Source organism: Pseudomonas sp. UBT (genome assembly GCF_050915955.1).
GTDB lineage: Bacteria > Pseudomonadota > Gammaproteobacteria > Pseudomonadales > Pseudomonadaceae > Aquipseudomonas > Aquipseudomonas antarctica_A.
On sequence record NZ_CP168079.1, the window covers coordinates 1,761,767 to 1,814,238 of the forward strand.

Annotated in this window: 49 protein-coding genes; 32 read left to right on the plus strand and 17 right to left on the minus strand. The window is 59.6% G+C overall.

Annotated features, from left to right (window positions below; genetic code table 11):
• Positions 1–167 precede the first annotated feature (167 nt).
• Both ACDZ94_RS07980 and ACDZ94_RS07985 read right to left on the minus strand, forming a co-directional pair.
• Positions 168–1,388, minus strand: coding sequence for a CaiB/BaiF CoA transferase family protein (locus tag ACDZ94_RS07980; protein ID WP_432751313.1), 1,221 nt, complete (start codon positions 1,386–1,388; stop codon positions 168–170).
• A gap of 12 nt (positions 1,389–1,400) precedes the next feature.
• Positions 1,401–2,582, minus strand: coding sequence for an acyl-CoA dehydrogenase (locus ACDZ94_RS07985; protein ID WP_064450079.1), 1,182 nt, complete (start codon positions 2,580–2,582; stop codon positions 1,401–1,403).
• A 158-nt stretch (positions 2,583–2,740) separates the two neighbouring features.
• Here ACDZ94_RS07985 and ACDZ94_RS07990 point away from each other — a divergent pair, with 158 nt between their 5' ends.
• The 20 genes from ACDZ94_RS07990 (at position 2,741) to ACDZ94_RS08085 (ending at position 23,325) form a co-directional block, all read left to right on the plus strand.
• Complete coding sequence (locus ACDZ94_RS07990) at positions 2,741–3,640, plus strand: LysR family transcriptional regulator (RefSeq protein ID WP_432751314.1); 900 nt, start codon at positions 2,741–2,743, stop codon at positions 3,638–3,640.
• A 451-nt stretch (positions 3,641–4,091) separates the two neighbouring features.
• Complete coding sequence (locus ACDZ94_RS07995; RefSeq protein ID WP_064450077.1) at positions 4,092–5,213, plus strand: Re/Si-specific NAD(P)(+) transhydrogenase subunit alpha; 1,122 nt, start codon at positions 4,092–4,094, stop codon at positions 5,211–5,213.
• 15 nt (positions 5,214–5,228) lie between these two features.
• Positions 5,229–5,549, plus strand: coding sequence for an NAD(P) transhydrogenase subunit alpha (locus ACDZ94_RS08000; RefSeq protein WP_003187417.1), 321 nt, complete (start codon positions 5,229–5,231; stop codon positions 5,547–5,549).
• Complete coding sequence (locus ACDZ94_RS08005; RefSeq protein ID WP_064450076.1) at positions 5,549–6,985, plus strand: NAD(P)(+) transhydrogenase (Re/Si-specific) subunit beta; 1,437 nt, start codon at positions 5,549–5,551, stop codon at positions 6,983–6,985. The genes ACDZ94_RS08000 and ACDZ94_RS08005 overlap by 1 nt, the downstream gene beginning before the upstream one ends.
• A 179-nt stretch (positions 6,986–7,164) precedes the next feature.
• Positions 7,165–8,658, plus strand: a complete 1,494-nt coding sequence (locus ACDZ94_RS08010) for an acetyl-CoA hydrolase/transferase family protein (RefSeq protein ID WP_432751315.1) — start codon at positions 7,165–7,167, stop codon at positions 8,656–8,658.
• Positions 8,659–8,976: 318 nt separating this feature from the next.
• Positions 8,977–9,192 carry a DUF1127 domain-containing protein gene (locus ACDZ94_RS08015; protein WP_003214752.1) on the plus strand — a complete coding sequence of 72 codons (216 nt, stop codon included), beginning with the start codon at positions 8,977–8,979 and terminating at the stop codon, positions 9,190–9,192.
• Positions 9,193–9,454: 262 nt separating this feature from the next.
• Positions 9,455–9,640, plus strand: a complete 186-nt coding sequence (locus ACDZ94_RS08020) for a DUF1127 domain-containing protein (protein WP_082895802.1) — start codon at positions 9,455–9,457, stop codon at positions 9,638–9,640.
• Positions 9,641–9,799: 159 nt separating this feature from the next.
• The gene (locus ACDZ94_RS08025) at positions 9,800–10,120 is read left to right on the plus strand and encodes a DUF2388 domain-containing protein (protein WP_064450074.1); all 321 of its coding nucleotides are present in this window, start codon (positions 9,800–9,802) and stop codon (positions 10,118–10,120) included.
• Positions 10,121–10,226: 106 nt separating this feature from the next.
• The gene (locus ACDZ94_RS08030; RefSeq protein WP_064450073.1) at positions 10,227–10,535 is read left to right on the plus strand and encodes a DUF2388 domain-containing protein; all 309 of its coding nucleotides are present in this window, start codon (positions 10,227–10,229) and stop codon (positions 10,533–10,535) included.
• Positions 10,536–10,575: 40 nt separating this feature from the next.
• Complete coding sequence (locus ACDZ94_RS08035) at positions 10,576–10,896, plus strand: DUF2388 domain-containing protein (protein WP_064450072.1); 321 nt, start codon at positions 10,576–10,578, stop codon at positions 10,894–10,896.
• Entirely contained in the window at positions 10,893–12,854 is a 1,962-nt protein-coding gene (locus ACDZ94_RS08040; protein ID WP_064450071.1) for a DUF4105 domain-containing protein, read from the plus strand. Before ACDZ94_RS08035 ends, ACDZ94_RS08040 begins: the two co-directional genes overlap by 4 nt.
• Before the next feature lie 255 nt (positions 12,855–13,109).
• The gene (locus ACDZ94_RS08045) at positions 13,110–14,417 is read left to right on the plus strand and encodes a CitMHS family transporter (RefSeq protein WP_064450070.1); all 1,308 of its coding nucleotides are present in this window, start codon (positions 13,110–13,112) and stop codon (positions 14,415–14,417) included.
• A 65-nt stretch (positions 14,418–14,482) separates the two neighbouring features.
• On the plus strand, positions 14,483–15,250 hold the full coding sequence (locus ACDZ94_RS08050) for a TerC family protein (RefSeq protein ID WP_064450069.1): 768 nt from the start codon (positions 14,483–14,485) through the stop codon (positions 15,248–15,250).
• A gap of 211 nt (positions 15,251–15,461) precedes the next feature.
• The gene (locus ACDZ94_RS08055) at positions 15,462–17,120 is read left to right on the plus strand and encodes a Na/Pi cotransporter family protein (RefSeq protein WP_064450068.1); all 1,659 of its coding nucleotides are present in this window, start codon (positions 15,462–15,464) and stop codon (positions 17,118–17,120) included.
• A gap of 169 nt (positions 17,121–17,289) precedes the next feature.
• Entirely contained in the window at positions 17,290–18,672 is a 1,383-nt protein-coding gene (locus ACDZ94_RS08060; protein ID WP_221296004.1) for a M16 family metallopeptidase, read from the plus strand.
• A gap of 70 nt (positions 18,673–18,742) precedes the next feature.
• Positions 18,743–19,774: a DUF5924 family protein gene (locus tag ACDZ94_RS08065; RefSeq protein ID WP_221296003.1), complete on the plus strand. Its 1,032-nt coding sequence runs from the start codon at positions 18,743–18,745 to the stop codon at positions 19,772–19,774.
• 54 nt (positions 19,775–19,828) lie between these two features.
• Positions 19,829–20,977: an ABC transporter permease gene (locus tag ACDZ94_RS08070; RefSeq protein ID WP_221296002.1), complete on the plus strand. Its 1,149-nt coding sequence runs from the start codon at positions 19,829–19,831 to the stop codon at positions 20,975–20,977.
• A complete protein-coding gene (locus ACDZ94_RS08075; RefSeq protein ID WP_064450064.1) occupies positions 20,974–21,777 on the plus strand; it encodes an ABC transporter ATP-binding protein in 804 nt (267 codons plus the stop codon). Before ACDZ94_RS08070 ends, ACDZ94_RS08075 begins: the two co-directional genes overlap by 4 nt.
• Before the next feature lies 1 nt (position 21,778).
• Positions 21,779–22,717 carry an MlaD family protein gene (locus ACDZ94_RS08080; RefSeq protein ID WP_053253687.1) on the plus strand — a complete coding sequence of 313 codons (939 nt, stop codon included), beginning with the start codon at positions 21,779–21,781 and terminating at the stop codon, positions 22,715–22,717.
• On the plus strand, positions 22,714–23,325 hold the full coding sequence (locus tag ACDZ94_RS08085; RefSeq protein ID WP_432751316.1) for an ABC-type transport auxiliary lipoprotein family protein: 612 nt from the start codon (positions 22,714–22,716) through the stop codon (positions 23,323–23,325). The genes ACDZ94_RS08080 and ACDZ94_RS08085 overlap by 4 nt, the downstream gene beginning before the upstream one ends.
• A 94-nt stretch (positions 23,326–23,419) precedes the next feature.
• Here ACDZ94_RS08085 and ACDZ94_RS08090 read toward each other — a convergent pair whose 3' ends face one another.
• The 5 genes from ACDZ94_RS08090 to ACDZ94_RS08110 all read right to left on the minus strand — a co-directional run bounded on the left by ACDZ94_RS08090 (position 23,420) and on the right by ACDZ94_RS08110 (position 27,808).
• A complete protein-coding gene (locus tag ACDZ94_RS08090; protein ID WP_064450062.1) occupies positions 23,420–24,649 on the minus strand; it encodes a nucleoside recognition domain-containing protein in 1,230 nt (409 codons plus the stop codon).
• A gap of 96 nt (positions 24,650–24,745) precedes the next feature.
• A complete protein-coding gene (gene gltP, locus ACDZ94_RS08095; protein ID WP_064450061.1) occupies positions 24,746–26,077 on the minus strand; it encodes a glutamate/aspartate:proton symporter GltP in 1,332 nt (443 codons plus the stop codon).
• A gap of 730 nt (positions 26,078–26,807) precedes the next feature.
• The gene (locus ACDZ94_RS08100; RefSeq protein ID WP_432751317.1) at positions 26,808–27,275 is read right to left on the minus strand and encodes an inhibitor of vertebrate lysozyme family protein; all 468 of its coding nucleotides are present in this window, start codon (positions 27,273–27,275) and stop codon (positions 26,808–26,810) included.
• 2 nt (positions 27,276–27,277) lie between these two features.
• The gene (locus ACDZ94_RS08105) at positions 27,278–27,442 is read right to left on the minus strand and encodes a DUF1328 domain-containing protein (RefSeq protein ID WP_003170804.1); all 165 of its coding nucleotides are present in this window, start codon (positions 27,440–27,442) and stop codon (positions 27,278–27,280) included.
• A gap of 78 nt (positions 27,443–27,520) precedes the next feature.
• Entirely contained in the window at positions 27,521–27,808 is a 288-nt protein-coding gene (locus ACDZ94_RS08110) for a hypothetical protein (RefSeq protein ID WP_064450059.1), read from the minus strand.
• Between the two features lie 390 nt (positions 27,809–28,198).
• Between ACDZ94_RS08110 and algB the strand changes: the two genes are divergently transcribed.
• Both algB and ACDZ94_RS08120 read left to right on the plus strand, forming a co-directional pair.
• Positions 28,199–29,545 (plus strand): sigma-54-dependent response regulator transcription factor AlgB, encoded by a 1,347-nt coding sequence (algB, locus tag ACDZ94_RS08115; protein ID WP_053253681.1) that lies wholly within the window; start codon positions 28,199–28,201, stop codon positions 29,543–29,545.
• Positions 29,546–29,555: 10 nt separating this feature from the next.
• The gene (locus ACDZ94_RS08120) at positions 29,556–31,343 is read left to right on the plus strand and encodes a KinB sensor domain-containing domain (protein ID WP_064450058.1); all 1,788 of its coding nucleotides are present in this window, start codon (positions 29,556–29,558) and stop codon (positions 31,341–31,343) included.
• 193 nt (positions 31,344–31,536) lie between these two features.
• On the opposite strand, the gene ACDZ94_RS08125 is transcribed toward ACDZ94_RS08120, so the two are convergent.
• From ACDZ94_RS08125 to ACDZ94_RS08150, 6 genes are all read right to left on the minus strand, one after another.
• On the minus strand, positions 31,537–32,313 hold the full coding sequence (locus tag ACDZ94_RS08125) for an N-acetylmuramoyl-L-alanine amidase (protein ID WP_064450057.1): 777 nt from the start codon (positions 32,311–32,313) through the stop codon (positions 31,537–31,539).
• 98 nt (positions 32,314–32,411) lie between these two features.
• Positions 32,412–34,472, minus strand: a complete 2,061-nt coding sequence (locus tag ACDZ94_RS08130; protein ID WP_432751318.1) for a GGDEF domain-containing protein — start codon at positions 34,470–34,472, stop codon at positions 32,412–32,414.
• The gene (locus tag ACDZ94_RS08135) at positions 34,469–35,347 is read right to left on the minus strand and encodes an endonuclease/exonuclease/phosphatase family protein (protein WP_064450055.1); all 879 of its coding nucleotides are present in this window, start codon (positions 35,345–35,347) and stop codon (positions 34,469–34,471) included. Before ACDZ94_RS08135 ends, ACDZ94_RS08130 begins: the two co-directional genes overlap by 4 nt.
• 10 nt (positions 35,348–35,357) lie before the next feature.
• Complete coding sequence (locus tag ACDZ94_RS08140; RefSeq protein ID WP_128591137.1) at positions 35,358–35,993, minus strand: thiol:disulfide interchange protein DsbA/DsbL; 636 nt, start codon at positions 35,991–35,993, stop codon at positions 35,358–35,360.
• Between the two features lie 169 nt (positions 35,994–36,162).
• Complete coding sequence (locus ACDZ94_RS08145; protein ID WP_064450053.1) at positions 36,163–36,768, minus strand: c-type cytochrome; 606 nt, start codon at positions 36,766–36,768, stop codon at positions 36,163–36,165.
• Positions 36,769–36,801: 33 nt separating this feature from the next.
• Entirely contained in the window at positions 36,802–37,104 is a 303-nt protein-coding gene (locus ACDZ94_RS08150; RefSeq protein ID WP_221296000.1) for a c-type cytochrome, read from the minus strand.
• Positions 37,105–37,296: 192 nt separating this feature from the next.
• Here ACDZ94_RS08150 and yihA point away from each other — a divergent pair, with 192 nt between their 5' ends.
• Positions 37,297–37,938, plus strand: a complete 642-nt coding sequence (yihA, locus tag ACDZ94_RS08155) for a ribosome biogenesis GTP-binding protein YihA/YsxC (RefSeq protein WP_186685753.1) — start codon at positions 37,297–37,299, stop codon at positions 37,936–37,938.
• 268 nt (positions 37,939–38,206) lie between these two features.
• Here the strand turns inward: yihA and polA are convergent, their stop codons facing one another.
• Entirely contained in the window at positions 38,207–41,002 is a 2,796-nt protein-coding gene (gene polA, locus ACDZ94_RS08160; RefSeq protein WP_432751319.1) for a DNA polymerase I, read from the minus strand.
• A gap of 74 nt (positions 41,003–41,076) precedes the next feature.
• On the opposite strand from polA, the gene ACDZ94_RS08165 reads away from it, so the two are divergent.
• Positions 41,077–41,367 (plus strand): DUF2782 domain-containing protein, encoded by a 291-nt coding sequence (locus ACDZ94_RS08165; protein ID WP_053253671.1) that lies wholly within the window; start codon positions 41,077–41,079, stop codon positions 41,365–41,367.
• Positions 41,368–41,423: 56 nt separating this feature from the next.
• Entirely contained in the window at positions 41,424–42,377 is a 954-nt protein-coding gene (locus tag ACDZ94_RS08170) for a homoserine kinase (RefSeq protein WP_432751320.1), read from the plus strand.
• 127 nt (positions 42,378–42,504) lie between these two features.
• Here the strand turns inward: ACDZ94_RS08170 and ACDZ94_RS08175 are convergent, their stop codons facing one another.
• Positions 42,505–43,434 (minus strand): zinc ABC transporter substrate-binding protein, encoded by a 930-nt coding sequence (locus tag ACDZ94_RS08175; RefSeq protein ID WP_432751321.1) that lies wholly within the window; start codon positions 43,432–43,434, stop codon positions 42,505–42,507.
• A gap of 58 nt (positions 43,435–43,492) precedes the next feature.
• Between ACDZ94_RS08175 and zur the strand changes: the two genes are divergently transcribed.
• The 4 genes from zur to ACDZ94_RS08195 are packed head-to-tail and all read left to right on the plus strand — an operon-like array spanning position 43,493 to position 46,298.
• On the plus strand, positions 43,493–43,975 hold the full coding sequence (gene zur, locus ACDZ94_RS08180) for a zinc uptake transcriptional repressor Zur (protein WP_053253668.1): 483 nt from the start codon (positions 43,493–43,495) through the stop codon (positions 43,973–43,975).
• Complete coding sequence (gene znuC / locus ACDZ94_RS08185; RefSeq protein WP_407017454.1) at positions 43,975–44,760, plus strand: zinc ABC transporter ATP-binding protein ZnuC; 786 nt, start codon at positions 43,975–43,977, stop codon at positions 44,758–44,760. Before zur ends, znuC begins: the two co-directional genes overlap by 1 nt.
• A complete protein-coding gene (znuB, locus tag ACDZ94_RS08190) occupies positions 44,753–45,541 on the plus strand; it encodes a zinc ABC transporter permease subunit ZnuB (RefSeq protein WP_064450048.1) in 789 nt (262 codons plus the stop codon). Before znuC ends, znuB begins: the two co-directional genes overlap by 8 nt.
• 37 nt (positions 45,542–45,578) lie before the next feature.
• Positions 45,579–46,298 carry a PA5502 family lipoprotein gene (locus ACDZ94_RS08195; RefSeq protein ID WP_221295997.1) on the plus strand — a complete coding sequence of 240 codons (720 nt, stop codon included), beginning with the start codon at positions 45,579–45,581 and terminating at the stop codon, positions 46,296–46,298.
• A gap of 95 nt (positions 46,299–46,393) precedes the next feature.
• On the opposite strand, the gene katE is transcribed toward ACDZ94_RS08195, so the two are convergent.
• On the minus strand, positions 46,394–48,535 hold the full coding sequence (gene katE, locus ACDZ94_RS08200; RefSeq protein WP_064450046.1) for a catalase HPII: 2,142 nt from the start codon (positions 48,533–48,535) through the stop codon (positions 46,394–46,396).
• Positions 48,536–48,801: 266 nt separating this feature from the next.
• On the opposite strand from katE, the gene ACDZ94_RS08205 reads away from it, so the two are divergent.
• Genes ACDZ94_RS08205 through ACDZ94_RS08215 form a run of 3 tightly spaced genes read left to right on the plus strand, consistent with a single transcriptional unit; the run spans position 48,802 to position 51,309 of the window.
• Positions 48,802–49,809 carry a methionine ABC transporter ATP-binding protein gene (locus tag ACDZ94_RS08205; RefSeq protein ID WP_064450045.1) on the plus strand — a complete coding sequence of 336 codons (1,008 nt, stop codon included), beginning with the start codon at positions 48,802–48,804 and terminating at the stop codon, positions 49,807–49,809.
• Entirely contained in the window at positions 49,809–50,483 is a 675-nt protein-coding gene (locus tag ACDZ94_RS08210; protein WP_064450044.1) for a methionine ABC transporter permease, read from the plus strand. Before ACDZ94_RS08205 ends, ACDZ94_RS08210 begins: the two co-directional genes overlap by 1 nt.
• Before the next feature lie 52 nt (positions 50,484–50,535).
• A complete protein-coding gene (locus ACDZ94_RS08215) occupies positions 50,536–51,309 on the plus strand; it encodes a MetQ/NlpA family ABC transporter substrate-binding protein (RefSeq protein ID WP_221295995.1) in 774 nt (257 codons plus the stop codon).
• Positions 51,310–51,457: 148 nt separating this feature from the next.
• Here the strand turns inward: ACDZ94_RS08215 and ACDZ94_RS08220 are convergent, their stop codons facing one another.
• Entirely contained in the window at positions 51,458–51,814 is a 357-nt protein-coding gene (locus ACDZ94_RS08220) for a BRO-N domain-containing protein (RefSeq protein ID WP_064450042.1), read from the minus strand.
• Positions 51,815–52,472 lie beyond the last annotated feature (658 nt).

Here is a 52,472-nt window from a genome sequence, read left to right on the forward strand (position 1 = left end):
TTGTTTACCAAGGAGTTTTCCGTTTCGACTGCGCCGGAAGTGGGGCGAATTATAGACTTCCAGAATCTGCCGTCAACGCTTAATTTTGCTTTTCTATCAATTAGTTAGGATTGATTAAGAAACAACCTATATAGAGCCGTTCGCATGCTCTATATAGAAGAAGAGGCTCAGATAACGCCTGCCTCCTTTAAAGCAGCCACATTCGCCGCCCCCAGCCCAAGCACGCCCTGCAACACCTGAACCGTATGCTCTCCTAATAGAGGAGGCGCACTCCGATACTCGACCGGCGTCTTGGACAACCGTATCGGGCTGGCCACCTGCGGCACCATCCCTGCCAGCGCGTGAGGTAATGCCATCGCCAACCCCCGCGCCTTGACTTGCGGATCGGCAAACACCTGGGCCAGATCATTGATCGGCCCACAAGGCACACCCACCTGCTCCAGCAGCGCCACCCACTGAGCCGTCGTCTTGAACACCGTTGCCTGGCGAATCAGAGGAATCAGCTCTGCACGATTGGCCACCCGCATCTTATTAGAAGCAAAGCGCGGGTCATCGGCCCACTGCGGCTTCCCAGCCACCTCAGCGAACTTGCGAAACTGACCGTCATTACCCACCGTCAGGATGAAGTCACCATCAGCCGTGGGGAAATCCTGATAGGGCACAATGTTCGGGTGAGCATTACCCAGCCGCTTCGGCGACACACCCGTCGTCAAGTAATTCATCGCCTGGTTAGCCAGGCAAGCCACCTGCACATCCAGCAATGCCATGTCGATATGCTGCCCGCCACCGTCGTGGTCTCGGTGAGCCAATGCCGCCAGGATCGCCACAGTCGAGTAAAGGCCCGTCAAGATGTCAGTCAACGCGACACCCACCTTCACCGGCCCAGCCCCATCATCACCCTCGGGCCGACCCGTCAGACTCATGAGCCCTCCCAGCCCCTGAATCATAAAGTCGTAGCCTGCACGCGTCGCATAAGGCCCCGTCTGGCCAAAGCCCGTGATGGAGCAGTAAATCAACTCCGGATTGATCTCCTTGAGCGACTCATAGTCCAGCCCATACGCCGCCAGGCCACCCACCTTGAAGTTCTCGATCAGAATGTCGGACTTGGCAGCCAGGTCACGCACCAGCTTCTGCCCCTCCGGCCGCGTGAAGTCGATAGTCACCGACTCCTTGTTACGGTTAGCCGACAGGTAATACGCCGCCTCAGTGGTGTTCTCGCCATAGGCGTCCTTAAGGAAAGGCGGCCCCCATGCGCGCGTGTCATCGCCATTACCCGGCCGCTCGACCTTGATCACCTCAGCCCCAAGGTCCGCAAGTATCTGCCCGGACCAAGGGCCCGCCAGCACTCGCGATAAGTCCAATACCCGCAGGTGTGAAAGCGCGCCCATGCCGTGCTCCTATTAATAGAACGCCTGAAGGCCGGTTTGTGCGCGCCCGAGAATCAAAGCGTGCACGTCATGAGTGCCCTCGTAGGTGTTAACCACCTCCAGGTTGACCAGGTGACGCGCCACCCCGAACTCGTCGGAAATGCCGTTGCCACCCAACATATCCCGCGCCATACGCGCGATATCCAGGGACTTGCCGCAGGAGTTGCGCTTCATGATCGAGGTAATCTCAACCGCCGCCGTACCTTCATCCTTCATACGCCCCAGACGCAGGCAGCCTTGCAAGGCCAGAGTGATCTCGGTCTGCATGTCGGCAAGTTTCTTCTGGATCAACTGGGTCGCCGCCAGCGGACGACCAAACTGATGACGATCCAAGGTGTACTGGCGCGCGGTGTGCCAGCAGAACTCGGCGGCACCCAGCGCCCCCCAGGAGATGCCATAGCGCGCGGAGTTGAGGCAGGTGAATGGCCCCTTCAAGCCACGGACATCCGGGAAGATGTTCTCTTCCGGCACAAACACGTTATCCATGACAATCTCACCGGTAATCGAAGCCCGCAGGCCCACCTTGCCGTGAATCGCCGGAGCGCTCAGCCCCTTCCAGCCCTTCTCCAGGACAAAACCACGGATGTCGCCGGCATCGTCCTTGCCCCACACCACAAACACATCAGCGATCGGGCTATTGGTGATCCACATCTTGGCGCCGGTCAGGCTGTAGCCGCCGTCCACCTTGCGTGCACGTGTAATCATCGCGCCTGGGTCGGAACCGTGGTTAGGCTCCGTCAGACCAAAGCAGCCAATCCATTCGCCAGAAGCCAACTTCGGCAGGTACTTCTGCTTTTGCGCCTCGGTACCGAACTCATTGATAGGCACCATGACCAACGAGGATTGCACACTCATCATCGATCGATAGCCGGAGTCGACACGCTCGACCTCACGGGCAATCAACCCATAGCTGACGTAACTCAAGCCGCTGCCACCGTACTGCTCAGGAATCATCGCACCCAGCAGGCCAGTTTCGCCCATCTCGCGGAAGATCGCGGGGTCGGTCTTTTCATGGCGGAAGGCTTCGAGCACACGCGGCGCCAGCTTGTCCTGGGCGAATTGCTCAGCGCTGTCTCGCACCATGCGCTCCTCTTCGGTGAGCTGTTGATCCAGCAGCAGTGGATCGATCCAGTTGAAGCTTGCCTTACCAGCCATGAAATAAGTCCTCGCGCAAGAAATCAGAAGTCGTGGAAGGAGCCTAGGCCGGGCAGGCGCAGAGGGCAAACGAGGTTTCTGCATAGGGTTGTGCTAATTTCTCACTTCGTAACGACTGAGAACGGCGCTGACGCGCTTTTTAAGTGAGCACTACGTACATGCGCAGAAAAATTCCCAGCACCACGGCCCTGGTCAGTTTTGAAGCAGCGGCCCGCCACGAGAGCTTTACCAAGGCGGCGCACGAGCTTTCCATCACCCAGGGCGCCATCTGTCGACAGATAGCCAGCCTTGAGGAGTTTTTGAGTGTCGAGCTGTTTCGTCGCTCACGACGCGGGGTGAAGCTGACAGAGGCGGGACTGTCCTATAGCCGTCGCGTCGCCACGCAGCTGGACGCAGTTGAGCGTGACACCTTGTCGATAATGGGGCAGCAGGGCACCAACATCATCGAGCTGGCGGTGGTTCCAACCTTTGGCACCCAATGGCTGATTCCTCACCTCAAGGACTTTCAACGTCAGCACCCGGAAGTGACGGTCAACCTCACCAACCGCACGCGCCCTTTTCTATTTGCCGATACCGAATTCGATGCCGCGATCTACTTTGGCGATGCTGACTGGTCCGGTACGGAGTCCCATCGACTGATGGGAGAAAACCCCGTCCCCGTGTGCAGCCCAAGATTACTGGGCACCCGTACCCACTTCAGCCCCCAGGAGATAGCAGAACTGCCTCTGCTGCAGCAGACCACGAGACCTTACGCATGGCGCCAATGGTTCAACGCGCAACAACTGAACATACCCCGTGACATGACAGGGCCTCGTTACGAGCTATTCTCGATGTTGTCCCAGGCCGCCATGCATGACATGGGAATCGCGCTGATTCCACCATTCCTCATCCAGCGCGAGCTAAAAGAGAACCAGCTGGTGATCGCGAGCCCCGAGGCACTGAACAGCTCCAAGGCTTACTACCTGATGATTCCCGAGAGAAAAGTCGAATCTGCATCACTGCATGCTTTCAGGGACTGGCTTATTGACCAGTCACAACGCTACAGCCCAGGCATTTAAAGGAACAAACGGTTTTATTGACCCTGTAGTCAATTAAATTGAAAGCCTACAGATATACGTATATGTCGCTTTTAGACAGACTGTACTTATCAACCATAAAAAGACTGAAAGCCATGATTATCATGGCTTTCAAGGACTATCACCGGCCAATGCCCAACTATTCACACCGGCGATGGAAAAAGCGCCGACAAGCCCGCAAATCCCTTTAAATACCTGTATTTAAAGAGGTTATTTCCACGCATTGCGACAATCAGTCACAGGGTGACTTGTAGTTAATTTTTCGTCACCCGTCATAATCCCTTGAAGGCCGTAAAGTTCGCCTGCAAAATGCCGCGCCCCGCTGTCATTTCAGCGGGATCGTGCTGATCGGCCGCCCCAGATGCGCCACTCACGGTGCACTGGCCTTTTTACAAAAAGATCAAAAGCAAAAAGATCATGCAGGAGATTTGACGTGCACATTGGTGTTCCTCTCGAAACCCAGACCGGTGAAACGCGGGTGGCTGCCACCCCGGAAACCATCAAGAAGCTGATCGGCCAGGGCCATAAGGTCACTGTTCAAAGCGGAGCAGGCCTCAACGCCAGCATCGTCGACAGTGCCTATGAAACGGCAGGCGCAACCATTGGCAGTGCCAACGATGCGTTTGGCGCCGAGCTGATTCTCAAAGTGGTTGCCCCCAGCGACAGTGAGCTGGCGCTGATCAAAAGCGGTACCGTGCTGGTGGGCATGCTCAATCCGTTCAGCAACGAAACCATTACCAGGCTGGCCGAACGCGGCATTACTGCCTTCGCGCTTGAAGCCGCACCACGTACGTCGCGCGCCCAGAGCCTCGACGTGCTGTCGTCTCAAGCCAACATCGCCGGCTATAAAGCGGTCCTGCTGGCAGCCCACCACTACCCGCGCTTCATGCCGATGCTGATGACCGCAGCAGGCACCGTCAAAGCCGCTCGCGTGCTGATCCTCGGGGCGGGTGTTGCGGGCCTTCAGGCCATCGCCACGGCGAAACGTCTGGGCGCAGTGATCGAAGCGTCTGACGTACGCCCCGCAGTAAAAGAGCAAATCGAATCCCTCGGCGCCAAGTTCGTCGACGTACCCTATGAAACCGATGAAGAGCGCGAATGCGCCGTCGGTGTCGGCGGATATGCTCGCCCGATGCCGTCGAGCTGGATGCAACGCCAGGCCCTGGCCGTACACGAACGCGCCAAGCAAGCCGACATCGTCATCACCACCGCATTGATCCCAGGTCGCAAGGCACCCACCCTGCTCAGCGCCGAGACCGTCGCGCAAATGAAGCCAGGCTCGGTGGTCATCGACCTCGCCGCAGCCCAAGGCGGTAACTGCCCGCTAACGGTGGCCGATCAGGTCGTCGTGGAAAACGGCGTGACCATCTGCGGCCCGACCAACCTGGCCGGCGCCGTAGCCGCCGATGCTTCTGCTCTATATGCGCGCAACCTGCTGGACTTCCTGAAGCTGGTCTTCACCAAGGAAGGGCAGTTTGAAATCAACCTCGAAGACGACATCGTCGCCGCGTGCCTGATGTGCCGCGACGGCCAAGTCATCCGCAAAAACGCCTAAGCAGGGATTCAGACGATGGAAGAGCTTATCTCCCCCGGTATCTACAACCTGATCATCTTTGTGCTGGCGATTTATGTCGGCTACCACGTGGTTTGGAACGTGACCCCCGCGCTTCACACGCCGCTGATGGCGGTGACCAACGCGATTTCCGCAATCGTGATTGTCGGCGCCATGCTCGCCGCCGCACTCACCGTGACGCCGCTGGGCAAGACCATGGGCACCCTGGCCGTGGCGCTCGCGGCGGTTAACGTGTTCGGCGGCTTCCTGGTCACCCGCAGGATGCTTGAGATGTTCAAGAAGAAAGCCCCGAAAGTAAAAGAAGAGGCGCCCAAGTAATGAGCATGAATCTAGTTACGACGCTCTACTTGATCGCGTCGATCTGCTTTATCCAGGCCCTTAAAGGCCTGTCACACCCAACTACGTCGCGACGTGGCAACCTGTTTGGCATGCTCGGCATGGCGCTGGCGGTACTCACCACCGTGGGCCTCATCTATAAACTGGGCGCAGAACTCGCCACGGCCGGTATTGGCTACGTCATCGTCGGCCTGCTGGTCGGCGGCACCGCCGGTTCGATCATGGCCAAGCGCGTAGAAATGACCAAGATGCCAGAGCTGGTAGCCTTCATGCACAGCATGATCGGCCTGGCAGCGGTGTTTATCGCCATCGCCGCCGTGGTCGAGCCGCAATCCCTGGGCATCGTCAAACATTTGGGCGACTCGATTCCGGCCGGTAACCGTTTGGAGCTGTTCCTCGGTGCGGCCATCGGTGCTATCACCTTCTCCGGTTCGGTGATCGCGTTCGGCAAACTGTCGGGCAAGTACAAGTTCCGTCTGTTCCAGGGCGCACCGGTACAGTTCGGCGGCCAGCACAAGCTGAACCTGGTGCTTGGCCTGGCTACCCTTGGTCTCGGCCTGGCGTTCATGTTCACCGGCAACCTCAGTGCCTTCGCATTGATGCTGGCCCTGGCGTTCGTGCTCGGCGTGCTGATCATCATCCCGATCGGTGGCGCCGACATGCCGGTTGTCGTCTCGATGCTTAACAGCTACTCCGGCTGGGCAGCAGCAGGCATCGGCTTCTCGCTGAACAACTCGATGCTGATCATCGCCGGCTCCCTGGTGGGCTCCAGCGGCGCGATCCTGTCGTACATCATGTGCAAGGCGATGAACCGCTCCTTCTTTAATGTACTGCTCGGCGGTTTCGGCAACACGGCGGATGCCGGCGCAGTGGCAGGCTCGAAAGAAGCACGCCCGGTGAAATCCGGCTCGGCGGACGACGCGACCTTCCTGCTGACCAACGCCGACACCGTGATCATTGTTCCAGGCTATGGCCTGGCAGTTGCCCGCGCGCAACATGCGCTCAAAGAGCTGACCGAAAAGTTGACTCATCGTGGCGTGACCGTGAAGTACGCGATCCACCCGGTAGCGGGCCGTATGCCTGGGCATATGAACGTGCTGCTGGCCGAGGCGGAAGTGCCTTACGACCAGGTGTTCGAGATGGAAGACATCAACTCCGAGTTCGGCCAGGCCGACGTGGTGCTGGTGCTGGGTGCGAACGACGTGGTCAACCCGGCCGCCAAGAACGATCCAAACTCACCGATCGCCGGCATGCCGATCCTGGAAGCGTTCAAGGCCAAGACCATTATCGTCAACAAACGCTCGATGGCCAGCGGCTATGCGGGCCTGGACAACGAGTTGTTCTACCTGGACAAAACCATGATGGTCTTCGGTGATGCCAAAAAGGTCATCGAAGACATGGTCAAAGCCGTCGAATAACACTGCGCCAGCGCAATACCCGAAACCCTGGCCTCCAGTAGGCTGGGGTTTTTTATTATCGGACGAAACCCGACCAAAGGCTCTAAATCGCTGCCCGGCATTCGACCATGGTAGCGGGCCGAATTTTTTTGAAATCACTACACTGCCCACCTTGCTTCCGTAGCCTGAGATAACAATTCATGTACCGTGATCGTATCCGCTTGCCTTCGCTGTTGAACAAGGTCATGAGCGCGGCAGATGCCGCCGCACTGATCGAGGACGGCATGACCGTCGGCATGAGCGGCTTCACCCGTGCCGGTGAAGCCAAGGCCGTCCCCCACGCCCTGGCCGAACGCGCCAAGATTTCCCCGCTGAAAATCACCCTGATGACCGGCGCCAGCCTGGGCAATGACCTGGACAAGCAACTGACCGAAGCTGGCGTGCTGTCCCGGCGCATGCCATTTCAGGTCGACAGCACCCTGCGCAAAGCGATCAACGCAGGCGAAGTGATGTTTATCGACCAGCATTTGTCGGAAACCGTCGAGCAACTGCGCAACAACCAGCTCAAGCTGCCGGACATTGCCGTCATCGAAGCCGTCGCGATCACCGAGCAAGGGCATATCGTGCCCACCACCTCCGTGGGCAATTCGGCCAGCTTCGCGATTTTCGCCAAGCAAGTGATTGTTGAGATCAACCTCGCGCACAACCCGAATCTGGAAGGGCTGCACGACATCTATATTCCAACGTACCGGCCGACTCGCACGCCGATCCCGCTGGTTAAGGTCGACGACCGCATCGGCAGCACCGCGATTCCGATCCCGCCCGAGAAGATCGTCGCCATCGTAATCACCAACAAGGCAGACTCCGCTTCTACGGTGACGCCGCCGGACGCCGATACCCAAGGCATCGCCAACCACCTGATTAATTTCCTCAAGCAGGAAGTAGACGCCGGACGCATGACCAACAAGCTCGGCCCGCTGCAGGCCGGGATCGGCAACATCGCCAACGCGGTGATGTGCGGCCTGATCGAATCGCCGTTCGAAGACCTGACCATGTACTCGGAAGTATTGCAGGACTCAACATTCGACCTGATCGACGCGGGCAAGCTGAGCTTCGCCTCGGGCAGCTCGATTACCTTGTCGGAGCGACGCAACGCCGATGTGTTCGGCAACCTGGAACACTACAAGGACAAGTTGGTACTGCGCCCACAGGAAATCTCCAATCACCCCGAAGTGGTTCGGCGCCTGGGCATTATCGGCATCAACACCGCGCTGGAATTCGACATCTACGGCAACGTCAACTCCACCCACGTCTGCGGCACACGGATGATGAACGGCATTGGCGGCTCCGGAGACTTCGCGCGCAATGCGCACCTGGCGATCTTCGTCACCAAGTCGATAGCCAAAGGCGGCGCGATATCCAGCGTGGTACCGATGGTCAGCCACGTGGACCACACCGAACATGACGTCGACATTCTGGTGACCGAGATTGGCCTTGCCGACCTGCGCGGCCTGGCGCCGCGTGAGCGGGCTCGGGTGATCATCGACAACTGTGTACACCCGGCCTACCGCGATGCGCTGAACACTTACTTCAATGCCGCCTGCGTGATCGGCGGTCATACCCCGCATATCCTGCGTGAAGCACTGAGTTGGCACATCAACCTGGAAGAAACCGGGCATATGCTCAAGGCCTGATTGATACAGATCCAGGCTGATGCAAATACAGTTTCATCAGCCTGGGAATTTCAGCGGTACTTTTTACAAAAACTGTACTGCTGTACCGGTCATTTCCTACTGAATTCTCCTACGCCCCTCACCTAAAATGCCTATTTCGCACTGTTTCGGTGCGGACAGGTACAGTTGCCCCATTTACGTACCGTACAGCCGCTATAAACAGTTAACTGGCCCCTCACAATACAGGTGAACTGTATCTAGAGAGTCTTGCGTCGGAGGAGGATCATTGGCATCAGTTAAACCACTACCTAATCCCGCCACAAGCGGAAGGATGTCATCATGGAACGTACACTCAGTTCCGATCTGTTCTTCGAAGAAAAAGCTGTAAACACCCAGGCTTCCCTGCCTTTGCGCGTTCTCGCCAACCTGATGTTGTGGCAGCGCCGCATCTCCAGCCGCCACCAACTGGCTCGTCTGGATTCGCGTCTGCTGGCTGACGCCGGTATCAGCGAAGCGCAACGCTACGAAGAGCTGAGCAAGCCGTTCTGGCGCTAATTGGCGCCCGCTGGCCCTGACCCGCCGGGTCCACCGCCAGCACCCTGATTTGTCAAAGCAAAGCCCGCCCCGGGTAACCGGAGGCGGGCTTTGCTGTTTCTGGCGTTCAGCTTTTGTACCGTTAAACAGATGCACTTCATGAAAACAAGTACAGTTTAAAAATAACTACAGTTAAGCAGTACAATTTAACTTCGGTGTATCTGTATCGGTGAGCTCGAGCCAGCCAACAGGGTGTCCCTAGACCTCATGAAAGGCTCCAGCCATGAAGACAGACACTTCATCTTATAAGCAGTTGATAGTGCGTATGGCCCATGCCGTAGGCAGCTGGGGACGAAAAACCCATGAGCGGCGCCAACTGGCACAACTTGACCCGCGCGAACTGTCCGACGCTGGAATCAGTTCGGGAGACCGAATCGCCGAGCTGTCCAAGCCGTTCTGGCGTGATTGAACAGTGAATAAACTTCCCGAACGGATAAGCGGCAGCTTAAGATTCCACCATCACGTGGCGAACCTTGTAGAACGGGCGTCTGATGCTCAACAGCAACACTGTCCGTTTCACAGTGGGCGCTTTGCGCCGCTTTATTTGATTATCTACAGGAGTGATTCCATGTCCCGTCTTCGCCTGCTGAGTGCTGCCGCCCTGTTGGCCGTAGCTGCCAACGCCAACGCGAGCAGCCTTATCGTGACCACTGATTCGATCGTCGGCGCGCTGAAAGCGACGTCCGATGCCAGCTCGGATGCCACCTCTTCCCTGCGCGACAACAAGGTCGTGCAAGCGGCCCGCGACGACGCAGCCAGCTTTGTCGCCAGCGAAGGCGCCATTCGTGGTGTGAAGCTCGAAAGCGCCCTGGCACAGATCCGCCAACAGGCTCCCCAGCTGAACACCGCAACGGACGCACAGTTGGCGCAGGCCATTCTGGCCATCTGACGCCAAGTCGACCCAAGAGAGCGCCAGCCACCACCAGATGTGTCAGCGCTGGCTCTCGCCCGGGCGTTGCGCTAGCCTTGGCGCTCGCTTTCAGTTGTCGAGTCCCATGGCTTTTTCATACCGCCTGTTGATCGTTCCCGTGTTGTTTTGCGCCTGCTGGTCACCCCTGGCTTCGGCCTTTGACGTGTCCACCCAGAGCACCGTCATCAGTGCGTATGCCACCAGCAAGGTGACGTCAGCACCCTTTGACAGAAAGTTGGTACTGGCCGCCCAGGATGACGCTGCCGCATTTATTGCCACTGACGGCCAATGGCGGGGAGCTCGTCTGGAATCTGCGCTGGATTATCTGCGTCGGACCCAGCCAAAACTTCATGCCAGCGACCTTGAACTGGCGCAGGCAATTCTCGTCCAATAATCATCTTTGTATTTCCATCTTTGTATTTTGGAGTCATCCCATGCGTAGCCCGCTGATCGCCGCCGCTCTCGGCCTGCTGTTGTTGGCCGATGTTGCCCACGCGCAGACCCTCAAGGCCACCAGTAACATCGTCGTGCGTGCCTCGGCCCGCACCATTGATTTCACTTCGGACACCACCACGTCCATCCGCGACTCCAAAATCGTGCGCGAAGCCCACGATGACGCCGCCAGCTTCGTCGCCACCAATGGCGAGATCCGTGGCGCGCAATTGGAAGCCGCCTTCGACACCCTGCGAACCCGCGTACCGGAAGCGCGCGATGCCAGTGACCAGACTCTCGCCGAAGCTATCCTCGCTCTGTGAGGCGGCTAGTCGCCTGGCTACTGGCCGGGACTGTGCTGCTCTGTGCAAGCGCAGCCCAGGCCAGCCTGCAACTGCGGCTCAAGACCGAAGGCTTGAGCCCGGCCGAACAGCAGGCCAGCCAGGCATTGCTCGATGAGGCGATGCGCGCTTTGCCGCCGCGCTTTATCGAGCAGCTGGACCGGCGCATTGATGTCGGCTGGACCGACAAAATGCCTGAAAACGCTTATGGCCAGGCATCTCTGGTGTCCGAACTGGACCTCAACCAAAACCTGCTTGCCAGCCTGACCGACGGCAGCGCGGCCACGCAGAAGACCAACCGCCCCCACGGCACCGTACGCCGCGAAATGCTCGCCACCGTGCTGCATGAACTGACCCACATTTACGACCGTGCGCGCCTGTGGACCAAAGACGAGCGCACACTGATCCAGCGCTGCAGCCGCCAGAACAACATCACCGGCCTGATCGGCCTCCCCGATCAATGCCGAGGCCAGAACGACCGCCGCTTTACCTTAAGTGACGACCCGCGCCTGCTGGACCTTGCCGGATGGCCGCAATACGTGGGGCGCCGCGGCGAGCGGGAGCAGCACAACCATCAGGTCGCCCGCAGCCCGGACATCTACGAAACCACCAGCCCGCTGGAGTTCGTGGCCGTCAACATGGAGTACTTCCTCCTCGACCCGAGCTACGCCTGCCGTCGCCCCGCGCTGTTTCGCTATTACAAGGAACACTTCGGCTGGGCGCCGTCCGAGCAAGACACCTGCGCCACGACCTACGCGTTCCTGAACGCCGGCAACGATTTCGCCAAGACGCCGCTGGGCCAGATCGATCCGGAGCGGGTGTATGAAATCGACTACCTGCTGGCCGAAGCCAACCAAAACCTGGTCAGCCGCTGGGGCCACAGCATGTTGCGCCTGGTGATCTGCGCGCCCGGTCGCCCACGCGGCCCGGATTGCCGGCTGGACCTGGACCAGCACCTGGTGCTGTCCTACCGCGCATTTGTCGGTGACGTACAGCTGTCGAGCTGGGATGGCCTGGTGGGCAAGTACCCGTCACGGCTATTTGTGCTGCCGCTGGCCCAAGTGATCGACGAATACACCAAGACCGAGTTGCGCGGCCTGGCGTCAGTGCCGCTCAAGCTCTCGCGCCAAGAGATCAACGATACCGTCGAGCATGCCGCCGAAATGCACTGGAGCTATGACGGCAACTACTTCTTCATTTCCAATAACTGCGCAGTGGAAAGCCTGAAACTGTTGCGCAGTGGCAGCGCCAACCCGCAATTGACCGGCCTGGACAACATCACCCCCAACGGTCTGCTGGAAGTACTCAGCGCCCGTGGCCTGGCCGACACCAGCGTGCTCAATGACAAACGCGAGGCGTTGCGCCTGGGGTATCACTTCGACTCGTTCCGCGAACGCTACCAGGCGATGTTCGACGTGTTGCGCAAACACCTGCCGATTAAACAGACCCAGGTGGAAGACTGGCTGTCTCTCAGCGCCGAGGAACGCCGCCAATGGTTCAGCCAGGCCGACCTGCGCACCAGCGCCGCATTGTTGCTGCTGGAGCAGGCAAGCTATCGCAGGCAACTGATGCTCGCTCAGGACGAAGTCAAACAACGCTACCTCGGTGCACGCGAACTGAAAAACGGCGGCATGGAAAAAGCCAACCACACGTTGCAACAGATCCTCGCCAACAGCGGCTTCCTCAGCCGCCCCGCAGAACTGCTGGGCACCAGCGGCTACGGCCTGCCACAACCGTCAGAAGCCCAACGCCTGGAATCGGAAAGTGCCGAACGCCAGAAGCAACTGCAATCCTTGAGCGGCGACCTGGATAAAGAGGTGCGGGTGCTGCTGGAGCCGTCCCGCGCTGCCGAGATCGCCGCCTGCGAGGCCAACCTCAAACAGGTAGGTGAGCATCTGCGGGCCCTGCACAAAGCGGCAGGGGGTTTGGAACTGCCTTAACCCACCTTAAAGAGAAGTCCTACGAACCTCTGATCATCTGAGTGCTCAGCGAAAGCTGGCTGAAAGCTTCCCCGTCTAGGATCGCCCCCACTGCCGGCAACAGACCGGCTGTTAACAACAACAATGGTGATTCCTGATGTCTGTTCGTACCCGCCTGTTCGCTCCAACTCCCACCGTACGCTACGTGCCTTTCGTACTGCGCTGACCCCCAACCGGTTCGCCATTCCCTAGCCGCGCTACGCCTGGAGTATTCCTATGCTGACTTTCCTTGGCTTTGCCATGGTCATCACGTTCATGTTCCTGATCATGACCAAGCGCCTGTCTGCGCTGATTGCTTTGATCATTGTGCCGATCCTGTTCGCCCTGTTTGGTGGCTTTGCGCCGGAAATCGGCCCGATGATGCTTGCGGGTATCACCAAGCTTGCGCCAACCGGCGTGATGCTGATGTTCGCCATCCTCTACTTTGCCCTGATGATCGACTCCGGCCTGTTCGACCCGGCCGTGCGCAAGATCCTCAAGATGGTCAAGGGCGACCCGCTGAAAGTGTCGGTCGGCACCGCTGTGCTGGCCCTGGTCGTCTCCCTCGACGGTGACGGCGCCACCACCTACATGATCTGCGTGGCAGCCATGCTGCCGCTGTACCAGCGTATCGGCATGAGCCCACGCATCATGGCCGGCCTGATCATCCTCGCCGGCGGCGTGATGAATATGACGCCCTGGGGCGGCCCGACTGCCCGCGCCGCCAGTGCGCTGCATGTGGACCCGTCGGATATTTTCGTGCCGATGATCCCGGCCATGGCCGCCGGTGTAGTGGCGATCCTGGTGATTGCCTATATGTACGGCAAGCGCGAACGTGCCCGCCTGGGTGAGCTGCACCTGCAAGGTGATGAAATCGACCACAGCGAGATCAGCGTGTCGCAATTCCCGGACGCCCGCCGTCCAAAGCTGATCTGGTTCAACGGCGCCCTGACCTTCGCCCTGATGTGCACCCTGATCGCCGGCCTGTTGCCGCTGCCGGTGCTGTTCATGGTGGCGTTCAGTATCGCGATGATCGTCAACTACCCGTGCCTGCAACAGCAAAAGGACCGCGTCGCCGCCCACGCCGGCAGCGTACTGGCGGTAGTCGGGCTAATCTTCGCCGCCGGCATCTTCACCGGCATTCTGTCCGGCACCGGCATGGTCGATGCCATGTCCAAGAGCTTGCTGGCGGTCATCCCGGACGCGCTGGGCCCGTACCTCGCGGTGATCACCGCGCTGGTAAGCATGCCGTTTACCTTCTTCATGTCCAACGATGCGTTCTACTACGGCGTACTGCCGGTACTCGCCGAAGCGGCCAGCCATTACGGCATCACCGCCGTGGAAATGGCGCGCGCCTCCATCGTTGGCCAACCCGTGCATTTGCTCAGCCCGTTGGTACCTTCGACCTACCTGTTGGTCGCCCTGGCCGGCATCGAATTTGGCGATCACCAACGCTTTACCCTCAAGTGGGCAGTGCTGGTATGCCTGTGCATAATGTTCGCCGCTTTGCTGATGGGGATTTTTCCGCTATTCAGCACTCTATAATCCTACCGACCTAACCGCGCGGCGCTGCAGCTTGCGCGGTTTCACACTTGCTCAAAGGAATACACATGGAATGGCTGACCAATCCGGAAATCTGGATTGCCTTCTTCACCCTGACGGCCCTCGAGATCGTCCTGGGCATCGATAACATCATCATGATTTCGATCCTGGTCAGCCGCATGCCCAAGCACATGCAGGCGCGCACTCGGATCTTCGGCCTGGCCCTGGCCATGGTGACGCGAATCCTGTTGCTGCTGTCGATTACGTGGGTCATGCAATTGACCGCCGACCTGTTCGTGGTCTTCGGCCAAGGCATTTCCGGTCGCGACCTGATTCTGTTCTTCGGTGGCCTGTTCCTGCTGTGGAAAAGCTCCCAGGAGATGTATCACGCACTGGAAGGTGAAGACGAAACCCACGATGAGCCCAAAGGCGCCGGTGGCAAGTTCATCTACACCATCATCCAGATCGCGATCATCGACATCGTGTTCTCCCTGGACTCGGTCATCACGGCGGTGGGCATGGTTTCCCATGTACCCGTCATGGTCGCCGCGATCATCGTCGCCGTACTGGTGATGATGCTGGCAGCCGGCACCATCAGCGAATTCATCGACAAGCACCCGTCGCTGAAAATGCTCGCGCTGTCGTTCCTGCTCGTAGTGGGTACTGTGCTGATCGCCGAATCCTTCGGCGTACATGTGCCAAAGGGCTACGTCTACTTCGCCATGGCGTTCTCGCTGGCGGTGGAAGCGATCAACATCAAGATGCGCACCTCGATCGCGAAGAAGAAGAAACAACAGGACCCGGTGAAACTGCGCAAGGACATTCCGGGTCAATAAACCCGAGCCAGACAAAAAGGGGCTTTTATAAGCCCCTTTTTTTCATCCGCAAAAAGCTGATTTCATGACAGTTTTGTTTCAATACCTACTTTAGCTATGCGATGCTGGCGCAGAGCCCATTCGCCAACTACAGCTTAAGTACAAGACGTAGAACAGCACGCGGCAACTTTCCTTCGCTCCAATTGGGGCGCACCCACACGGGGGGCCGAGCATGCTGACCTTGCTCAATCTGCTTTCCGCCGTGACCCTGCTTATCTGGGGCACGCACATTGTCCGTACCGGCATCTTGCGGGTCTACGGTTCCAACTTGCGCCAAGTCATCGGGCAGAACATGTCCAAGCGCTGGCTGGCGTTTGTCGCCGGTATTCTGGTGACGGCCATGGTGCAGAGCAGCAACGCCACGGCAATGCTGGTGACCTCGTTTGTCGGCCAGGGCCTGATGGGCCTCACGCCCGCGCTTGCGACCATGCTTGGCGCCGACGTCGGTACGGCATTGATGGCGCGGGTGCTGACCTTCGACTTGTCCTGGCTGTCACCGCTGCTGATCTTTCTGGGGGTGATTTTCTTCCTGTCGCGCAAACAGACGCGAGCAGGCCAGATGGGACGGGTCGGGATCGGCCTGGGCCTGATCATTCTCGCCCTGCAACTGATCGTCGAAGCTGCCGGGCCGATTACCCATGCCCAAGGCGTCAAAGTCATCTTTGCCTCGCTGACTGGCGACATCTTGCTGGACGCCTTGGTCGGCGCGTTGTTCGCAATGATTTCCTACTCCAGCCTGGCCGCCGTATTGCTCACGGCAACGTTAGCCGGCGCCGGTGTGATCGGCCTGCACGTGGCCATCGGCCTGGTGATCGGCGCCAACATCGGCAGTGGCGTGCTGGCCTTCCTCAGCACCAGCATGCAGAACGCCGCAGGTCGCCAGGTTGCCTTGGGCAGCCTGCTGTACAAACTGATCGGCCTGCTGCTGATCATCCCCGTACTCGACCCGCTCGTGCGCTGGATGGACGGTTTGGACTACAGCGCCCAAGGCATGGTCATCACCTTCCATCTGCTCTACAACACCAGCCGCTGCCTGATCCTGCTGCCGAGCATTAGCCCGATGGCACGTCTGTGCGCCTGGTTACTGCCGGAACAAGCAGAGGTCAACGGCAAAGCCAAGCCGCGCCACCTGGACTTGGCCTCACTTGCCACACCAAGCCTGGCCTTGGCCAACGCCGCCCGCGAAACCCTGCGCTTGGGCGACTTGATCGACAACATGCTCACCGCCATGCTCGAAGTGCTGCGCGGCAAGCAAACGGCGATTACCCAGGAAATGCGCAGTCTCAGCGATGATGTCGAGGCACTCTACAGCGCGATCAAGCTCTACCTCGCGCAAATGCCCCGCGAAGACCTCAGTGAACAAGACAGCCGCCGTTGGGCCGAGATCATCGAGCTATCAATCAACCTGAAACTGGCTGGCGACCTGATCGAGCGCATGCTGCGCAAGGTCCAGCAGCAGAAAACCTCGCAGCGTCGCCAGTTTTCTGAAGTGGGCCTGGAAGAACTGGCCGGCCTGCATACGCAACTGATTGCCAACCTGCGTCTGGGCCTGTCGGTGTTCCTGAGTGCCGACCCCGAAAGCGCCCGCCAATTGCTGCGCGAGAAGCGCCGCTTTCGCGCTCAGGAACGCCGCCTGGCGCATGCTCACGTCAGCCGCCTGCAACGCAAAATCGTACAGAGCCTGGAGACCAGTTCCTTGCACTTGGAGCTGATTGCCGACATGAAGCGTCTCAACTCACTGTTCTGCAGCAGCGCCTATGTGGTGCTCGAAACCTCCGACACCGGTGCACTCTCCGCTGAAGATATTGCCGACATCACCCATTCGCCCTGAACGTACGGGCGGCTGCACAGTCAGTAAAAAATGGACTTAAAACCAAACCGGCAATGTGGGAGCGGGCTTACTCGCGAAAAAAGTGGTGCGCCAGTCGACGATTCGGCCGACTGAACCACCGCCTTCACGAGCAAGCCCGCTCCCACAATCATTCGCCAGGAAGCTTGTTATGCGTCGCCTGTTATTCGCCTGCCTGTTGTTGGGCTCTGCACACGCCTTCGCCTTTGATCGTCTGCAAGTCGAGGGCTACACCCTGCCCAACGGCCTGCAATTGCTGCTCAAACCGGGCACCGAGCGCGGGCATGTGGCCATCCGCCTGGTCGTAGGCGTGGGTTTGGATGATTTCCGTTGTGATGAAAAGGAGCTGCCGCACCTGCTCGAACACCTATTGTTCAGCGGCATAGACGGCGGCGGCGAAGGCGACCTGGAAGACCGCATGCAAGCCCTCGGCGGCGAGTGGAACGCCTACACCAGCAACGCCGACACCACCTTTGTGATCGAAGCGCCCGCACAAAACCAGCGCAAGGTGCTGGACTTGCTACTCGCGATCATCACCCGCACTGAACTGTCCGATGCCAACATCAAAGCGGCCAAGCAGGTGGTCGAACGCGAAGATGGCGGCCACTACTCACACCTGCAACGCCTGCTCGACCGCCAGGACCTTGGCCACACCGCCAGCAACCAACTGGCCGTCGAACTGGGGCTCAAATGCGCCGAACGTGCGCAAGTCGACCACTTGACCCGCGATCAATTGGAGTCCCTGCGCAAAAATTGGTACGCGCCCAACAACATGACCCTGATCATCGTCGGCGACCTCGACAAACTGCTACCGGCCTACCTGGAACGCACCTATGGCCAACTCGACCCGGTCGAGCCGAGTGAGCATCTGCCGCTCCCGGAAATCCAGCAGGCCGCCGCCAGCCACCGGGATCTTGTCCACGGCTGGGTCGGTGACAGTGCCAAGCTGCACTGGCTGTTCCCCGAACCGGTACTCGACGATCAACATGATGAAACCTACGACTTGCTCAAGGACTACCTGGACTGGGCGCTCTACCGTCAACTGCGCCTCAAGCACGGTTTATCCTACGGTCCGTGGAGCGAGCGAGAAGTGCTCGGCGGCGTCGGTTTCCTGAGCCTGAATGCCGACCTTGAGCGGGACAACCTGCCCGAAGCCGAACAGGTGCTCCAAAATCTCAAGGCGCAACTGCTCAAAGACGGCCTCGACCCGACGACATTCGCCCGCCTGCAGCAAGCCGCCATCGCCCGCCAGGCCTGGGCAGTGCAAGGCAACAGCGCCCTGGCCGACTATTACTGGAGTGCCTCGGGCGACTACAACAACGGCCATTTCAGTGACCCGGTGAAGCGCATCAAGGCCGTGACCCTGGCACAGACCAATCAGGCGATGCGCCAGGTGTTCGACCAACCGGGCTATTGGCGCGTGGAAAAACCGCTGCTGAGCTATGACACCCTGGCCTGGATCGGCGTCGGTGCGCTTGCGCTGATCGCCAGCGGGTTGATCGGCGTTCGGCTTTATCGCAAACGGATCGCGTAATGAAGCACCGAGCCCAGGCCTAAGACGTTATTCTGTCCGGGTTTTTTCCTACACCCACTGTGAACCGCCCATGCCAAACCTGCCGCCCCTAATCCAGCGCATTCTCGTACTGATCAAGCGCTATCCAGGGGTGATCGCACTCGGCGGTTTTATCTCGGGTGTGTGCAGCTTCATTCTGGTGGATCGTCAGCAAGGCATGGCCAGTTGGATCGCGGTGATCATGCTGGTGAGCTGGCTGTGGCTGATGCTGGAAAACAGCTTTACCCAACTGTTCGCCAAAGTCTTCAAGCGCGAAATCCCCGAACCGCTGCTGCGCTATGCCACCCAGATGATCCACCAGGAAAGTCTGTTTTTTGTGTTGCCGTTCTTTTTCGTCACAACCAGCTGGAACAGTGGCCAATCGATTTTCACCGGCCTGCTCGGTGCGGCGGCACTCGTGTCGATTACCGACCCGCTGTACTACAAGTGGCTGGCGCCCAAACGCTCGCTGTTCCTGGCGCTGCACACCCTGACTCTGTTCGCCGCGCTGCTCACCGCGCTGCCGATCATCCTGCACCTGACCACCGCCGAGAGTTACAAGCTCGCGCTGGGCGTCGCCATGGCATTGTCGATTCCAAGCCTGGCCGCAAGCCTGCCGCTGCGCAGTATCAAAGGCTGGGCGATGCTGCTGGGAGTCACGGCCGCCATTGGCTGCGCCGGTTGGTTCCTGCGCAGCTGGGTACCGCCGGCCACGTTATGGATGACCGAAGTCGCGATCAGCACCCAGCTGCAAGACCGCACGCCGGGCGACGACCTCAAGGAAGTCAGCGCCGCCCAACTGCGCAGTGGCGGGCTGTACGCCTATACCGCGATCAACGCACCGCGCGGGCTGGATGAGCGGATTTACCATGTGTGGAAATTCAACGGCCAAGAGGTCGACCGCATCGCCCTGGATATCCACGGTGGCCGCAAGGAAGGCTACCGCGCCTGGACCCACAAGCAGAACTTCCCGGCCGATTCGGTAGGGCGCTGGCAGGTGCGGGTGTTGACGGAAGACGGGCAGGTCATCGGTGTGCTGCGATTCAAAGTCACTGACACAGCACAAACGGACACGCCAAAGTAGGCCGTATCGTGCTATTACGTAGGGATTGTGGATAGCCAAACAAGCTCGGAGCTTATGACCACTCGTACGACGGCCGGCGCAGCCCATCTCGATTCGTCTACCGTTCCCCCGTTACTCAGGATTACAGGGGACTGGACGCTTGCCCACTATGCAAACCTGAAGAAGCTGTCGGACAAACTCGACGGCCAATACGACGCCGGCGCCCGTATTGACCTCAATGGCCTCGGTGCCCTGGACACCGCCGGCGCGTCGCTGTTGGTCGAGTTGCTGGGACCGGACCGCATCGAGCAATCTGCCGAGCAAACCGACTGCAGCCTGTCCGCCCCCGACCGCGCACTGCTCAAGACCGTCTACCGTTCCCTGAATGATTTTTGTGTGCCGGACAAGGCGCCCGAAGAAACCGCCGGTATCCAGGTGCTGGCACGCATCGGCCGCGCGGTGGACACCGTCTGGCAGGACAGCAATCAACTGCTGGGCTTTATCGGGGTGATCCTCGAAACCCTCGCTCGCGGCATCTTCCGCCCCAAGCGCTGGCGCATCACGCCGATGGTCGCGCATATCGAACAAACCGGCCTCGACGCCGCGCCCATCGTGGCGCTACTGACGTTTCTGGTCGGCGCGGTAGTCGCGTTTCTCGGCGCCACAGTACTCAAGAGTTTCGGCGCGACCATTTTCACCGTGGACTTGGTGGCGTTTTCTTTCCTACGTGAATTTGGCGTATTGCTCACCGCCATCCTGATCGCCGGTCGTACCGCCAGCGCCTTTACCGCGCAAATCGGCTCAATGAAAGCCAACGAAGAAATCGACGCCATCCGTACCCTGGGCCTGGACCCGATGGAGCTGCTGGTTCTGCCACGCGTGATGGCGCTGCTGGTGTCGCTGCCGATGCTGACCTTCCTGGCGATGCTCTCGGGGATTATCGGCGGCGGGGTGGTGTGCGCTGTCGCGCTGGATATTTCGCCGGCCATGTTTCTCTCGCTGTTGCAATCGGACATCGGCGTACAGCATTTCCTGGTGGGCATGGTGAAAGCCCCCTTCTTCGCCTTCCTGATCGCGGCGATTGGCTGCCTCGAAGGTTTCAAAGTCAGCGGCAGTGCCGAGTCGGTCGGCGCCCACACCACTTCCAGCGTGGTGCAATCGATCTTTGTGGTGATTGTGCTGGATGCGGTCGCCGCGCTGTTCTTCATGGAGATGGGCTGGTGAGTCGTCTACACCGTGCGCCCTGCGAGGCGGTGATCGAAGTGCGCGGCCTGTGCAACCGCTTTGGCAGCCAGAGCGTGCACGAGAACCTCGATCTGGATTTGTATAAAGGCGAGATCCTCGCGGTGGTCGGCGGCTCCGGCAGCGGCAAGTCCGTGCTGTTGCGCAGCATCGTCGGCCTGCGCCGCCCCAGCGAAGGCGAAATACGGGTGTTCGGCAAGAACCTGCCAAGCCTGTCGGAACATGAACGCTCGTTGGTGGAACGGCGCTTTGGCGTGCTGTTTCAGAAGGGCGCGCTGTTTTCCTCGCTGACGGTCACCGAAAACGTCGCCCTGCCATTGATTGAGCACGCGGGCCTCAGCCGTGCCGACGCCGAACACCTGGCCGCCGTCAAACTGGCATTGGCCGGGCTACCTCTTTCGGCTGCCGACAAGTACCCGGCGTCACTCTCCGGCGGCATGATCAAGCGCGCGGCCTTGGCACGAGCCTTGGCGTTGGACCCGGACATCCTGTTCCTCGACGAACCCACCGCCGGCCTCGATCCGATTGGCGCAGCGCAGTTCGACCAACTGATCCTGACCCTGCGTGATGCGCTGGGCCTGAGCGTATTCCTGGTCACCCACGACCTCGACACGCTGTACACCATCACCGACCGCGTGGCCGTGCTGGCGCAGAAGAAAGTGCTGGTGGCAGGCGCCATCGATGTTGTCTCGGAAACGAACGACGCCTGGATTCACGAATATTTCCACGGCCCCCGTGGCCGTGCGGCATTGGTTGCCGCTCAATCGCTCAACGAGGTATGACATGGAAACCCGAGCCCATCATGTGATGATCGGTCTGTTTAGCGTGATCGTGGTGGTCGGCGCAATGCTGTTCGGCCTGTGGCTGGCCAAGTCCAGCGTCGACAGCGCCTTCCAGGAATATGAGGTGGTGTTCAACGAGGCGGTCAGCGGCCTGTCCCAGGGCAGTTCGGTGCAATACAGCGGGATCAAGGTGGGCGACGTCACCAGCCTGCGCCTGGACCCGAAAGACCCGCGCCGTGTTCTCGCACGCATTCGCCTGGCCGGGCAAACGCCGATCAAGGAAGACACCCAGGCCAAACTGGCACTGACCGGTATCACCGGCACCTCGATCATCCAGCTCAGCGGCGGTACCCCGCAAAGCCCGGAACTCAAGGGCAAGGACGGCAACCTGCCGGAAATCATCGCGTCGCCATCGCCGATCGCGCGCCTGCTCAATAACAGCAACGACCTGATGACCAGCATCAACCTGCTGCTGCACAACGCCAACCACATGTTCTCCCGGGAGAACGTCGAGCGCCTGAGCAATACGCTGGACAACCTGCAGCAGACCACCGGCGCCATCGCTGAACAGCGCGGCGATATAAAGGTGGTGATGCAGCAACTGATGCAAGTGAGCAAACAGGCGACTGCCGCGCTGGAGCAAACCACCGTGCTGATGCGCAATGCCAATGGCCTGCTCAACGAGCAAGGCAAGCAGGCCTTCGGCAGCGCCGAGCAGGCAATGAAGTCCCTGGAGCAAAGCACCGCGACCATCAACACCTTGCTGACCAACAACAAGGACTCGGTGAACAGCGGCATGCAGGGCCTCAACGAATTGGCACCCGCCGTGCGCGAACTGCGCGAAACCTTGGGTTCGCTGCGCGCCATCTCCCGCCGCCTCGAAGCCAACCCCAGCGGTTACCTGCTGGGCAGCGACAAGAACAAGGAGTTCACGCCATGAAGCGTGCTTACCAAATGATCGCCCCTCTGGCCCTGGCCCTCATCAGCGCGTGCTCGATCTTGCCCAAGCCGGACCCGTCGGACGTATACCGCCTGGCTTCAGCACAAACGAGCAGCCAAGGCACGCCGGTCAGTTGGTCGCTGCGCGTGTCAAAGCCGCAGAGCAGCGAGTTTCTCGACAGCCCGCGCATTGCCGTGGTGCCCAACGGTGACCTGATCAGCAGCTATGCGAACTCACGCTGGAGCGACCCGACCCCGGTGTTGCTGCGCAATCGATTCATGGACGGTTTCCAGCGCGATGGGCGGGTAACGCTGCTGAGCACCGACGAGACCAACCTGCAGGCCGACTACGAGCTGGGCGGCCAGTTGCAGGCGTTTCAGAGTGAGTATCGCGCCAGTGCGGTGGAAGTAGTGATCCGCCTGGATGCGCGGTTGGTGCGCGGGAGTGATCAGCGGATTATCGCCAGCCGGCGGTTTGAGGTGCGCCAGCCGGTGGGTGATACCAAGGTGCCGGCCGTAGTGGCTGCGTTTGGGCAGGCGGGTGATCAGTTGAATAAGCAGGTGGTGGATTGGGTGGTGCAGCAGGGCAATACTGCTGCGAAACGCTGAGGGCCTCATCGCAGGCAAGCCAGCTCCCACATTTTGATGTGTAAATACATTCAAACAGGTGGGAGCTGGCTTGCCTGCGATAGCAATCTAAGCCTTAACCAAAGAACCAGTAGCACACCGAAATCGCCGCCACGACGCCAGCAAACTCCGCCAGCAACGCACACCCCACCGCATGCCGCGCCCGCTGTATCCCCACCGAACCGAAGTACACTGCCAACACATAAAAGGTGGTTTCCGTACTGCCTTGAATCGTCGCCGCCACCAGTGCCGGGAAGCTGTCCACGCCCTTGGTTTGCATGGTCTCGATCAACAGCGCCCGTGCGGCACTGCCGGAAAACGGCTTGACCATCGCAGTCGGCAGCGCGTCGACAAAGCGCGTGTCCATCCCGCTCCAGGCCACCACATGGCGAATCCCCTCCAGGCCGAAATCCAACGCCCCGGAGGCGCGCAACACACCCACGGCACACAGCATCGCCACCAGGTACGGCAGCAGGTTCTTGGCAACGTCGAAGCCCTCTTTGGCGCCTTCGACAAAGGCCTCGTAGACCTTCACCTTGCGCAGTGCGCCGATCACCAGGAACAGCATGATCAACCCAAACAGCGTGAGGTTGCCGAGTATCGAAGAAAGGCCGGCCAGGGCCGTGGCGGACAGGGTCGCCAGCAGCGCCATAAAGCCGCCCAGCACCAGTGCGCCGGGAATCAGGTAGGCCAGCACCACCGGGTCCCACAGGCGCAGGCGTTGCATCACCGCCACCGAGAGCAGGCCGACCAAGGTCGAGGCACTGGTCGCCAACAGGATCGGCAGGAACACTAACGTCGGGTCCGCAGCACCTTGCTGGGCGCGGTACATGAAGATCGTCACCGGCAACAGCGTCAGCGAGGAGGCGTTAAGCACCAGGAACAGAATCTGCGCGTTGCTCGCAACGTTCGGGATCGGGTTGAGTTCCTGCAACGCCTTCATGGCTTTCAGGCCGATAGGCGTAGCGGCGTTGTCCAGGCCCAGACCGTTGGCGGCGAAGTTGAGGGTGATCAAGCCGATAGCCGGGTGGCCAGCGGGCACCTCAGGCATCAGGCGGCGAAACAGCGGCCCGAGGGCCCTGGCCAGCCAATCGACGATCCCAGCCTTTTCGGCGATACGCAAAAAGCCCAGCCATAAGGTCAGGGTGCCGAACAGCAGCACCATCACTTCCACCGACAATTTGGCCATGGCGAAAATGCTTTCGACCATCGCCGCAAAAATCCCGGCATTACCGCCAACCAGCCACTGCACCAGTGCTGACACCATTGCCACGACAAAGAAGCCAAGCCACAGGCCATTGAGCATCAGTTGAATCCCCCGAAAGATGGAGCGAATGATAACGGGGCTGGCAGAAACGACAAACCCCGGATTTCCCGGGGTTTGTTTCAAATCACTCGCGCATCAGCCGCGGCTGGCCTCGCCGGCCGGCAGCGCTTCTTTGCTGCGCCAGTGTGGCAGGGAGTTCCAGTAGCGCTCGCCCTTGGCGTCATCGTACATGCCTTCCCAACGGGAGATGACCAGTACGGCCAAGGCATTGCCGATCACGTTCAGTGCGGTACGCGCCATGTCCATCACACGGTCGACACCGGCGATGAATGCCAAGCCTTCCAGCGGAATGCCCACGCTGCCCAATGTGGCCAGCAGTACCACGAAGGATACGCCCGGCACGCCGGCGATACCTTTGGAGGTGACCATCAGGGTCAGCACCAGCATCAGCTGCTGGCCGATCGACAGGTCGATGCCATACAGCTGGGCGATAAAGATGGCGGCGATGCTCTGGTACAGGGTCGAACCGTCGAGGTTAAACGAGTAGCCGGTCGGCACCACGAAGCTGCAGATGGCCTTTGGCGCTCCGTACGCCTCCATCTTCTCGATCACGCGAGGCAACACGGTTTCGGAGCTGGCAGTGGAGTAGGCCAGTACCAATTCGTCTTTGAAGATGCGCATCAACTTGATGATCGAGAAGCCAAACAGGCGTGCGATCGAGCCCAGTACCGCAAAGGCGAAGAACAGGATGGCCACGTAAACCAGGATCACCAGCTTGGCCAGCGGCAGCAAGGAGGCGAAGCCGAAATTGGCAACGGTCACCGCGATCAGGGCAAATACACCGATCGGGGCGTACTTCATGATCATGTGGGTGACTTTGAACATGCTCTCCGACACGCCCTGGAACATGGTCACCAGCGGCTCGCGCAGCTCAGGTTTGAGGCTCGACAACCCCAGGCCGAACAGCACCGAGAAGAAGATGATCGGCAACATGTCGCCGCGGGCGACCGCCGCAAAAATGTTCGACGGGATCAGGTTGAGGATCGTCTCGATGAACGCATGCTCATGCTGCACTTCGGCGGCGGTGGCGGTGTATTTGGAGATGTCGACGGTACCCAGGGTACTCATGTCGATGCCGGCGCCCGGGTGGAACAGGTTGGCAAGCAGCAGGCCGACCACAATAGCGATGGTGGTGACCACTTCGAAGTAAAGGATGGTTTTGACACCGATTCGGCCGAGCTTCTTCGCGTCCCCCACACCGGCGATGCCCACGATCAGCGAGGAAATCACAATCGGGATCACGATCATCTTGATCAGACGAATAAAGATATCGCCCGCTGGCTGCAACACATTGCTGATCCACCAGGCTTTTTCAGCACTGAAATGGTTGAGCACTGCACCGATTGCGATCCCCAACACCAAACCGATGAGGATCTGCCAGGCGAGGCTTAGCTTTGCCTTCTTCATGTCATTACCCTTACTTCAAGTGGACTTAAGGCAAATGCGCCATCTGGAACGCTCGGAAGCGAAAAAGTGTGTGCATCTGCCTCCGTAGAAGGTCACCGCAGCGTGGCCGAAATGGCTTACTGGCAGGCGAAAAAAGGCGCAACTATTCCCATGCAAGGGAGCGACGTCTAATGCCGTAAACGCCTACCCTATGCCGAATCGGCATGGCTTTTTTTGAAAATAACTGTCCGAACGGTCAGTTCAAATACGCCATTTAAGCAGGTGAATGTGCCGTGAACCGGCCAATACAGGCTCGCTCAGAGATGTTGGACGACTTCAAGTTACTGGCAAAAATGCCTGGGATTTGATGAGCTTGGCGTCGGAGAAGTCCTATAGCGTGAGCAAAATTTTCTAGATAGAAGGTCGCTCCGACACACCAAGTAATGGTTGGGAGGAGGCAGAAAAGAAAATAGCGGCTATGGACGACATAGAAGATGGGTAATGAGAGTCATAAGCCCGCCGCAAGTTCAGCAAGCTTGAGGACTTGTGAACTTGCGTCGCAGCTTTTCACCTGACCCGGCCCTTGCGCAGGCACTCCCTGTACCCGTAGGTCACGCCGATCTCGATTGATCAGAGCAACCCGGCCCCCTGGTCATGCATCGCCTTTGGCGAGCGATGCAAAAGGAAAGAAACAAAGTGGCTTCTTTCCATGGACGCCAACTCCGCAGACGACAGATGCGTCAGACGGAACCTAGTACCAATTCGGATCTTTCTTAAGCTGCTCCATCAGCAGCTTCTGCACGCCTTCATTCGGCTTACCGAGGAAACGGTAGTCGGCGTGTCGTGTCGGTGACTTGTCTGCCGGCAGACCTGCCGGGACCTGTACCAACATGGCGTAGGCATGTTTCTTGTTGTAGCTGAACGCAACGACCAAGCGCTTGTTCAGGCACGTGTCTGCTGTCTCGCAGAGCGGCCCGACCAGGTACTTGTCGCCATCTTCCTCCACAGCATTCATTTGTTCGGCCGTACCGGAGAGGTTCATTACCCATTCCGGCAGACGCTCTTCTTTCTTCACAACGCCTTGCCAGGTCTCACGAAACTGTGGATCGGCGCTCAGCAATTCGTTGGCCCGGGTCTGGCCGTCATTGGCGGCCATTACCAGACCGCTGCCGCCCAAGAGCAGGGCGGCAGCTATAGCTTTGAGAGACAGAGTGGTCATTTTCAGCCTCGGCCGCGACGACCAAAGAAGAACGAAGCGATGAACATCACCAGGAAGACCACAAACAGAATTTTTGCGATACCGGTGGCAGTGCCCGCGATGCCACCGAAGCCCAGGACTGCAGCCACAATGGCGATGATCAGAAATGTGATTGCCCAACTCAACATGGTGATTCTCCTTACGCTTTTATAGGGGTAACAGCGGTAGTGCCGTGCAGCCGCTCAACTCAAGCGACCTTGTGTTGCCTAGAACACCCAACGTTCCTGAGCTGGCAATTCACCCAGGGTGGAATCCTGGTCAGCCACTCTCAATTGCGGGGCGGTTACGTCGGCGGTAGCGCTGCCAACGGAACGGAAATGGGTTTGAGTCATGAGCGGACGTTCAAATTGCGGGGTTTGTTGCTGACTCTGCTGCCAATGCTGCAGCTGCTGGCCGGCGATCAACGTGACCATCAAGGCCAGGCTGGCGAACAGACCTTGCTGCAAGCGCACTGGCGATACACGCAATTGGCTGCTGAGGCTTTGGCGAGTCATGCTGCATTTCTCCCGCATTCTGATTATTCGTTCATGACGCTGTCAGGAGAGGTATTGCAGGGTGCATGCCAGATTTTTTACAAAATAATACTCAATAAAATCAACATGTTATGAATGCATCAAGGTTATGGAAGCCAGCATCCTGCACGATGCCTCTGTCCAGGCCGTGCGAAATGCACGACCGCCAATGGTCGGATCAACGGATCGAAAGCAGTTGGGGAGTTGCCGAAGTGGCAAGAAGGCATGAAAACGCTATCAATCGGCGTGTTTGTAGGAGAGCGTGAAGATACCTGCGCGAAGACGCCGTTTATCAATCAGAATAAACCATGCAACTTGCCCGATTATTCCGGGACTAAACAGCATCATTCATAGTTAAGGAGCGCGGGACAGATGGAATCAGCCAAGGAACTTCAAGGCCGCATTCTTTTAGTGGATGACGAATCCGCGATCCTTCGCACCTTCCGTTACTGCCTGGAAGATGAAGGCTACAACGTAGCGACTGCCAACAGCGCCGCCCAAGCCGATGCCCTGATGCAACGCCAGGTGTTTGACCTGTGCTTCCTGGATTTGCGTCTGGGTGAAGATAACGGCCTGGATGTATTGGCCCAGATGCGTATCCAGGCACCGTGGATGCGCGTGGTGATTGTCACCGCGCATTCCGCCGTAGACACCGCAGTCGATGCGATCCAGGCCGGCGCCGCCGACTACTTGGTCAAACCGTGCAGCCCAGACCAATTACGGCTGGCCACCGCCAAGCAGTTGGAAGTGCGCCAACTGTCCGCACGCCTGGAAGCACTGGAAGGCGAAGTACGTCAGCCCAAAGACGGGCTCGACTCCCACAGCCCGGCGATGATGGTGGTACTGGAAACCGCACGCCAAGTCGCGGGCACGGACGCCAATATCCTGATTCTGGGCGAGTCCGGCACCGGTAAAGGTGAGTTGGCGCGGGCCATTCATGGCTGGAGCAAACGTTCGAAAAAATCCTGCGTTACTATCAACTGCCCGTCATTGACGGCGGAATTGATGGAAAGCGAGTTGTTCGGCCACAGCCGCGGCGCGTTTACCGGTGCCAGTGAGAGCACGTTGGGCCGAGTCAACCAGGCCGACGGTGGCACGCTGTTTCTCGACGAAATCGGCGACTTCCCGCTCACCTTGCAGCCAAAATTGCTGCGTTTTATCCAGGACAAGGAATATGAGCGCGTAGGCGACCCGGTCACCCGGCGCGCTGATGTGCGCATCCTGGCGGCCACCAACCTGAACCTGGAAGACATGGTGCGCGACGGCCGCTTCCGGGAAGACTTGCTCTACCGCCTCAATGTCATCACTTTGCACCTGCCGCCGCTGCGTGAACGCAGTGAGGACATCCTGACCCTTGCCGACCGCTTCCTGGCACGCTTCGTCAAGGAATACGCCCGACCGGCACGCGGTTTCAGCGACAGCGCGCGTGAAGCCCTGCTCAACTACCGATGGCCAGGCAATATTCGCGAACTGCGTAACGTGGTGGAACGCGCCAGCATCATCTGCCCACAGGAAAAGGTTGAAATCAGCCACCTTGGGATGGCCGAACAACCGACCAACAATGCCCCGCGTATCGGCGCCGCGCTGAGCCTGGATGAGCTGGAGAAAGCGCATATCGGTGCAGTACTCGCCACCAGCGACACCTTGGATCAAGCGGCCCGCACCCTCGGTATCGACGCGTCGACCCTTTATCGCAAACGTAAACAGTACAATTTATGAGCTGTACCTTATGAAGCTTGCGATGAAACTGCGCACTCGGCTATTCCTGAGCATCTCAGCGCTGATCACCGTCGCCCTGCTGGGACTGGTACTGGGACTGGTCAGCGTCATGCAAATGGCCAAGAGCCAGGAGTCGTTGATTCGCAGCAATTTCATTACTCTGGACCTGGGCCTCAAGCTGCGCCAGAGCTTGGGCGACCAGCTGATCCTGATGCTGGAGGATCAACCGGACCCCGCCGCCCTGGAAACCTCGAAACAGCAATATTTCGCCCTGCTGGATCAAGGTGTCGCCCACGAACAGCAAGACGGCAGACCCAGCGGGTTCAGCCAGGCACGCGTCGACTACCTGAACTTCCTCAAGGCGTTCGATGAGGCCCACCAAAGCTCGCTGGCAAACAATAAAAACCAAAAACTGACCGAAACCTTCAATGTATTGCGCAACGGCCTGATCGCCGAACACAAACAAGCGTTGGAGAATATCAACACCAGCGAACACAAATCGCGAGACCGTGCATTGCTGATCGCCGGCCTTTTAGGGTTGGTTGGCCTCGCGGTATTGATCATCGGCTTTGTCACTGCCCACGGCATCGCACGGCGGTTTGGCGGGCCGATCGAAGCCTTGGCCAAAGCCGCCGACAAGATCGGGCAAGGCGATTTCGAAGTGACGCTGCCCATCTCGTCTGCAGCGGAAATGAACCAGCTGACGCGCCGCTTTGGCATCATGGCCGAGGCGCTGCGCCAGCATCAGGCGACCAATGTCGACGAATTGCTGGCCGGCCAGCAGCGCCTGCAAGCGGTGCTCGACAGCATCGACGATGGCCTACTGATGATCGACCGCCAAGGCTGCCTGGAACACCTCAACCCTGTGGCGCAGCGCCAATTGGGCTGGGACGAGGCGCGCTTGGGCCAGGGGCTGGGCGAAGCACTGGGCCGCCCGGAAATGGATGAACAACTTCAGTTGGTCCTGCGTGGCGGCAACCTCGAGCGGGCGCCGGAAGACCTGGAAGTCGAAGTCGAAGGCGAATTACGCCTGCTGACCTATAGCCTGACACCCGTCAGCCATACCCAAGGCCACATTCTTGGCGCGGTGATGGTGCTGCATGACGTCACTGAACAGCGCGCCTTCGAACGGGTGCGTAGCGAATTCGTGTTGCGCGCCTCCCACGAGTTGCGCACACCGGTGACCGGCATGCACATGGCCTTCGGGCTGTTCCGCGAACGGGCAAAGTTCCCTGCGGAGTCTCGTGAAGCGGACCTGCTGGATACGGTCAATGAAGAGATGCAGCGCCTGATGCAGCTTATCAATGACCTGCTCAACTTTTCACGCTACCAGAACGGCCTGCAAAAGCTCACGCTCGGGCCATGTGATGTCACCGACCTGCTGGAGCACGCACGGGCTCGATTCACTGAGCCAGCGAATGCACAGAACATCGAGTTATTGGTGGAGGCCCAAGCAGAATTGCCCAGGCTGTATGCCGACCAGGCTCAGTTGGAGCGAGTGCTCGATAACCTTTTAGGCAACGCTTTGCGGCACACCGCAGAGGGTGGCCAGATTCGTCTGCAGGCGCGCCGTCATGGCGAACGGGTGATTATCAGCGTCGAAGATAACGGTGAGGGTATTGCTTACGGCCAACAAGGGCGGATCTTCGAGCCCTTCGTGCAGGTGGGCCGCAAGAAAGGCGGCGCCGGCCTGGGGTTGGCACTCTGCAAAGAGATCGTGCAATTGCACGGCGGCCGCATGGGCGTGTATTCGCGGCCGGGGCAAGGCACACAGTTCTACATGGCGCTGCCGCTGTAATCTGGCTGCTCGGGTTGCCTTGTCAAAGCGACACGGACCTGAAAGACCACAATCAAACCTTCGACGCACATGTGAAAAATGTGGGAGCGGGCTTGCTCGCGAAGGCGATTTCAAAGCCAACATTGCTGCCGCCTGACATTCCGCTTCCGCAAGCAAACCCGTCCCGATCCCACGTTGGAATCGGTTTACACGCTTAGCTGCGGTTCAACGCACGCAGGATCGCGGCGCTTTCGGCATCCGGCGTACCATCGAACAGTGATGGACGGAAGTGCATCTGGAAGGCCGCGATCACATGCCGCGTGGCTACATCCAGCTCACCCGTCTGCGGCGTTTGGTAGCCGAGTCGTGCCAGCTCTTCCTGGAACCAGGTAATACTCGGCAGGGCAGCGGCGTACTGCTGCTGGAAGCGGGCGACTGCCTGCGCGTCCGGCCACATCCCCAAACCTTCAGCGGCTAGACGCTTCCACGGGAACAGCGGGCCCGGGTCGAGCTTGCGCAGCGGCGCGATGTCGCTGTGGCCGATGATATTCCTGGGGTTGATGCCATTGCGCTTGCTGATGTCCTTGAGCAACACGACCAGCGACTGCACCTGCGCTTCGGAGTACGGATACCACACGCGACCCGTCGGCGTGTCGCGATACCCTGGGTTGACGATCTCGATGCCAATGGAGCTGGAGTTGAGCCAAGTGCGCCCCGTCCACTCGCTTTCCCCAGCGTGCCAGGCGCGCTGGCTCTCATCCACCAGCTTGAAGATGGTGCCTGAGGCGTCGTCGCCAATCAGGTAATGGCTGCTGACCTGGCCGTGCGTCAACAGCGCCAGGGAGCGTTCAAGGTTGGTGGCCGTGTAGTGAACAATGACGAACTGCACGCGGTTATCGTGGTTCATCGAAGGGTGGTTGGTGTCCAGGCGCGGGCCGCTGGCGCAGCCGGCGAGGAGGAGAAACACAAAAGCGACGTACAAGGATTTCATGGCAAAGGCATTACACTGAAGACGATAATGCAACAGTGTAACGTACCGTTTAAGGCTCGGCGGCCAAATCCGGGCGTTTAAACAAAATGGAACATTTTTTACGCCGCCTGTACCCGGTTACGTCCGGCAGCCTTGGCCCGGTAAAGCGCCTCATCGGCGCGCTTGAGCGCCAAGTCACTGCGCTCACCTTGCTGAAACTGCGCCAGGCCCATGGACATGGTGATCGTCACCGGCTCGCCCTTGAAGTGGAACGGGCACGCTTCAATCGCTGCGCGCAGCCCTTCGCCCACGGCCAAGGCATCCTCCAAGGCGGAGTCAGGCATCAGCAACACAAACTCCTCACCGCCGAAGCGCGCGATAAAGTCGTTGGGGCGCAGGTTTTTGCGCAACACATTGGCGATGATTTTCAGCACCTTGTCACCCGCCAGGTGACCGTAGCCGTCGTTGATACGCTTGAAGTGGTCAAGATCCAGCATGGCCAGTGACAGGCTATTGCCGCGCTGGTGCCAGGTATTCACTTCATGGTCAAGGCGCTCACTCCATGCAGCACGATTGGGCAGGCCGGTGAGCGGATCGATCAAGGCCTTCTGGCGTTGTACCTCCAAATGCTCGCGATAGCCCTGGGCCTCCTGTTCCATGTTTGCAACCCGCTCAGCCAAGCCCTTCAGCCGCGCCGCGACCTCCTGCTCGCGCTGGTCACGCTGCTGCTGGTGTTCGTCCATAGTGCCGAGCAAGCCTTCAAGATGGCTTTCCAGCACTTGCTTGAGGCTGTCCAGGTCGGCCGCGTCCTGCACGCTGCTTTGCAGGCCGTCGACCTGCTCACGGATCTGCGTATCCAGTTCCCGCGCGGCCGAGCGGCTGTCCGCGTGGCCATCACTGGCCACCTGCAGATGACCCTGGAATGCCTCGAGGCGCTCGTTGAGCTGCTTGAGGTAGGCTTCGAACTCATGCTGGCCGCTGTCGGTAATCGCCAGCATCAGAACCGCCAGGTCATCAAGGATCGGCAGCAACTCGTACCAGTTCAAGCCGTGGGCCAGGCGTTCGCGCATGGCTTCGGCTTGGGGCCGGTGGCGCTCGGGCAGTGACAGATCATCCAGCAAGCCGAGCAAGGTGCCTTCGATATGACTGGCGACCGAGCTATAGGACGGCTCGGGCGAATCGGGCAGCGCGTAAACGCCGTCCGATTGCAGCGTATCCGGGTCAGGCTCCGGGCTTTCCTGCACCGGAGGTAGCGACAGGCTGCCGATGGAGGTTTCGTCCGGGGTATCGACCAGAACCTGAGGGACCTCGATAAACGCGGCGAGTGCGCTCTCGGGAACGACTTCCTCTGCTTCGGGTTCAGGTGCTGCGGCAGGCAGAAGGGTGGGTTCCGCTGGCGCCGGGGCCTCAAAGACAAACGTTTCGGCGGCAACCTCTGCGGCTTTAACAGGCGTGATCGGTTCAGGCTGCGTAGCGACCGGGGTCTGCGGCAACGGCGCGAAGGCGCGCAAGGCGTGTGTCAGTTCTTCGGATTGCGCAGGTTCCTGAGGCTCAGGTTTGGGCGCGGCGGGGACGGGAGCGGGTTTCGGCGCAGCCAGCTCCGGTGTAGGCAGTGGCGTAGCTTGGGCCACCGGCACTTCATTCGAAACATCCTTCGCGCCAAATAGACGTTGCAGCAGGCCCGGCCCAGTGCGCGTGGTTTCGCCGTCCGGCTCCAGGTTATTCAGCGCCTGCTCTTGCAAGCTGCTCAGCTCACTGAGCAACAGCGGGATCTCACGCGCCTGCCCGACCCGGCCTTCCAGCTGCTTGGCGAAGGTTTTCAGCGGGCGGGCCACCTCACGCGGCAGTGGCAACTTCTGTAACTGCATGACCAGGGCGGTGAGCGCGGTGCTGATCTGGTCGACCCGGGTTTCGCGGCGCTGCTCCGAGTCGAGCACGGCTTTTTCCAGGCGCGGCAACAACGCGGCGAGAGCGGCGTCCATGTCGTCCGTACGCACGACGTCGCGCATCTCTTTCATGCATTGATCAACCGCGCGGTCGGTCCCTTCAGCCGCCAGCGTGCTGCGCACCAGCCCTCGCCGCAGCAGGTCAAGGCGGGCGGCCCAGCGACGTTCGAGCTTGTCTTGCTGCTCGACGCCTTTCAGGTATTTCTCTTTCCAGCGCTGGGCGTCGTCGCTCATGCAAGGGGTCCGCGAGGGCTGGGGCTCAACGCGGGTAATGCATCAGCCGTGAGCGAACCCGGCAGACGAATCTCTACCGCGACCGGCAGGTGATCGGAGATGGGCTGCGCCAGCACCTGCACGCTTTCAAGCGTAAGGGTCGGGCTAAGCAGGATATGGTCCAGGCAGCGCTGCGGGCGCCAACTGGGAAACGTGGCTTCGACTTGCGGCGCCAGTAACCCGAGGTCACGCAACGGAGAATTCTGCAACAGGTCATTGGCATGGGTATTCATGTCACCCATCAGTACCTGATGCTTATAGTTGCCAATCATTTCACGCACGTAGGCAAGCTGCAGGTTGCGCGCACGCCCCCCGAGCGCCAGGTGCATCATTACCACCACCAAGGCTTCCGGGCCTTCGCCGAATCGCACGAGGATCGCCCCACGGCCCTTGGGGCCTGGTAATGGGTGATCTTCGATAGCGGTCGGTTTCAGGCGACTCAGCACGCCATTGCTGTGCTGCGCCAGGCGCCCTAGATTGCGGTTGAGTTGCTGGTACCAGTAGGGGAACGCGCCAAGTTGAGCCAAGTGTTCCACTTGGTTGATGTAGCCAGAGCGCATGCTGCCGCCGTCAGCTTCCTGCAGGGCGACCAAGTCGAAGTCGTTCAGCAGGTTGCCGATCTTTTGCAGGTTAACCGCACGCCCGTTATGCGGCAGCAGGTGCTGCCAGCCCCGGGTGAGGTAGTGCCGGTACTTCTCGGTGCTGATGCCCACCTGGATATTGAAGCTGAGCAGGCGCAAGCGGCTGTCTGCCGGCAGGCCTGTGGACTCCAGGTGATGTTCGTTGACCTGTGCATCATGCAGGCCAACGACACGTTCAGTACCCCAGCGGCGCATGGTGGGCCCCTTACTTGGCTGCGCGCTCTTTGGCGATCAGTTGGTCAGCAACATTGAGTGTCTGTTCAGGACCACCGGTCGTGCCCAGGTCGAAACGGTATTTACCGTTGACGATCATGGTCGGTACGCCTTGCACGCCATACTTCTGGGCCAACTCTTTGTATTGGGCCATTTTGCCTTTGACGGCGAACGAGTTGAAGGTCTCGAGGAACTTGGCTTTGTCGACCCCTTGGGTAGCAACGAAATCAGCCATGTCTTCCGGTTTGGTCAGACGCTTGCCTTCCTTCTGGATAGCATTGAACACGGCGTTATGAACCTTTTGCTCAACGCCCATGGTGTCCAGGGTGATGAAGAGCTGACCATGGGCATCCCATGGGCCACCGAACAGCGCTGGGATGCGCTTGAAGTTCACGTCGGCCGGGAGTTTTTCAGCCCAAGGGTTGATGGTCGGCTCAAAGGCGTAGCAATGCGGGCAGCCATACCAGAACAGCTCCACCACTTCGATCTTGCCAGGCTCCGAAACGGGGACCGGGTTGGCCAGTTCTACATAGGTTTTACCGGCTTCAAGCGGCACGTCGGCAGCTTGGGCGGTCATGCCGAAAAGGCTGGCAGTGACGAGAGCGGCGCTGAGGATCAGATTACGCATGCTTTACTCCTGTACAAATAAAGTCGCCTCACGCGACCTTTAGTTGTGACAGGTCTACGCGGGCATGAGTTCGTTAGTGTAACGGCACCGGCCACAAAAAAGGGCGGCCTAAGCCACCCTTTTTATGCTTGCATCGATAGATTAATCGAGCGTTAACGTACTGCCTGGATCAGTGCAGGCCCTGAATGTACTGGGAAACTGCTTCGATATCCTTGTTACTCAACTTGCCGGCAATGCTTTGCATGATTTTGGTATCGCCGTCGTTGGTGCGATTACCCTCACGGAAGTCCGTCAGTTGCTTGGTGATGTACTGGGCATGCTGGCCGCTCAGGTGCGGAAAACCTGCAGCGGCAAGGCCGGCGCCATTAGGCGAATGGCAGCCGAGGCAGGAAGGCATGCCTTTTTCCAGGTTGCCACCACGGAACAGTTCTTCGCCGTGAGCCACCAGTTTTGGATCGGCAGCTCCCACACTGCCGTGCTGGCTGGCAAAATACGCCGCGATGTCTGCCAGGTCCTGATCGCTGAGATTAGTCAGCAAGCCGGTCATTTCGAGCACCGTGCGCTTGCCGTCCTTGATGTCGTGCATCTGCTTGGTCAGGTAACGTTCACCCTGGCCTGCCAGTTTAGGGAAGTTCGGCGCCGGGCTGTTGCCATCCGGTCCGTGGCAAGCACCACACACGGCGGCTTTCGCCTGGCCCGCTGTAGCGTCGCCTGCAGCATGGGCAACACCGGTGATGCCCAAGGTCAACAGCAGACTCACGATCAGTTTGTTCATCAGCTAATCCAACTACGGCTAAGGGTTTAAGAGTTATCTACCGGGTTTACTCACCATCAACTCAATGATGGCCTGGTAATCCTCAGTACTGCAGTCCATGCACAAACCACGCGGCGGCATTGCCTTGAAACCCTGGGTCACGTGTTGCACCAGCGTGTCCATACCCTGCGCCAGTCTAGGCGCCCAAGCTACCTGGTCACCCCGTTTGGGGGCGTTGGGCAGTTGGCCGGCATGGCAAGCCACGCAAACTCGGTTGTACACCGCCTCCGGATCCTGTGTAGCCTGAGCGCCGTAAAACGGCACCAGGACACCAAAAGCGAGCAACCATCGGGTCATACATCGACCTTTTCAGGGTTTGAGAGCGTTTTGCGTTCTAATGCGCAATGAAGGTCTTTCGCTCCCGTGAACTTCATCCTTCGCTGGGACAAAGCACACACAAAATCTGCGGCATTATATACTGGCGCTACTGAAACGGAAACGACACCGCTTGCCGCACCCTTTTTCGGCACCGCCCACATCGGAAATCTCATGCAACTCAAGAATCCCATCCTCGGTCTGTGCCAACAGTCCACATTCATGCTCAGCGCCGCCAAAGTTGACCAATGCCCCGATGACGAAGGCTTTGAAGTCGCCTTTGCCGGTCGTTCCAACGCTGGCAAATCCAGCGCGCTGAACACCCTGACTCACGCCAGCCTGGCGCGCACCTCGAAAACCCCGGGCCGCACGCAACTTCTCAACTTCTTCAAGCTAGACGATGATCGGCGTCTGGTCGACCTGCCGGGCTACGGTTATGCAAAAGTACCTATCCCGTTGAAGCTGCACTGGCAGCGTCACCTGGAGGCTTACCTGGGTGGTCGGGAGAGTTTGAAGGGTTTGATTCTGATGATGGACATCCGTCATCCAATGACCGACTTCGACCTGCTGATGCTCGATTGGGCCGTCGCCAGCGGCATGCCGATGCATATCCTGCTGACCAAGGCCGACAAGCTGACCTACGGTGCAGCCAAGAACACCCTGCTCAAAGTGCAATCCGACATCCGCAAAGGTTGGGGTGATGCGATCACCATCCAGTTGTTCTCTGCGCCTAAGCGGATGGGCCTGGAAGACGCCTACACCGTGCTGGCCGGCTGGATGGAATTGGCCGACAAGGGCGCTGAACTCGCGGAATAACTTTTCTGCGGGCAAAAAAAACCCCGGACTTCGTATGGGGAGGGGAAGTTCGGGGTTCAAGTTCCGGACCGCTAGGGCGGGGTCCAGATATCTGCCAACACTTAACACAACATAGGAGCATTGAAGGGCTTCACCACCCATTCAGTAACTCTGAGTAGCAATTCACGGGTTAAGTTCCGGCAGGTTCAAAAAACTATTGGAAATAGCTGTCGCCGATTTCTGATCTAAAGCGCTCTGCCACCCCCTCGAAAGTGGCAGAGCCGCGAAATCAGTGCGCCTCGTCCCAGTTATCGCCCACGCCCACATCCACCACCAGTGGCACGTCCAACTGCGCCGCCGCGCTCATGTGCTCGCGGATCTTCTCGCTGACTTGCGCCACCAGGTCCTCACGCACCTCAAGCACCAGTTCATCGTGCACTTGCAGGATGACCTTGGCATCCAGGCCCGATTCCGTCAGCCAGTTATCCACCAGCACCATGGCTTTTTTGATGATGTCCGCCGCCGTGCCTTGCATCGGCGCGTTGATTGCCGTGCGCTCGGCAGCCGCTCGTTCCTGAGGCTTATTGGAATTGATATCCGGCAAATACAGCCGACGCCCGAAGAAGGTTTCTACATAGCCTTGATCAGCAGCCTGGGCACGCGTGCGCTCCATGTACTCGCGAACACCTGGGTAGCGCGCGAAGTACACATCGATGTACGCCTTGGCAGTCTTGGTATCGACGCCAATATCCTTGCCCAACTTCTGCGCGCCCATGCCGTAGATCAGGCCAAAGTTAATCGCCTTGGCGCTGCGACGTTGATTGGAAGTGACCTCAGACAATTCAACCTTGAACACCTCAGCCGCCGTAGCGGTGTGCACGTCCAGGTCGTTGCGAAACGCATTCATCAAGCCCTCGTCCTTGGACAAGTGCGCCATGATCCGCAGTTCGATCTGCGAATAGTCCGCCGCCAGCAGCTTGTAGCCCTTGGGCGCGACAAACGCCTGGCGGATCCGCCGCCCTTCGGCGGTGCGCACAGGGATGTTCTGCAGGTTCGGGTCACTGGACGACAAGCGCCCGGTAGCCGCCACAGCCTGATGATAAGACGTGTGAATGCGCCCGGTGCGCGGGTTGATCTGCTCCGGCAGGCGGTCGGTGTAGGTGCTTTTCAGTTTGCTCATGCTGCGGTACTGCATCAGCACCTTGGGCAACAGGAAGTCATCTTCGGCCAACTTGGCCAGCACTTCTTCGGCCGTGGAAGCCTGCCCCTTGCCGGTCTTTTTCAGCACCGGCAGCCCAAGTTTCTCGTAGAGAATCGCCCCAAGCTGCTTGGGTGAGCCCAGGTTGAACTCTTCGCCCGCGATCTCGAACGCCTGGCGCTCCAGCTCAACCATCTTGTTGCCCAGCTCGATGCTCTGGATGCCCAGCAGCTCCTTATCCACCAACGCACCCTGGCGCTCGATACGTGCCAGCACCGGCACCAAGGGAATTTCGATATCCGTGAGCACACTGGCCAGGCTCGGGATGGCCGCGAGTTGTGCGTGCAGTGCCTGATGCAGACGCAGCGTCACGTCGGCATCTTCGGCGGCGTAAGGGCCGGCTTGCTCAAGCGGGATCTGGTCGAACGTCAGCTGCTTGGCGCCTTTGCCGGCGATGTCCTGGAAGCTGACGGTGTCGTAGTCCAGGTACTTCTTCGCCAGGCTGTCCATATCATGCCGAGTCGCAGTGGAATTCAGCACATAGGATTCAAGCATGGTGTCGAAGGCGATACCGCGCACGGTAATGCCCTGTTCAAAGTCACCACCGATGGCGCAGTTGGCCAGGATGTTCATGTCGAACTTGGCGTGCTGGCCAACCTTGAGCTTGGTCGGGTCTTCCAGCAATGGCTTGAGGGCCAGCAACACGGTGTCACGGTCCAACTGCTGCGGCGCACCCTCGTAAGAGTGGGTCAACGGTATGTAGGCCGCTTCGTGAGGCTGCACGGCAAAGGAAACCCCGACCAGCTGCGCCTGTTGGGCGTCAATCCCGGTGGTTTCCGTGTCAAACGCGAACAACGTCGCGTCATTGAGCTTCTTCAGCCAACGGTCGAATGTCGCTTGGTCGAGGATGGTGGTGTACGCCGTCTCCACAGGGGCCGACGCAACCTCCTCAACGACAGCTTCAGCAGTCGGCGCAGCCTGGGCCGAAGCCTTCAATTCAACGCGCTTGGCGTCGCGCTGAATCTCATCAAACCAGCTCTTGAACTCCAGCAGCGTGTACAGCTCCAGCAGCTTGTCGCGATCTGGCTCGATCAGGTGCAGATCATCCAGGCCCACATCCAGCGGCACGTCGATCTTGATCGTCGCCAGTTGATAGGACAGGAACGCCATTTCCCGATGTTCTTCCAGCTTGGCCGGCAGGTTCTTGGCGCCCCGAATCGGCAGGGTCGGCACAATATCCAACTGTTCATAAAGCTCTTTGAGGCCGCCATTCACGCCCACTAACAGACCGGAAGCGGTCTTCGGACCAATGCCCGGAACGCCTGGGATGTTGTCGGAGGAATCGCCCATCAACGCCAGGTAATCGATGATCTGCTCGGGAGCGACACCGAATTTCTCCTTCACGCCCTCGATGTCCATCGCGCTACCGGTCATGGTGTTGACCAAGGTAATGTGCCCGTCGACCAGTTGTGCCATGTCCTTGTCGCCGGTGGAAATCACCACCGGGCGGTCGGCCGCCGCGCTGCTGCGGGCCAGTGTGCCGATCACGTCATCGGCCTCGACGCCTTCAACGCACAGCAGCGGGAAGCCCAGCGCGATCACGCTTTGGTGCAGGGGCTCGATCTGCAGGCGCATGTCATCAGGCATGCTCGGGCGATTAGCCTTGTATTCAGCGTACATGTCATCGCGAAAGGTCCCACCCTTGGCGTCGAACACGACCGCGAACGGGCTGTCCGGGTATTGCTTGCGCAGGCTTTTGAGCATGTTCAACACGCCCTTGACCGCACCGGTCGGCAGGCCTTTGGAGGTAGTCAGCGGTGGCAGCGCGTGAAAGGCGCGGTACAGGTAAGAAGAACCGTCCACCAGGACGAGGGGGGCTTGGCTCATGAGCAGGATCAACCTTTTCGGCGGGTCAGGCGCTAGAATAGCCGGACCAATGACGACAAAGGGACAAGGTTATCATGCGTACAGTAAATCGCCTGTTGTTGACCGGCTTGATTGCACTCACTCCGATGGTGGCCATGGCGGCAGACAGTGCGCCTTCGGGCGACCCGGAAGTCACCATTCGCACGGAAGGCGACAAGACCATTCAGGAATACCGCCAAAATGGCTTCCTGTACGCGATCAAGGTCACCCAGAAAGGCTTTCCGCCGTATTTCCTGGTGCGCGCGGACGGAACCGATGCGAACTTCATCCGTTCTGACCAGCCGGATATGCTGATCCCGTCATGGAAGATCTTCGAATGGAAATGATTTCTTAACTTAAATTGGCGCCGCGCACTGCGGCGCCCGTACTGGCAGTTTTAACCATGTCTGTGTTTACCCCCCTGGCTCGGCCCGAGCTGGAAACCTTTCTCGCCCCTTACGGGCTCGGCCGCCTGCTTGATTTCCAGGGGATTGCCGCCGGTAGCGAAAACACCAACTTCTTCATCAGCCTGGAACAGGGCGAATTCGTCCTGACCCTGGTTGAACGCGGCCCCGTCGCAGAAATGCCGTTCTTCATCGAACTGCTCGACGTGCTCCACGACGCCGATCTGCCCGTGCCCTACGCCCTGCGGACCACCGATGGCGTGGCCCTGCGCGAACTTGCCGGTAAACCAGCGCTGCTACAACCGCGCCTGGCCGGCAAGCACATCAAGGACGCCAATGCGCAGCATTGCGCCCAGGTCGGCGACCTGCTCGGCCACCTTCACCTGGCGACTCAAGGCGAGAAGGTGCTGGAGCGCAAGACGGATCGCGGGCTGGATTGGATGCTGACTGAAGGGGCGCAGCTGATTTCGCACCTGAACGACGCCCAGCAGCGCCTACTGCAAGATGCACTGACCGAAATAGACGCTCACAAGGCCCAGATCCTCGCCCTGCCCCGCGCCAACGTTCACGCCGACCTGTTCCGCGACAACGCGATGTTCGAAGGCACGCACCTGACCGGGTTGATCGACTTCTACAACGCCTGCTCGGGCCCGATGCTGTACGACGTGGCGATCGCGCTGAATGACTGGTGCTCGGACGCCGATGGCGTGATTGATGGCCAACGCGCCCGCGCGCTGCTGGGTGCCTACGCGGGGCTGCGTCCCTTCACGGCCAAGGAAGCGCAATTGTGGCCGACGATGTTGCGGGTAGCGTGTGTGCGTTTCTGGCTGTCACGCCTGATCGCCGCTGAATCATTTGCCGGGCAGGACGTGTTGATTCATGACCCGGCAGAGTTCGAGCATCGGCTGGCACAGCGTCAAAAGGTCAGCGTGCACTTGCCGTTCGCACTCTAAAGACCTGCTCGGTCAAAAAATGTGGGAGCGGGCTTGCTCGCGAACGCGATGGATCAGTCACTTATACGTCGACTGACACTCCGTATTCGCGGGCAAGCCCGCTCCCACATTGGTTATGCGGCGGCGGTTAGAGCGATTCCAGGCACCCAGCCAAATCATTCCCCAACTTCTCCAGCACCTGCTCGTAACCCTGCGCTGTAGCTGGCGTGTAACCGCCCAATGCATCCAGCTCCGCCAATTTCACCGGCAAACCGGCGACCAGCGTCTCGGCCAGGCGCGGGCGCAGCGGCGGCTCGCTGAACACGCAGGTCTTGCCGACTTCCTGCAACCGCGTACGCATCGCCGCCACATGCTGGGCGCCTGGCTGTACTTCGGCGGCAACGCTGAACACGCCGGTGTGCTTGAGCCCGTAAGCGTCTTCGAAGTAATCAAAGGCCTCGTGGAAGACGAAGTAAGGCTTGTCACCCACACTCGCCAAACGAGCCTTCAAGCGCGCATCCAACGCATCCAGACGCTCATCGAACGCCTTCACGTTGCTCTGATAGCGCGCGGCATTGTCCGGGTCGGCGGTGCTGAGGTCAGCCGCCATGCGCGCCGCGATGACGCGAGCGTTTACGGTCGACAACCACAAATGCGCGTCCAGGCTGCCTGGGCGGTGATCGTGATCATGCTCGTCGGTATCCTCGGCATGCGAGTGGCTATCTTCGGCGAAACGACGCAGTTTCATGCCCGCAAGGTCCTGCACCGCCACGGTCGGCAGGCTACGCCCCTTGAGCACGCGCGGCAGGAAGCTCTCCATGTCCGGGCCGATCCAATACAACAGGTCCACCGACTGCACGCGCCGTACGTCGGATGGGCGCAAGGCATAGTTGTGCGGCGATGCACCGGGCGGCAATAACACCTCCGGAATGGCCACGCCGTCCTGCACAGCCGCGGCGATCAACTGCAACGGCTTGATGCTGGTCAGCACTTTGACCTCGGCTTGAGCAGCCCCGGCGATGAGCAAACTGGTGACAAATACGACAAAAACAGGAAAAAGTCGGGACACGATGACCACTCAATGGCGTAGGAACGGGTAACATAATAACGTCTCTATCAAATGTCTGTCGCCGCTCATGCCTATTACACCGCTTGCCAGCCGTCCCCACGACCACTCTCACTGCGTGCATACCGCGTTGTCGGAGGCCGATACCCTGTGCGCACGCCAAGGCCTGCGGCTGACTGCGCTGCGTCGTCGCGTGCTGGAGCTGGTGTGGCAGAGCCACAAGCCGCTGGGCGCCTACGACATTCTTGGCGTGCTCAGCGAGCAGGACGGCCGCCGTGCTGCGCCGCCTACGGTGTACCGTGCGCTGGATTTCCTGCTGGAAAACGGCCTGGTGCACCGCATCGCCTCACTCAACGCCTTTGTTGGCTGCAACCACCCGGAACACGCGCATCAGGGCCAGTTCCTGATCTGCCGCGAGTGCCACGCTGCCATCGAGCTTGAACAAAAAAGCATCAGCGACGCCATCATCAAGAGCTCCGCCGAGGTCGGCTTCAAGGTCGAAGGGCAAACGGTCGAAGTGGTCGGGCTGTGCTCGGGCTGCCAGGGGGCTTGATGAGCAACGCGTTAATCCGCCTGGAACAGGTCGGGGTCACGTTCGCCGGTCAAGCCGTGCTCGATAACATCGCACTGAGCGTCGAACCGGGGCAGATCGTCACCTTGATCGGCCCCAACGGCGCCGGCAAGACCACGCTGGTTCGCGCCGTGCTCGGCCTGCTCAAGCCCGACACCGGCAGCGTGTGGCGCAAGCCCAAGCTACGCGTCGGCTACATGCCGCAAAAACTGCACGTCGACCCGACGCTGCCATTGTCCGTGCTGCGCTTCTTGCGCCTGGTGCCGGGTGTAGACCGCACCCGCGCGCAGGCTGCGCTCAAGGAAGTCGGCGCCGAACAGGTCATCGACAGCCCGGTGCAAAGTATCTCGGGCGGCGAAATGCAGCGCGTCTTGCTGGCCCGCGCCTTGTTGCGCGAACCAGAATTGCTGGTGCTCGATGAGCCCGTGCAAGGCGTTGACGTCGCCGGCCAGGCCGAGCTGTACAGCCTGATCACCCGCCTGCGCGACCGTCATGGCTGCGGCGTGTTGATGGTCTCCCACGACCTGCACCTGGTCATGAGCACCACCGACCAAGTGGTGTGCCTCAACCGCCACGTCTGCTGCTCCGGCCACCCGGAACAGGTCAGCGGCGATCCGGCGTTCGTCGAGTTGTTCGGCAAAAACGCCCAAAGCCTGGCGATCTATCACCACCATCACGACCACGCCCACGATCTGCATGGCGCCGTCGTCGACGATCCCGCTACGCCCCACACCCACGTTCATGGAGATAGCTGCAAGCATGGCTGATTTTCTGCTCTACGCCCTGCTGGCAGGCTTGGCTTTGGCACTGGTGGCGGGCCCATTGGGCTCGTTCGTGGTTTGGCGGCGCATGGCCTATTTTGGCGACACGTTGTCGCACGCCGCGCTGCTGGGCGTGGCCATGGGCTTCTTGCTGGATGTGAGCCCGACCATCGCCGTGACCGTCGGCTGCCTGCTGCTGGCAGTGCTGCTGGTGACCCTGCAACAGCGCCAGCCGCTGGCCTCCGACACCCTGCTCGGCATCCTGGCGCCGAGCACCTTGTCCCTGGGCCTGGTGGTGCTGAGTTTCATGCATGAAGTGCGCATCGACCTGATGGCCTACCTGTTCGGCGACCTGCTGGCGATCAGCCCGACCGACCTTGCCTGGATCCTCGGCGGCAGCGCCGCCGTGCTGGTTTTGCTGGTAGCGCTGTGGCGCCCATTGCTGGCGATCACCGTGCATGAAGAGCTGGCCACGGTGGAAGGTTTGCCCGTACCGGCCCTGCGCATGACCCTGATGCTATTGATCGCAGTGGTGATTGCTGTCGCGATGAAGATTGTCGGCGTATTGTTGATCACGTCGCTGCTGATCATTCCCGCAGCCGCTGCCCAGCGCCACGCTCGCTCACCCGAGCAGATGGCGATCGGCGCCAGCCTGCTGGGGATGCTTGCAGTGTGCGGGGGCCTGGCGCTGTCCTGGTTCAAGGACACGCCGGCCGGGCCGTCGATTGTAGTAGCGGCGGCCGCCCTGTTTCTGCTGAGTTTTGTCCTGCCCCGTCGAGGGGTGTAGACTTGCTCGCTTTTTGCGCAAATAGAGAGTCGCAGGAATGAAGCCGTTCAACTTCCGTTATCTGCTCCTTGCCGCATTTTCCCTGCTGCTGGGCGCCTGTCAAAGCACGCCGCCCGCTGCCACCGAGGCACCGGACACCCGCGCTGCGGCGATCGCGCAGCTGGAGCAAAACCTGGCCAGCAGCGAACTGGCTACCGCCGAAGACGAGCTTGCCGCCTTGCAGGCCCAATCGCCTAACGACCCGGCCCTGGAGCCTTACCAGCGCCAACTGGCCGAAGCCTACCTGCAGCGCAGCCAAATCGTGCTGCAAAAAGGTGACGTCAACGCCGCCGCCACCGCCCTGAGCCGTGCCCGCGCGCTGATGCCCAAGGCCCCGGCGCTGACCGGTGGCGTAAACAGCGCCATCAGCCACGCCCGCAAGGCCGAGCTGGATAAAGCCGAAGCCGCCTTGAAAGCGGCCGAAGCAAAACCGGCTGCCAAAGTCATCGACCCTGCCGCTGAAAGCACCACCGTGGCGCTGAACCTCACTGACATCGAAGAACTTCGCCATCAGTTGGATGCGATCGCCACCGACGTGGTGAATTACCAGTGCGACGTGAGCATCCAGGCGCCGCGCACTCAGGATTACCCATGGCTGGCCACATTGCTGACCAAACGGGTGAAGCGAATTGATTCGGGGTATGACCTGAAGATTCACCGGCAGATCTTGAAACGTATTCCGGCGCAGATTGTGCTGATACCGCGCAAGGCGCAATAAAGCTATCGGGAGCAAGCCCCCTCCCACATTTGAAATGCATTCCAAATGTGGGAGAGGGCTTGCTCCCGATAGAGGTCTAACAAACAATCAAAAGCTTAAGCCGGAATCGCCTTAGCCTTAGGCTCACGATCCCAAACCCGGTGCTGGCCGATCGCGGCAAAAAACGCCTTGAACGCCTTGGCATCCTCGCCAACAATCAGCCCCGCATCCACCTCAAGCTTCAGCAGATCCAGCAATGGCTTCGCATCACTGGCCACCGCAATCGCCTTCAGATGCTTGTACGCCTCCAGCAGGAAGTGCAACGCCACGCCATCACCGCTCAACGCCTTGATCGACTCTTTACCGCCGGGTACGAACACCGCATCAAACGCGATGGACGGCATGCCTTCCATCGACGCATCCACCGGCAAGCTCTTGCCATCGGCCGTCTTCACGGGTGCCGAGGTAGGCCCCAACAGTTTGGCGTGCGCGCCTTGCGCTTCCAGCGCCTTCTTGAGTGCATCAATCGCAGCCCCCTCCACGCCATTCGCCGCCAGAATCGCCACCTTGCGGGTCTTGATATCGCCGGGCAGCAAGTTGGCCTGGCTCAGTGCAGGTGAACGCTCCGGCTTGGTTTTGCGCTCAGGCACCGTGCCTTTGGTCGGCGCAGGCAGGCCCAGGTTGTGTGCCACACGCTTGGCCAGTTCCAGGTCGATATTGGCCAGGATCTCGTTGACCTGACGGGCACGAATAAACTCACGCTCGACCTTGCCCAGCTCAAAGCTGTAAGCCGCAATGATGTGCTCTTGCTCGTGCTTGCTCATGCTGCGGAAGAACAGGCGCGCCTGGGAGAAGTGATCGCTGAACGACTCGCTGCGCTCACGGATCTTGTGAGCATCGATGCGCTCTGGGTAAGACTCGAACCCACCGTCCTGTGCCGCCGGCGGGGTTTCTTTCGGCCAGCCGCCATCAATCGAATTCGGCTCGTAGGACGCGCGCCCTTTGTCGATGGTGCTGCGGTGCATGGCATCGCGCTGGTTGTTATGCAGCGGTGTCACCGGCTGGTTGATCGGCAGTTGGTGAAAGTTCGGGCCACCGAGACGGCTAATCTGCGTATCCGTGTAGGAAAACAGGCGACCTTGCAGCAGCGGGTCGTTGGAAAAGTCGATACCCGGCACGATATGGCCTGGGCAGAACGCGACCTGCTCGACTTCAGCAAAGAAGTTATCCGGGTTGCGGTTCAGCACCATCTTGCCCAGCGGCGTGATCGGTACCAGCTCTTCGGGGATCAGCTTGGTCGGGTCGAGGATATCGAAGTCGAACGAGTGCTCCTTGTCTTCAGGAATCACCTGTACGCCCAGCTCCCACTCAGGGTAATCGCCACTTTCAATCGACTCCCACAAATCGCGGCGGTGGTAGTCGGTATCTTTACCGGCCAGCTTTTGCGCCTCGTCCCACACCAGCGAGCAGGTGCCTGCCGTAGGGCGCCAGTGGAATTTGACGAAGTTGGATTTACCCTCGGCATTCACCAGGCGGAACGTGTGCACACCAAAGCCCTGCATGCTGCGCAGGCTTTTTGGAATGGCACGGTCAGACATGGCCCAGATCACCATGTGCGCCGACTCCGGCTGCAGCGAGACAAAATCCCAGAACGTATCGTGAGCCGAGCCACCGGTAGGAATCTCGTTGTGCGGCTCAGGCTTCACCGCGTGCACAAAGTCGGGGAACTTGATCGCGTCCTGAATAAAAAATACCGGCATGTTGTTACCCACCAGATCGAAGTTGCCTTCGTCGGTGAAGAACTTCACGGCAAAGCCGCGCACGTCACGCACCGTATCGCCGGAACCACGCGGGCCCTGCACGGTGGAAAATCGCGCAAATACCGGGGTTTTGTGGCCAGGGTCGCGTAGGAAACCGGCCTTGGTCAGCGCCGAATGGTTCTCGTAAGTCTGGAAATAACCATGGGCCCCCGTGCCACGGGCATGCACGATGCGCTCCGGGATTCGCTCATGGTCAAAGTGCGTGATTTTTTCACGCATGATGAAGTCTTCCAGCAGCGAAGGGCCACGGGCGCCGACTTTCAGGGTGTTCTGGTTATCGGAAATCTTGACGCCTTGGTTGGTGCGCAGCGCCTGGCCGGTTGCATCTGAGCGGAATTCCTCCAGGGCCTGCAACTTGGCGTTGGTGTTGCCACGGTCCAGGGTATCGGTGCCCGCGAGCTCACTCTTCGGCGGGGTAGCTGGCTTCTTGGTACTCATCAGACAAAACTCCTTATTCAAATTGGCCAGAGCGGTCCCCGGCTCGTTTGAGCAAAAACCCCAGGCACGGCACCTGGGAAATCGAGTTGCTTAAGTAGTGACTGACGCGGTTTTGCACCGTTCCTTTTTTATGACCTTTGATCGCGTTATTGCCAAATCGCTGGTTGAATGCGAAATAAATGCTAAGAAACGCTATACCGACAGGCTAAAATGCGCGCCCGGCTAACCGCTGATCCCCTTTTCATGCGCCCCACAAGGTTCGCTACGTGATCGAGTTTCATAACGTCCATAAAACCTACCGCGTCGCCGGTAAGGAAATCCCCGCGCTGCATCCCACCAGCCTGCGTGTCGAAAACGGCCAGGTGTTCGGCCTGATTGGCCACTCCGGCGCGGGAAAAAGTACCCTGCTGCGTCTGATCAACCGCCTGGAGCAACCCAGCGGTGGCCAGATAAACGTCGACGGCGAAGAAGTCACCGCCCTGGACGCCAACGGCCTGCGCCGTTTCCGCCAGCAAGTCGGGATGATCTTCCAGCACTTCAACCTGCTCGCGTCCAAGACCGTTGCCGATAACGTGGCGCTGCCACTGACCCTGGCCGGCGAATTGTCGCGCAAGGAAATCGACGTACGCGTGGCTGAATTGCTCGCCCGTGTAGGCCTGTCGGACCACGCCAAGAAGTACCCGGCGCAGTTGTCCGGCGGCCAGAAGCAGCGCGTCGGCATCGCTCGCGCCCTGGCGACCAAGCCGAAAATCCTGCTGTGCGACGAAGCCACCAGCGCCCTCGACCCGCAGACCACCGCCTCGGTGCTGCAACTGCTGGCCGAGATCAACCGCGAGCTGAAGCTGACCATCGTGCTGATCACCCATGAGATGGACGTGATCCGCCGCGTGTGCGACCAAGTGGCCGTGATGGACGCCGGCGTGATCGTCGAGCACGGCTCGGTGGCTGATGTGTTCCTGCACCCCAAGCACCCGACCACCAAGCGCTTCGTGCAAGAAGCCGATCAGATCGACGAAAGCGAGCAGCGCGATGACTTCGCGCACGTGCCGGGCCGCATCGTGCGCCTGACCTTCCAGGGCGAAGCGACCTACGCACCGCTGCTGGGCACCGTCGCCCGCGAAACGGGTGTGGACTACAGCATCCTCGCCGGTCGTATCGACCGCATTAAAGACATTCCCTACGGCCAACTGACCCTCGCCGTGACCGGTGGGGACATGGAAGCCGCCTTCGCCCGCTTTACCGCGGCAGACGTCCACATGGAGGTTCTGCGCTAATGGAAGTCCTGTTGAGTTTCTTCGCCAATATCGACTGGTCCGAAATCTGGCTCGCCACCGGCGACACCATGACCATGCTGTTCGGCTCGCTGTTCTTTACCGTATTGCTCGGCCTGCCGCTGGGCGTGCTGCTGTTCCTGTGCAGCCCGCGCCAACTGTTCGAACAAAAAGGCCTCTACGCACTGCTGTCGCTGATCGTGAACATCCTGCGCTCGCTGCCGTTTATCATTTTGCTGATCGTGATGATCCCGTTTACGGTACTGATCACCGGCACCTCGCTGGGGGTCGCCGGGGCGATTCCACCGCTGGTCGTGGGCGCAACGCCGTTCTTTGCGCGCCTGGTGGAAACCGCCTTGCGTGAAGTGGACCGTGGCATCATCGAAGCCACGCAGTCCATGGGCGCTAGCACGCGCCAGATCATCACCAACGCCCTGTTGCCCGAAGCACGCCCCGGCATTTTCGCGGCGATCACGGTCACGGCGATTACACTGGTTTCCTACACGGCAATGGCCGGTGTCGTAGGCGCCGGTGGCCTGGGTGACCTGGCGATCCGTTTCGGTTACCAGCGTTTCCAGACCGATGTGATGGTGGTCACCGTGGTGATGCTGTTGATCCTGGTGCAAATTCTGCAAACCGTCGGCGACAAGCTGGTGGTGCACTTTTCTCGAAAATAACGGCCATTGCCGGCCAAAAAGCCGGCAAATGCCCGAACAAGGAGCTTGTTGGATGAAAAAACTACTGGTTGCTTTCGCCGCCGTTGCCGCGTTTTCCGCTCACGCCGCCGAGACCCTCAAGGTTGCCGCGTCGCCGGTGCCCCACGCAGAAATCCTGGAATTCGTGAAGCCTGCACTCGCCAAAGAAGGCGTGGATTTGCAGGTTAAAGTCTTCACCGACTACGTGCAGCCGAACGTACAGGTAGCCGAAAAGCGCCTGGACGCCAACTTCTTCCAGCACCAGCCGTACCTGGACGAGTTCAATAAAGCCAAGGGCACTCACCTGGTGAGCGTCGGCGCTGTACACCTGGAGCCTCTGGGCGCCTACTCCAGCAAATACAAAAAACTCGAAGATCTGCCTGACGGCGCCAACGTGGTGATTCCGAACGACGCCACCAACGGCGGCCGCGCCCTGCTGCTGCTGGCCAAGCACAACCTGATCACCCTGAAGGACCCGACCAACATCCTGTCGACCATCAAGGACATCACCGGTAACCCTAAAAACCTGAAATTCCGCGAACTGGAAGCCGCCACCCTGCCGCGCGTGCTGACCCAGGTCGACCTGGCACTGATCAACACCAACTACGCCCTGGAAGCCAAGCTGGACCCTTCCAAGGATGCACTGGTGATCGAAGGCAACGACTCGCCTTACGTGAACATCCTGGTGACCCGCGAAGACAACAAGGATTCGGACGCGGTGAAGAAGCTGGTTGCAGCCCTGCACACCCCAGAAGTGAAGAAATTCATCCAAGAGAAGTACAAAGGCGCGATTCTGCCGGCGTTCTGATCAAACTCGATTTCAACACACCGAAGATCAAAAAATGTGGGAGCGGGCTTGCTCGCGATAGCAGAGCGTCAGTCAGCGAAGATGTTGACTGGCCCACCGCTATCGCAGGCAAGCCAGCTCCCACATTTGTTTTGTGTTGTTGGCTAGATCAGGCCAACACACCTGTCTGCTGTTTACCGCGCAAGGCCGGTATCACCGCATGGGTCAGCCACTGGCGCAGGCAGCGGTTCTCCGGGTAGTAGTGGTAGATGAGCAGCGCGTACACGCCGGACTCGCTGACCATCAAGGTCGGCGCGCACTGGCCGTGGGTGATCAGGGGCACGGCGTGCTGTTGATCGGGGTCGAGTTTGCGCAGTAACGCTGGATTGAGGTGCAGGCCCATCAAGTGGCCGATGTCAGCGGCGCTGAACCAGGGTTGGCTGTCGATCAACACGGCGTGCAGTTGGTGATGGTGGCGGGTGAAGACTTCGGGGGTGACGGGTGGGTCGGGGGTAAGTGCTTGCATGGTCTGGCTCCTAACGTATCAAGGGACCGCCAAGCACTACTTCCACGTAATGGGTGGCGGCTGTACGCAGGTGTGGAAGACCGGGACGTTAGGCACCCGGCGCACTCGAAAGCGCCCCGCGCACAGCCACCATAAAACACAGACAAGAAAAAGCGCCTGACACCTGGTGGCGCTTTGTGCGCCTAACGATATAAGGGCTTCCACACCCTGTCACTGAATTTGCAGCGACAGCGCAAAGACTAGCCACCCCAACCGCACCCAACAAGTTCACGCACAGCGCCACAACTTGCAGGAAATGTCCGACGACTCACTATTCAACCCTTGCTCAAAACCCAATGTGGGAGCGGGCTTGCTCGCGAAAGCGGAGTGTCAGTCACCGAATCTGTCGACTGAACCATCGTCTTCGCGAGCAAGCCCGCTCCCACACTTGTTTTGTGTTGATTGAAAGATCAGTGCAACACACTTGCGTTCAACCCTTGCACAGAACCACTGTGGGAGCTGGCTTGCCTGCGACAGCGTGGGGTCAGTCAGCCTATTAGCCACTGAACTATCGCTATCGCGAGCAAGCCCGCTCCCACACTTGTTTTGTGTTGCCTGAAAGATCAGTGCAACACACTTGCGTTCAACCCTTGCACAGAACCACTGTGGGAGCTGGCTT

Coding starts and splice junctions, on each gene's coding strand:
- ACDZ94_RS07980 (WP_432751313.1), bottom strand. CDS start 1,388: ATGGGCGCGCTTTCACACCTGCGGGTATTGGACTTATCGCGAGTGCTG.
- ACDZ94_RS07985 (WP_064450079.1), bottom strand. CDS start 2,582: ATGGCTGGTAAGGCAAGCTTCAACTGGATCGATCCACTGCTGCTGGAT.
- ACDZ94_RS07990 (WP_432751314.1), top strand. CDS start 2,741: ATGCGCAGAAAAATTCCCAGCACCACGGCCCTGGTCAGTTTTGAAGCA.
- ACDZ94_RS08000 (WP_003187417.1), top strand. CDS start 5,229: ATGGAAGAGCTTATCTCCCCCGGTATCTACAACCTGATCATCTTTGTG.
- ACDZ94_RS08005 (WP_064450076.1), top strand. CDS start 5,549: ATGAGCATGAATCTAGTTACGACGCTCTACTTGATCGCGTCGATCTGC.
- ACDZ94_RS08010 (WP_432751315.1), top strand. CDS start 7,165: ATGTACCGTGATCGTATCCGCTTGCCTTCGCTGTTGAACAAGGTCATG.
- ACDZ94_RS08015 (WP_003214752.1), top strand. CDS start 8,977: ATGGAACGTACACTCAGTTCCGATCTGTTCTTCGAAGAAAAAGCTGTA.
- ACDZ94_RS08020 (WP_082895802.1), top strand. CDS start 9,455: ATGAAGACAGACACTTCATCTTATAAGCAGTTGATAGTGCGTATGGCC.
- ACDZ94_RS08025 (WP_064450074.1), top strand. CDS start 9,800: ATGTCCCGTCTTCGCCTGCTGAGTGCTGCCGCCCTGTTGGCCGTAGCT.
- ACDZ94_RS08030 (WP_064450073.1), top strand. CDS start 10,227: ATGGCTTTTTCATACCGCCTGTTGATCGTTCCCGTGTTGTTTTGCGCC.
- ACDZ94_RS08035 (WP_064450072.1), top strand. CDS start 10,576: ATGCGTAGCCCGCTGATCGCCGCCGCTCTCGGCCTGCTGTTGTTGGCC.
- ACDZ94_RS08045 (WP_064450070.1), top strand. CDS start 13,110: ATGCTGACTTTCCTTGGCTTTGCCATGGTCATCACGTTCATGTTCCTG.
- ACDZ94_RS08050 (WP_064450069.1), top strand. CDS start 14,483: ATGGAATGGCTGACCAATCCGGAAATCTGGATTGCCTTCTTCACCCTG.
- ACDZ94_RS08055 (WP_064450068.1), top strand. CDS start 15,462: ATGCTGACCTTGCTCAATCTGCTTTCCGCCGTGACCCTGCTTATCTGG.
- ACDZ94_RS08060 (WP_221296004.1), top strand. CDS start 17,290: ATGCGTCGCCTGTTATTCGCCTGCCTGTTGTTGGGCTCTGCACACGCC.
- ACDZ94_RS08065 (WP_221296003.1), top strand. CDS start 18,743: ATGCCAAACCTGCCGCCCCTAATCCAGCGCATTCTCGTACTGATCAAG.
- ACDZ94_RS08070 (WP_221296002.1), top strand. CDS start 19,829: ATGACCACTCGTACGACGGCCGGCGCAGCCCATCTCGATTCGTCTACC.
- ACDZ94_RS08080 (WP_053253687.1), top strand. CDS start 21,779: ATGGAAACCCGAGCCCATCATGTGATGATCGGTCTGTTTAGCGTGATC.
- ACDZ94_RS08085 (WP_432751316.1), top strand. CDS start 22,714: ATGAAGCGTGCTTACCAAATGATCGCCCCTCTGGCCCTGGCCCTCATC.
- ACDZ94_RS08090 (WP_064450062.1), bottom strand. CDS start 24,649: ATGCTCAATGGCCTGTGGCTTGGCTTCTTTGTCGTGGCAATGGTGTCA.
- gltP (WP_064450061.1), bottom strand. CDS start 26,077: ATGAAGAAGGCAAAGCTAAGCCTCGCCTGGCAGATCCTCATCGGTTTG.
- ACDZ94_RS08100 (WP_432751317.1), bottom strand. CDS start 27,275: ATGACCACTCTGTCTCTCAAAGCTATAGCTGCCGCCCTGCTCTTGGGC.
- ACDZ94_RS08105 (WP_003170804.1), bottom strand. CDS start 27,442: ATGTTGAGTTGGGCAATCACATTTCTGATCATCGCCATTGTGGCTGCA.
- ACDZ94_RS08110 (WP_064450059.1), bottom strand. CDS start 27,808: ATGACTCGCCAAAGCCTCAGCAGCCAATTGCGTGTATCGCCAGTGCGC.
- algB (WP_053253681.1), top strand. CDS start 28,199: ATGGAATCAGCCAAGGAACTTCAAGGCCGCATTCTTTTAGTGGATGAC.
- ACDZ94_RS08120 (WP_064450058.1), top strand. CDS start 29,556: ATGAAGCTTGCGATGAAACTGCGCACTCGGCTATTCCTGAGCATCTCA.
- ACDZ94_RS08125 (WP_064450057.1), bottom strand. CDS start 32,313: ATGAAATCCTTGTACGTCGCTTTTGTGTTTCTCCTCCTCGCCGGCTGC.
- ACDZ94_RS08130 (WP_432751318.1), bottom strand. CDS start 34,472: ATGAGCGACGACGCCCAGCGCTGGAAAGAGAAATACCTGAAAGGCGTC.
- ACDZ94_RS08135 (WP_064450055.1), bottom strand. CDS start 35,347: ATGCGCCGCTGGGGTACTGAACGTGTCGTTGGCCTGCATGATGCACAG.
- ACDZ94_RS08140 (WP_128591137.1), bottom strand. CDS start 35,993: ATGCGTAATCTGATCCTCAGCGCCGCTCTCGTCACTGCCAGCCTTTTC.
- ACDZ94_RS08145 (WP_064450053.1), bottom strand. CDS start 36,768: ATGAACAAACTGATCGTGAGTCTGCTGTTGACCTTGGGCATCACCGGT.
- ACDZ94_RS08150 (WP_221296000.1), bottom strand. CDS start 37,104: ATGACCCGATGGTTGCTCGCTTTTGGTGTCCTGGTGCCGTTTTACGGC.
- yihA (WP_186685753.1), top strand. CDS start 37,297: ATGCAACTCAAGAATCCCATCCTCGGTCTGTGCCAACAGTCCACATTC.
- polA (WP_432751319.1), bottom strand. CDS start 41,002: ATGAGCCAAGCCCCCCTCGTCCTGGTGGACGGTTCTTCTTACCTGTAC.
- ACDZ94_RS08165 (WP_053253671.1), top strand. CDS start 41,077: ATGCGTACAGTAAATCGCCTGTTGTTGACCGGCTTGATTGCACTCACT.
- ACDZ94_RS08170 (WP_432751320.1), top strand. CDS start 41,424: ATGTCTGTGTTTACCCCCCTGGCTCGGCCCGAGCTGGAAACCTTTCTC.
- zur (WP_053253668.1), top strand. CDS start 43,493: ATGCCTATTACACCGCTTGCCAGCCGTCCCCACGACCACTCTCACTGC.
- znuC (WP_407017454.1), top strand. CDS start 43,975: ATGAGCAACGCGTTAATCCGCCTGGAACAGGTCGGGGTCACGTTCGCC.
- znuB (WP_064450048.1), top strand. CDS start 44,753: ATGGCTGATTTTCTGCTCTACGCCCTGCTGGCAGGCTTGGCTTTGGCA.
- ACDZ94_RS08195 (WP_221295997.1), top strand. CDS start 45,579: ATGAAGCCGTTCAACTTCCGTTATCTGCTCCTTGCCGCATTTTCCCTG.
- katE (WP_064450046.1), bottom strand. CDS start 48,535: ATGAGTACCAAGAAGCCAGCTACCCCGCCGAAGAGTGAGCTCGCGGGC.
- ACDZ94_RS08210 (WP_064450044.1), top strand. CDS start 49,809: ATGGAAGTCCTGTTGAGTTTCTTCGCCAATATCGACTGGTCCGAAATC.
- ACDZ94_RS08215 (WP_221295995.1), top strand. CDS start 50,536: ATGAAAAAACTACTGGTTGCTTTCGCCGCCGTTGCCGCGTTTTCCGCT.
- ACDZ94_RS08220 (WP_064450042.1), bottom strand. CDS start 51,814: ATGCAAGCACTTACCCCCGACCCACCCGTCACCCCCGAAGTCTTCACC.